The organism is Paenarthrobacter sp. NPDC091669 (genome assembly GCF_044756725.1).
Classification (GTDB): Bacteria; Actinomycetota; Actinomycetes; order Actinomycetales; family Micrococcaceae; genus Arthrobacter; species Arthrobacter bambusae_C.
The window spans coordinates 402,471-443,566 of sequence record NZ_JBIVTK010000004.1; the positions used below are offsets into that span (position 1 = coordinate 402,471).

Below are 41,096 nucleotides of genomic sequence, written 5' to 3' on the forward strand. Positions count from 1 at the left end.
GATTACGCGGGTTCGATTCCCGTCGTCCCCTCCAAGGGAAAACGCCCCGATCCTCGGATCGGGGCGTTTTTTGTTGCTGCTACACCTGGCAGCCCGGACACCAATACAGCTTGCGCGCACCAATTTCCGTCATACCCACCGGCGTCCCGCAGGCCCGGCAGGGCATGCCGTCCCGCTTGTAGACAAAGTGGGCGTCGGCGTCGGGCGCCATGGCTGCGCCACCCGACCACAGCGTGGAGGGTGTCGTCACAATCCGTCCGTCACGAACGCCGTCGGACATAGTGTCTACGGTGTCATCCCAGAGACGGCCGGCCGTTTCCTCGTCAAGGGTGCTGCCCGGCGTCCAGGGATCAACGGCTTGCCGGAACAGCACTTCCGCTCGATAAATATTGCCCACGCCGGCCAAAACGGACTGATCCATCAGCAAAAGGGCCACCGCCGTTTTCCGGCGGCGCAGGCGCCGGATGAACTCCTCGCGGTCGCCGGGGCGGTTGTGGAGCGGGTCCGGACCCAACCGTTCCATGACAACGGCAACTTCCGCCGACGTAATGGCGGCACACGTCGTGGCACCGCGGAGGTCGGCCCAGCCGTGGTCCGACACCAGGCGGACACGGACGGCGCCCACCGGCGCAGGCGGGCCGGCGTACTCCGGTTCACGGGAGGCCGTTTCGTCCGAGGCCGGCCCTGTTTCCTGTTCACCGATGCGTCGCGGCGCACCGATGCTGGAGGCACCGGTGAAGGAACTGTCCCCGCCGAAGTTCCACGCGCCGTACAGGCCCAGATGGACGTGGAGGAAGAGTTCGTGGTCGAACCTGAGGAACAACTGCTTCCCGTGGGCCATCGACTCAACCATGGTGTGTCCGCTCAGCAGCTGTGCACCGTGGGTGAACCGGCCCTGCGGGCTGGAAACGTCCAGCCGGTGGCCGCCAAAAACATCCTGGAATTGGCGGGCCAGCCGGTGGACCGAATGCCCCTCGGGCACTACTGGACGATTTCGCCGGTGGTTTCGTACACCGCGATTTTTCCGATCCGGCGAACATGGCGCTCGTCGTTGCTGAAAGGTTCTTCAAGGAAGGCTTCAATGAGCTCGGTAGCTTCTTCAACCGAGTGCTGACGGCCGCCAACAGCGACGACGTTGGCGTCGTTGTGCTCCCGGGCAAGCTTTGCGGTGGAAAGGTTCCAGGCAAGCGCAGCGCGGACACCCTTGACCTTGTTGGCGGCAATTTGCTCACCATTTCCCGAACCACCCAAGACGATGCCCAGGGCGTGGATGCCGGCTTCCTGGTCAGCCACGACAGCCACGCCGGCGTTGATGCAGAAAGAGGGGTAGTCGTCCAGGGCGTCGTACTCCTTGGGTCCGTGATCCACCACGTCATAGCCCTTGGCCGTGAGGTGGCTGACCAGGTGGGCACTCAGTTCCATGCCGGCGTGGTCAGTAGCGATGTGGACGCGGGGTGTAGTCACAGGAAGTCCGTTCTTTTTGGCGCGCGGGGACGGCGTCTGGCCGGGCGCGGCGGTGAGGGATGCGCTACCTAGGGTACCGCTACCGGGGTTGTTGGGACTGTCCATCATCCCGGGCACGGTGGGCTGCCCGGTTGAGTATCCCTGCCAGTTTGTCGGCTGAGGCCTGGGAACCGGCGCTGAGGGCCACCCTGCCCCCGTTAAGTTTCCTGACGACGACGGCAGGCCCGCTGCTGACCAGCATTGCCGTAGCGTCGTCGTGGTGCCGCCAGCCCCACCCGCCATAATCAGCCGCTTTGACGTCCGCAGGAGCCGCCCCGGCGATCTCGACGGCGGGGACGGTCAGGACGCGCACAATGCCACCGGCGAACACTTGCAGGCCTCCCCTGTCCGCCCGCACGCGGGCAAACAGGAAGCCAGCGCCCACCAGAGCAGCCACTGCCACCAACGCGCCGAGCCACGGGACGGCGACCGCAATCAAAGCCGCGGGGAAAACAGCGGAAACAATGATCATGATGAAGACCGAGCTCCGGGCATGCACCCACAGGCGAAGCGAGTCGCGGGCCAGGTCCGGGTCCTCGAGCAGGGTCAGTTCCTCCTGGAGGGCCACGTCATCCTCGCGGGTCCAGCGCGGGTCCGGCTTGAAGGCGAACATCATGACGACGCCCAGGGCCACGGCCGCGCCGCTGCCCATGGCCAACACGATCGGGTCTACATGGGACTCGCGCGCGTCCCCCAGCCCGGATTGTCCCACCAGCCCGGCTGCCACCACCGTGGTGATGAAAAGGCTCACTGTCAGCCCCAGGCCCATCATGACGCGCCTCATGACAACAGGCCTGGTGATGGACACCGCTTGGAGGAACACGGCCCATCCACACAAGGTAATGAGGGCTGCGCCGCCGGTCACGTAGGCGCCGAACGGCGCGAACGAACTGCCGCCGTCGCGGTTCCACATGACGGCAACGGGGTTGGGAAGATCGTTGCGCAGCATTTGTGCGCACACCACAAATCCGACGGCGAGGAGCAACGGAAAGGCGACCGCAAACCTCAGTGCGCGGAAATCGAGAGTGTCCCGGAACGATCCCATAATCCAACGCTACTCCGTGCGGCGACACTGTGGTGTTCCCTCCTTGCCTTCGGGCCGCGGAGTGAAAGAATGGCTTCACACCAGCGTCCGGCCGCGATTGGCCGGGCATCCCAAAATCTTCCGGAGGCACCACTTGCCAGGCCTGAACCTCACGCGCGACGAAGCCGCGATCCGCGCCCAACTGCTCAACGTCGAGTCGTACAACGTCACTTTGGACCTGACCAAAGGCCCTGACGTCTTCGGCTCCACCACCGTGGTGAAGTTCTCCGCAACTCCGGGATCCACCACCTTTATTGATGCCATCACCCAGGCCGTCCACAGCGTGACCTTGAACGGAACTGACCTGGACCCCGCGGAGGTCTCGGACGGCATCCGCATCCAGCTCCCGGACCTGGCCGCCGATAACGAGCTCGTGGTGGTCGCAGACGCCCCCTACATGAACACGGGCGAGGGACTGCACCGTTTTGTTGACCCTGTGGACGGCGAGGTGTACCTCTACACACAGTTCGAGGTTCCGGACTCCCGGCGGATGTTCGCCGTCTTTGAGCAGCCCGACCTGAAGGCAACCTTCACCTTTAGTGTCACAGCGCCGTCGCACTGGGACGTCATTTCCAACTCCCCCACGCCGGTGCCCGTTGAAGCTCCTGCCGGGGAAGACGGCAGCGCCCGGTCCGTGTGGGAGTTCGCGCCCACTCCCCGCCTGTCCTCGTACGTCACTGCATTGATCGCCGGACCGTATCAGGCGGTCCGTTCCGAGGCCACCAGCGCCGACGGACGGGTTGTGCCGCTGGGAGTCTTCGCCCGCAAGTCGTTGATGCAGTATCTCGATGCGGACAACATCTTCGAACTGACCCGTCAAGGATTTGAGTTCTTCGAAGCCCAGTTCGGCTGCCCGTACCCGTTTGAAAAGTACGATCAGTTGTTTGTCCCTGAGTTCAACGCCGGAGCCATGGAAAACGCCGGCGCCGTGACCATCCTGGAAGGCTACGTCTTCCGCGGAAAGGTCACCGGAGCCCAGGTCGAACGGCGCGCCATCACCGTTCTGCACGAACTGGCCCACATGTGGTTCGGGGACCTGGTGACCATGCGGTGGTGGAACGACCTCTGGCTCAACGAGTCCTTCGCCGAATACATGTCGCACCTGGCTGCCGTGGAAAACACGGCATTCGACCGCGCCTGGACCACTTTCGCATCAGTCGAAAAGTCATGGGCGTACAAGCAGGACCAGCTGCCCACCACCCACCCGATCTTCGCCGAGATCAACAACCTCGAAGACGTGGAGGTGAACTTCGATGGCATCACCTATGCCAAGGGAGCTTCGGTGCTCCGGCAGTTGGTGGCCTGGGTGGGTCCGGAGCAGTTCATGGCCGGCGTCCGCACCTACTTCGCCAAGCACGCCTGGAAGAACACCGAGCTCGCCGACCTCATGGTGGAACTTGAGGCGGCCAGCGGCCGCGACCTGGATGGTTGGGGCAAACTCTGGCTCGAAACTGCCGGCGTCAACACCCTTGCGCCCGAGGTGACCGTTGACGCTGACGGGACCATCACCGGATTTGCGATTGTGCAGACCGCGATCGAGGATCAGCCAACCCTCCGTCCGCACCGCCTCGCCGTTGGATTCTACTCGCTCTCCGGTGAGGGCAAGCTGGAACGCTCCCACCGGGAGGAGCTTGACGTCGACGGGCCCCGCACGGAGGTCCCTGCCTTGGTTGGCAAGGCACGCCCGGACCTGATCCTGCTCAACGACGACGACCTCGCCTACGCCAAGGTCCGCCTCGACCCGCACTCCCTTGCCACCGCCACGACCCACCTGAAGGACTTCGCGGCCAGCCTGCCGCGCACCCTGGTGTGGGGCTCGGCCTGGGATGCGGCGCGCGACGGCGAGACCCCGGCCCGCGGTTACGTGGACCTGGTCCTTGCCAACATTGCCCATGAAACGGATTCCTCGGTCATTCTGGTCCAGCTTCGCCAGCTGGCCACTACCTTGACCTACTATGTGGCCGCCGAGCACAAAGCCGAGGCCACCGTCGCCGCCGCCGACAAGCTGTGGGAACTTGCATCCTCGGTGGAAGCGGCCTCGGATGCCCAGCTGCAGTTCGCCAAGTCCTTTGCCCAACTCGCGCGCAGCGGGGGCCAGCTGGATCGCATCCAGGCGCTGCTGGACGGAACCGAAACGCTGGAAGGCCTCACAGTGGACCAGGACATGCGCTGGGAGCTCCTGACCGCACTGGTGGCCGGCGGGCGCCAAGGCCAGGAACGCATCGACGCTGAACTTGCCCGCGATAACACCTCAAATGGTCAAAATGCTGCCGCCCAGGCGAAGGCAGCCATCCCCACCGCTGAAGCCAAGGCCGCAGCGTGGGACGCGATCGTGGTCACCGGAGAACTCTCCAACGCGCTTCAGGCGTCCGCCGTGGCCGGCTTCATGCGGGTCCCCACCACTGAGTTGCTGGAACCCTACGCCGAAAAGTACTTTGATGCCGTGCCCGGAATCGTCAGGGAACGCACTCACGCCCTGGCGCAGCAGATTGTAGTGGGGCTTTACCCGGCGCAGCTCACGACGCAGGCAACGGTGGACCGTACAGACAAACTCCTGGCGGCGCTTCCGGAGGACAGCGCGGCCCTTCGCCGCATGATGCTGGAGAACCGCGACGGCGTAGCCCGCGCCCTCCGCGCACGGGCTGCCGACGTCTAGTCCCGGTACCTGACGAGGTCCCTGCGGACAGTTGATGCCTGCTGGCTAGACTGTCCGCATGGGCCTCAACGAACACCACTACGCGCTGACCGTCCGCTGGACCGGGAACCTGGGTGAGGGCACAGCGGGCTACCGGGCATATTCACGGGACCACGACGTCGAAATCCCGGGGCTGCCCACCTTGCAGGGATCCGCTGATCCCACCTTCCATGGAGACCGTTCACGCTACAACCCGGAGCAACTCCTGCTTGCTGCCCTCTCGCAGTGCCACATGCTCTCTTTTCTCCATGTGGCCGTCAAGCACGGGGTGGTAGTCACGGGCTACGAGGACCGTGCCGTGGGCTTGATGAAGCTCAACCGGGACGGCAGCGGACAATTCGAAAGCGTCACGCTCAAACCCCATGTCACCATTGCCGGTCCCGGCGACGCCGGGTTGATGTCCCAACTGCACCATGAAGCCCACCAGGTCTGCTTCATCGCCCGCAGCGTCAATTTCCCAGTACTCCACGAACCAAGCACGACGCCGGAAGCAGCCTAAGTCTGCCGGGCCCGCCATAGTGCCACGAGACGTTGTTCGGTTTCGCGGCCGAGCCCGGCTTTGCGTTCCCTGCCGAGTCCCCGGTTCCTTTCGTCCTCGAGGGTGGCCGCCAGGGTTTCCTGCCACGGCCGCAGGACCATTCCGCGCTCACGTGCAGCGCGGTTTGACCGGGCCTGGAAGCCGTCATGGTCCCCCGGCAACCACAAGGGAAGCGAGTCCGGTCCTGCCCAGTACTCGATGCCGTTCTCCACGAGCCACTCTTCATCAGCCCGGACAACGTCATGCGCGACTCCATCCCCGGCTCCGGTTCCAGCCGCCTGCTGGGACTCGACCAGGTAGTCCTCAAAACGCACGACGTCGCCCAACGCGTTGTACGTACCCGTCAGTCCCCCACCGGCGGATTGCAGGATCCACGCTGCGAGATCCCGGACGTCAATGATCTGTGTTGCGGCCTCCGGGATGTCAGGAACCAGCACCGGGCCAGGGCCAGCAGCGAATCGGGCGGGCCAATATCCGTATCTGTCAGTGCCGTCGCCCGGGCCGCTGATGAGCCCCGCCCGCACGATGTGTGCCTTCTCCCCCACCACAGCCAGAGTCATCTGCTCAATGGCGGACTTGGATTCGCCGTACATCTCCGGGGTACCGGACTGTCCGGCCGGCAACGGCTCCAGCAGCTCCGCGGCCTCATCCGCACCGGGTATCGAATGGTCTGCATAAACAGAGCAACTGGACACAAACGTCCAGTGCGCGGCAACGGCTCCCAGCACGTCCAACGCCTCGCCCGCCTGCACGGGATCCCGCGACACCTCCACCACGGCGTCCCATCCGCCGTCGAGTTCGGCATAGGCCGCCGCGCCCAGGGCGCGGTCGCCCCTGACCCAGGTGGCGCCGTCGGGCGGGGTTGTTGAGGTGCCACGGGCAAAGCAGGTGACGTCATGTCCGGCGGCAACAGCCTGCCGGGCGGTTTCTGCGGACAGGAAGGCGGTACCGCCAAGGACCAGGATGCGCATACCGTCACGCTACGGCGCTAGGGTTGTAGGTGGACAGAGTGTTCCGCGCCCGGCGAACACGGGCCGACGACAAGGAGAAATTCACCCTTGACCTCCATCCCCCTGGCAGAAATTGTCACCTTGGAACCAGAAAAGATCGACCTCGTTTCAATCCTCATCACTGTAGGCGTGGGCCTGGGTGTATGGATCGTTGCGCGGTTCATCATCTTGCGCATCACCCGGCGGGTTTCCGCCGGTAGTTCCTTCTTCAAGAAAGCGCACTTCAAGTGGGTGCAACCCGCCATCCGCGCGCTGGACCACGAGCGCCGTTCACAGCGCGCCGAGACAATCGGCACCCTGCTGACGAGCCTGGTGAGCGTTGTGGTGGTGGTGATCGTGATCATCTACGTCCTCAAATACATGAACGTGGACGTCGCGCCGCTGCTGACCAGCGTGGGCATCCTGGGTGTCGCCATCGGCTTCGGTGCCCAGCAACTGATCCGCGATTTCCTCGCCGGAATCTTCATCACCATCGAAGACCAATACGGAATCGGCGATGTCATCGTCACCAGCGAAGTGATTGGTACCGTTGAATCCGTGGGCCTGCGCATCACCCGGGTCCGCGCTGAAGACGGTGCCATCTGGTATCTGCGTAATGGCGAAATCCTCCGGGTGGGAAACCGCTCGCAGGGTGACTACGTCCCGCTGGAAACACCGGACACCACCATTGAGCCCGGCGCTGCAGCAACTGCGCCCGTCACAGCAGGCGCACCGCGCGTCACCAAAGCCGAGGAGAAGTCCAATGAGTAGCACAGCAGGCGGGCAACCCCCGGCACCCCAAACGGGCCCCCGACGCCAGCTGATGCAGAATGATCCGTTCAGCCAGCCCGCCTATACGGACAGTTTCTACGCTGCAGTGGGCGGACACGAGACATTCGTCAAGCTCATCGACGTTTTCTACGACGGCGTTGCCACGGATCCCTTGCTGAGGCCCATGTATCCGGAGGAGGACCTGGGGCCGGCAAAGCGGCGCTTCCTGATGTTCCTGGAACAATACTGGGGCGGTCCCACCACTTACGGCGAAGAACGCGGGCATCCCCGGCTGCGCATGCGCCACATGCCGTTCCGGGTAACCCCCGAAGCCAAGGATCGCTGGCTGTTCCACATGCGCACTGCGGTGGACTCCCTGCAGCTCTCCCCACTGCATGAGGGCACCTTGTGGGACTACATGGAACGGGCTGCGCTGACCATGGTCAACAGTCCTTCGTCCGGCGCCTGACCCTAGAAGCCGAGCCCCAAGCCTGCGCCTGTGCGCACCAGCACATGGCCGCGGGGGCCGCTCAGGCGGAACCAGCGGCCATTGCGGAAGACTTTCTGCTCGGCGTCGCCCAGGAAACCCAGAGCGAAAGCAGCGAAGGCTGCGCCGGCAGGAAGGCCGCCGGCGTCTGGAAGCCCACGGCCCCATATTGCTGCCCTGGCGCTATTGACGACGGCGGCACCTGCCAACGCCGGAATGACACCCGCCACCTCGGCGATGCCGGCCTCGGCCGCCTGCCTGAGGTCGGCGTCGAGTATTGATCCCTGCGCTTCCCACCCGGAGCGCGGCGCGCCAACGCCTGCCCAGGACTCGGAAACGGTCGACGGCGGTATGGGCAGCTCCACGTCGTCGGCACCCGAGCGGGCCAACCGGTCCATAACGGAGGCAAGCGTCACCGTCACATCGGCCTGGGCCGGCTCTGCCAACGCCATGGTCCGCAGGCCCAGGATGGTAGGAGTGGACTCCCCCAGGATGCGCGGCCGCAGGACGCAGACGTACGCGGCCAGGACACTGCCCGCGGCCTGGAGGCGGATGGCGCCGTCGTCGATGCTCTTTGCCCGCGTCACATAGGTTTTCAAGTCAGCGAGGTCACGGGGATCGGCGAAGCGGAAGGACTGGGTCAAGACGTCTGTCACATCATCGACTCTACCGGCATGTCCCCGGTTGAGAGGGGTCGGGGCGGCGTCTAAAGTCGAACCATGACTGAGACGAATGCTGGCCTTGAAGTGGAAGCACCCGCAGAAGACCCCATGGATGTGCTGATCGGCCTGCTGGACCTTGGTGACTTTGACGGAGCCCGGACCAACGAGGACATCTTCCTGGGCCCATCACAGAAGCAGCCCCGGCACAGGGTCTTTGGTGGCCAGGTTCTGGCGCAGTCGATGATGGCCGGCATGCGAACAGTGGAACCGGACAGGGTGGCACACTCCATGCACGGATACTTCCTGCGGCCGGGAGACGCCAACAAGCCCATCACTTTCGGTGTTGAAAGGCTGCGGGACGGACGTTCGTTCTCCGCCCGGCGCGTTCACGCCTACCAGGACGGCGTCCCGATTCTCTCGATGATCGCGTCATTCCAGGTGGAGGACACCGGCCTGGATCACCAAGCGACCATGCCCGAAGGCATCCCCGACCCCGAGTCCCTGCCCAGCACGGCGGAGCTGTTGTCGCAGTTCGACCACCCGATGGCGCGGCACATGTCATCCGAACGTCCCTTTGACGTCCGGCACATTGACCCGGCGCTCTACGTGTCCCCACCCACCCAGCACGTGGCAAGCAACGCCGTGTGGATGAAAACCATGGGACCGCTGCCCGATGATCCCAACCTGCACCGTGCCGCCCTGGCCTATGCCAGCGACTACACGCTGTTGGAGCCCATTCTCCGCGCACACGGCCTCGCCTGGATGACGCCGGGGATGAGCGTCGCCAGCCTCGACCACGCCATGTGGTGGCACCGTCCTGTGCGGGTGGACGAGTGGATGCTCTACGTCCAGGAGTCCCCCAGCGCCCAAGGCGCACGAGGACTCGCCACCGGCCGTATATTCAACCGCGACGGGCTGCATGTTGCCACCGTGGCCCAAGAGGGCATGGTGCGGATCCCTTAGGCTCTCGCGACGCTGTGTGACGGCGAGGAGTTAAAGCAGAAAGGCCGGTCCCCTGCGGGACCGGCCTTTCTCCGTGTGTGCCTGGAATTCCCTAGTCGCGGGTCAGGCGGCGGTGCGTCACGCGGTGCGGCTTGGCGGCATCGGGGCCAAGGCGCTCCACCTTGTTCTCTTCGTAGGAGTCGAAGTTGCCCTCGAACCAGTACCACTTGGACGGGTTCTCGTCGTCACCTTCGTAGGCGAGGATGTGGGTCGCTACCCGGTCGAGGAACCAACGATCGTGCGAAACCACCACTGCGCAGCCCGGGAATTCGAGAAGGGCGTTTTCAAGGCTGCCCAGGGTTTCGACGTCGAGGTCGTTGGTAGGTTCGTCAAGCAGCAACAAGTTGCCACCCTGCTTGAGGGTCAGCGCCAGGTTGAGGCGGTTGCGCTCACCACCGGAGAGGACACCGGCCTTCTTCTGCTGGTCCGGGCCCTTGAAGCCGAACGCCGACACGTAGGCACGCGAAGGCATTTCGACCTGACCGACCTGGAGGAAGTCATGTCCTTCCGAAACAACTTCCCAGAGGGACTTGTTGGGATCGATGCCGCCACGGGACTGGTCCACGTAGGAGATCTTCACGGACTCGCCGATCTTGAGCTCACCATCGTCCAACGGCTCCATGCCCACGATCGTCTTGAACAGCGTGGACTTACCCACACCGTTGGGTCCGATGACGCCAACGATGCCGTTGCGGGGCAGCGAGAAGGAGAGGCCATCGATCAGGACGCGGTCGTCGAAGCCCTTCTTCAGGTTCTTGGCCTCGATGACCAGGGAGCCCAGGCGCGGTCCCGGCGGGATCTGGATCTCTTCAAAGTCCAGCTTGCGGGTGCGATCCGCCTCTGCAGCCATTTCCTCATAGCGGGCAAGACGGGCCTTGGACTTGGTCTGGCGGCCCTTGGCGTTGGAGCGCACCCACTCAAGTTCCTCGGTAAGGCGCTTGGACAGCTTGGCGTCCTTTTTGCCTTGGACCTCCAGGCGGGCCTTCTTCTTCTCCAGGTAGGTGGAGTAGTTGCCTTCGTAGGGGTAGAGGTGGCCGCGGTCAACTTCTGCGATCCATTCAGCCACGTGGTCCAGGAAGTAACGGTCGTGGGTCACGGCGAGGACAGCACCGGGGTACTGGGAGAGGTGCTGTTCGAGCCACAGCACGCTCTCGGCGTCCAAGTGGTTGGTGGGCTCATCGAGGAGCAGCAGGTCAGGCTTCTGGAGAAGAAGCTTGCACAGGGCCACGCGGCGGCGCTCACCACCGGAGAGGACAGTGACGTCGGAATCAGCCGGCGGGCAACGCAAGGCGTCCATCGCCTGTTCCAGCTGGGAATCGATGTCCCAGGCGTCGGCAGCGTCAATGGCTTCCTGCAGCTTGCCCATTTCATCCAGGAGCGTCTCGTAATCCGCGTCCGGGTTGGCCATTTCTTCGGAGATCTCGTTGAAACGCTGGATCTTGCCGTAGATCTCGCCTACACCTTCCTGGACATTGCCCAGGACGGTCTTTTCCTCGTTCAGCGGCGGTTCCTGCAGGAGGATGCCCACGGTGTAGCCGGGGCTCAGGCGGGCCTCGCCGTTTGAAGGGGTGTCCAGTCCGGCCATGATCTTCAGGATGGTGGACTTACCAGCACCGTTCGGTCCCACGACGCCGATCTTCGCGCCAGGGTAGAACGACATGCTGACATCGTCCAGAATAAGTTTGTCGCCAACGGCCTTGCGAGCCTTGGTCATCGTGTAAATGAATTCCGCCATGCCCTTAAATCTAATGGCTCGGCCTGCTTAACTCACATTCGCGCCCCGAAGAGCAGCTAGCGGGCGTCTCCCACGAAGCATTTACCGGTAGCGAGCAGGGGCAGTACGGTCACCAGGACACCACCGTCACGGATTTGCCCCATGACGCAGCTCTCCCCGGTCAAAGCCGCTGCCTCCAGGGCATCGACGTCAAGGCCCGTGGGCGTGCGGCTGACAGAGACTTCCACGTTGGCCTTCGGAATCCCGGCCGAGACCAGGGCCGAGCGGAGCGCTTCCTGGTCCGGCTTGGGGTTGCCGGCCACGAGGTTTTTCAGCGTGGTTTCGACGGTTTCCGACGTGGCGGCGACGGCAGGATCCACCGGAGCTGTGGGCTGGGCAGCGGTGGAGGGAGCCGGGATTGTTCCTGGTTGCGCTGTGGACCCCGTGCTTGAAGTGCAGCCAGCCAGCGCCACGGTCACCGCTACCGCCAACGACAATGCTGCACCGCGGATATTCGCTGTCCCTGTTGTCTTGCCACCCGGCGTCGTTCCCCTGCTCATCACTTAGCCATTGTGCCATTCGCGTGGCGTCTTGACCGGCACACGTCTGGGTGATTTTGGTACTGCTGCTGGGAACCGGGAGGACCATCATGATCGGGGAACCCGTCATGCCGTTGCATGGAAATTCTTGAAGAGGCGATAAAGGGGCATCCCCCTTGGACGTTTGTCCAAGGGGGATGCGTTGGTGCCCCAGGAGGGAATCGAACCCCCGACCGGCGGATTAGAAGGCCGCTGCTCTATCCCCTGAGCTACTGGGGCGCACTGGCGCCATCACCACCATGGGCGGCTTGCGCCACAAAGAGTTTACAGTGCCATCGGCGTATGGCCTGCCATCTCCACACCGATGGTCTCCCTTCCTCCACAAAGGCCATTTCGCCAGGGTTATGCACATACGCCCCCGCGGCACTGCCTTCGACGCCTTCACTGGATGAAGCTGAAAGAGCCGGACAGGCACTCCCTACATCCAGAAGGACCACCAATGAATGACATGATCACCGTCCGGGGCTTCGTGGCCTCGGAGGTTAAGAGTTCCACCACCACACGGGGAACGGCCACGGCATCGTTCCGCCTGGGAACCACTGAGCGCCGTTACGACCGGACCAGCAACACGTGGGTTGACGGCAACACCAATTGGTACACGGTGCAATCATTCCGGTACCTTGCCGGTCACGTGGGGTGCAGCGTGAAAAAGGGACAGCGCGTACTGGTGGTGGGAAAGCTCCGCTTGCGGCAGTGGGAACATGAAGGCCGCGTCTACCATGTGGCGGAAATCGATGCCGAATCCGTGGGACACGACCTCATGTGGGGCTCCGCCAACTTCACCCGCATGAACGGCACCTCGGCACCGGCAGACTCCGGCGCGGCGAACCCTGCGTCATCGGAGGAAGCCCTCCCCAATCCGGCCCTCTCCAATCCGGCGCTGGACGGTCCCGGGAACGGCCGCGAGTGGGATGCCGAGGACGCTGATCAAGCTCCTCCGGAGGACGAGTCAGTAGCAGCCGGGATGGATGACCCCGATGGAAGCGGCCCTTTGATGGTGAACACCTCAACAGGTGAGCTGGTGGGTGCCGGCGTTTGAACATTGAACCTGGTTCCCGGAACCCGACATACCAGCCGTGACGGAGAGGCCTATTCTGGGTGAATGGCACAGCACGAGCAAACGCCCAGTCCAGAGACCGCTCCTGCGTCCTGGGCAGCTGTTGAGGAGCTGTTCGGGACCAAGGGCGAACCATCCCGGTGTTGGTGCCGGTGGTTCGCCCTTGCCGGCAAGGAATGGAACACCACCTCGCCGGATGATCGCAAGGAAATGCTGAAGACAGCGTTCAGCACCGGACCGGTTCCGGGAGTCATGGCCTTCAGAAACGGTGATCCAGTCGGTTGGTGCGCTGTTGAACCCCGGGAAAGCTACCGGCGGCTGAAACGGTCCCCGGTTCTGAAAGCAGAACCACCAAGCGCCACGGAAGACACCGGTCTTTGGGCCATCAGTTGTTTCGTGGTGGCACCAAAACATCGCCGTTCAGGGGTGTCGACCGCGCTCCTGGCCGCCGCTGTAGAGCACGCGTTCACCAACGGCGCGGAGGTTGTGGAGGCCTACCCGGTCGACACAGGGCTCAGGACCAAGGCGACTTCAGCGGAGCTCTACCACGGCACTCTGTCACTTTTTCGGGCGGCCGGTTTCAGCCCGGTCTCCGAATCAGTGCCTGGCCGGCCCGTGGTGAGGCTGGCCAGGGGCCACACGACGCCCGGAGGCCGGGCCTGATTCAGGCGTGGCCTGATTCAAGGCAGTGTCAGGATCATCGGGCCGTCCGCCGTGATGGCGACCGTGTGCTCGCTGTGGGCTGCTCTTCGTCCGTTCGCCGAGCGCAGGGTCCATTCGTCCTCATCGTGGTAGTAGTCGTCTTTCCCTCCCAGAATCAACATGGGCTCGATGGCGATGACCAGGCCTTCCTCGAGCTTCATGCCCCGCCCGGGACGACCGATGTTGGGGACAGGGGGTTCCGCGTGCATGGTCCGGCCGATGCCATGTCCGCCGTGATCGGCCAACAGGCCGTAGCCTGCGCGTTTGGCTTCACCTCCAATGGCGTAGGCAAGATCACCCATTTTGTTGCCCACACGTGCTGCTTCGATTCCCCGCGCCAGTGCGGCATCCGTTGCATCTATGAGTTCCTGGTCCAAGGGGTCGCCCTCCCCCACAATGAAGCTGATGGCAGCGTCTCCGCACCAGCCCTCCAGGAAGGCGCCACAGTCAACGCTGAGCAGATCGCCGTCTTCAAGCTGATATCCGTTGGGGATACCGTGCACTACGGCGTCATTGACACTGGCGCAGATCACACCGGGAAACGGCACTGACGCCCAGCGGGGGTGGTAGTCAAGGAACGCGGGTCGTGCGCCGGCGTCGGACATCACTGACGCCGCGACCTCGTCAAGTTCCTTGAGGGAAACGCCCACGGCAGCATGGTCCTTGACGGCCTTCAAAGCGTTGGCCACCACCCGTCCGGCCTCACGCATCAACGCTATCTGTTGGGGAGTTTTCAGCATTGACATCAAGGTCCTCCGTTGCTGGGCGTGCCTTCAGGGGCTGGTTGCGCGGCCAACTGCTGCCGCTCTGCCCACTCTACGATCTCCTGGCTACGCCTGGGAGGGTATCGGATGAGTGGCAGGAGAACCGTAGCCAGACATCGGTCCTACAGTTGACGCATGACCAAGGAACTAGTGGACTCGATCCGCTCCTCACTCCGCTCCTCCGGGGACGCTGAACGGGCGGTTGGTGCCCGGAAGTACATGAAGTCGGAGATGCCCTCCCTCGGGGTCAGGGTTCCGGAGGTCCGAAGCATCGTCAAAGCAGCGGCAAGAGAGTTTCCCGTCTCATCCCCTGACGAGCTGCGGGACGCTGTTCTGCAGTTGTGGCGCGATGCCGAGGCACGCGAAGAGCGGTACGCAGCCATTGACCTGACAGGCCTGCGGATGGTGAAGGAAGACCTGGACATGCTGCCCGTGTACGAGGAAATTATCCGGACGGGAGCCTGGTGGGACCTGGTGGATGGAGTTTCGCCCCGGATATGTGCACTGTTGCTTGCGCATAAGTCAACAACGACCCCTTTGCTGCTTCGCTGGGCTGAAGACAACGACATGTGGATCCGTCGGGCTGCCATTACTGCCCAGCTGGGGGCAAAGTCCATGACCGATCACGGCTTGCTGGCCGCAGTCATCGAACCCAACCTGGACAGCAGGGAGTTCTTCATTCGCAAGGCCATCGGTTGGGGGCTGCGTGAATACAGTAAGTCGGATCCTGATTGGGTCCGCGCCTTTGCCGCGCGCCATGCCTCATCGCTCAGTCCCTTGTCCCTACGCGAGGCGACACGGCTTTTGTCCTCCAGCTGATGCAGCTCAGATGATCGGGCGGAGGCCGGGGTCGTCGTGTTTGCGGAACAGGCTCTTGGTTTTCGGGTCAACAAAGATCAGGTACACGGCGAAGAGCAAGGCGATGATGGCCGCTGCGTTCCGGGCCAACGTCAGGGCGAGGCCAAGATCTTCACTCTGGAGGTAGGGGAAGACGTCCAGCTGGTCCGAGATGGCGTAGACCATGAAGAAGGACACCACGAAGTAGACGGCTTTGACCTGCCAGTCGTTGCGGATACCTGTCACGGCAAACAGCGGGATCAGCCAGACCACGTACCAGGACTGGATCATCGGCGCCAGAATGACAATGGCCGCAAATGCCAGGGTGAGCCGGCGCATCAGGCGGTCGTAGTCGCCGCGGAAGACCTGCCAGGCGATGGCACCCACCATGAGCACCTTGCCGGCGTCGTAAACCCACTTGGCCATGCCCCAGCCGTCCAGTCCAAAGACATTGAAAATGGACGCCACCACCAAGCCGATCAGGCCGATGGGCGCGTACCAGATCCAGACACTGCCTGGAGCTGACAGCCCATTGATCCAACCAAATCCGAAGCCATTAACCATGCTCATGGCATAGAGCAATCCGAAGCTCAGCCCGGCGGTCAGGAACCAGAAGACGAACTTCCGTGGCCAGGAAGCCCCCTTGCCGGCCCACAGGAGCCCAATAAAGGGAAGGAACACCACCGTAATGGGCTTGACGGAGATGGAGAGGGTGACCAGTACCAATCCCAGGATCACGCGGCGTGTTGCGCAGTAATAGAGTCCTGCGAGGGCCAGACCGATCATGAGGGCGTCGTTGTGGACGCTGGCAATGAAGTTGGTCAGGAAGAGCGGATTTGCGGCTGTCAGCCACAGCGCCCGGTGCGGATTCACTCCGTGAAGTTCCGCCAGCTTGGGTACGTAGATGATGCAGAGGACGATTCCGACAAGGGCAACCAGCCGGAACAGCATGATGCTGGCTTCAGGTTGGACATTGGTCACCCAGACGACGAACTGCTCGATCCACAGGAACAATTGGCCGTACGGCACTGGCGCCTCGGTCCACATCTTGTCCGCACCCAATTGGAAATAATTGGGAAGCGCGGAAATCCCATTCTCGTAGGGATTGATGCCCTCTACCATCAGACGTCCCTGGCCGATGTACGCGTAAACGTCCCTGCTGAAGAGGGGAACGGTGAACATCATGGGCAATCCCCACGCAGCCACGGCCTGAAGCGTTGCCTTCCGAGCCTCCAGCCCCCACACCCGTACCCGTTGACCGAGACGAAGCCAGGCCCGGACCAGCAGCATTCCGCCGACGGCCAGCAGGACAATCGACAGGGCGACTCCAACACCTTCGGTGCGCATCCAGATGAAGAGCGGCAACCTCCGGAGTTCGGAGACCGGAGCGAGCCAGCCCACCCCCAGGGACCCGAAGACCATGAACATGGAGCCGATGAAACCGGCGATCAGTGGCGAACGGGCATTATCAACCTCGCTGGCCGCAGCATCTGCCGTCGGCGCTGCTGTCCCTGCCTTCTGGGCGGCGGGTACTGGCACCGTCATGTGGTCGTCATCCAATCGTTCGCCCGGTAAGTTCGGGAGAAATTCAGCGTCTTCAGGGCTTTCCACGGCAGGAAGAAAAAGACACTGCCGCGCTCAAAAATCGTACCATCAGAGCACTTCGAAGCGGCTGAAGGATAGGCTGGGCGCGTGCCTATTACTAATGAACGCATCGTCTGGATCGACTGCGAAATGACCGGCCTGGACCTGAATAACGACGCCCTGATCGAGGTCGCGGCGCTGGTGACGGATTCCGAGCTCAACATCCTCGGCGACGGCGTCGACGTCGTCATCAAACCGGACGATGCCGCCCTGGAACAAATGAATGATTTTGTGCGGGACATGCATACCCGCTCCAAGCTCCTTGACGAACTCCCCCAAGGGAAGACCATGGCCGAGGCCGAAGCCCAGGTCCTTGAATACATCGAGAAGTGGGTTCCGGACCCCCGCAAAGCGCCCTTGGGCGGCAACTCCGTGGGAACAGACAGGATGTTCCTGGCCAGGGACATGCCAAACATCGTGGAGCACCTCCATTACCGCGTGATCGATGTCAGCACCATCAAGGAGCTCTCGCGGCGCTGGTTCCCGCGTGCCTACTTCCAGTCGCCCGCCAAGCACGGCGGGCACCGCGCCCTCGGCGACATTAAGGACTCCATCGACGAACTCCGCTACTACCGCCAGGCCGTCTTTGTCCCCGCCCCCGGACCGGACACTGCCACGGCGCAGCGCATCTCCAAGGACGTTATGGCCACTGCGGAGACCTTGGGATCCACCGAAACGGTGTGATCTGCACCATTTTTCAAGGTTTTTTCGCCAAAACCGGCAAAAGTGGACTTTGCACCCTAAAACAGCAGGTAAGCTATTTGTCGTTGCCTTGAAGGAAAGCCGGTCAAACGGTTCAGCCCCAAAAGGCACATGGTGGGCTTAGCTCAGTTGGCAGAGCGCCTGGTTGTGGTCCAGGAGGTCGCGGGTTCAACCCCCGTAGCTCACCCCACCGAGATTGGCTGCAGAGCCGGTTTCCACAAAGGCCGCACCGGTTATCCGGTGCGGCCTTTGCTTTTAACCCTGACGCGGACATGCGCCGCTCCGGACTTCAGCGATCGACAAAGGAAGAACTGACATGACCGTCCTGCCAGTCACCATTTGGGGCGAACCTGTTTTGCATCGCCGGGCCAGCGAAGTAGAGGTTTTCGACGACGAGCTCCGCGCGCTGATCGCGGATATGTTCGAGACCAACGACGCCGCCAACGGCGTAGGGCTCGCTGCCCCGCAGATCGGCGTGGGCAAACGCCTTTTCGTCTATAAGTACGCCAACGATGACGACGTTCCGGAACAGGGCGTGGTGGTCAACCCGGTGCTCACTCTCTCCAAAGTCTCGGGAGCTCTTCCGGATCCTGACGAGCATGTTGAGGGTTGTTTGTCCTTCCCCGGAGAGTACTACCCGTTGCAGCGTGCTGAATGGACACGCGTTCAGGGCTTCGACGGTGACGGCAACCCCGTGGACTTTGAAGCGACCGGTTGGTTTGCCCGGATTCTGCAGCACGAGTTCGACCACCTGGACGGCAAGCTGTACGTCAACAGGCTGGTGGACAGATACGCAAAGAAGGCCCTCAAGCAAGCGAAGAAGCACGGTTGGGGCGTACCAGGGCTGACGTGGATGCCCGGCGTCGATCCCGATCCTTTCGGACACTGAGCCATGACCCCGATCACGCACACTGGGCTATTCGAACTCTTGGACATTACGGGCGAGGACGCCAGCGAATGTGCCTCCCTGCTGGCGACTCCACCCGCTGAAGCGGTGCTGCGAGCCATGGCCACCATGGAAGAGCGGCTGGGTACCTTTCCACTGGACAGCATCCAGGAAGACAACGCTGACGAAACCGTCTGGATCGAAGCCTTGCTCCGTTTCTCACCCACAGTTCACGCTTATCACCTGCAGCTCGGCATCAGTCCGGAAGTCTCTGCGGCGTCGTTGGCTGACGTGGGACTGCAACTCAGGATCAACCGCCGGGTCCACGGCCGGTTCGGCCTCGATACGTGGGGCTGGCTGACCTTGCACATGGCAGGGAACCTGTTCAGGCTGGGCCGCCTGCAGTTCCACCTGGTCCGCAGCCCGGCGGAGACCGCTCAGGCCGGTACCCCCGCGGCTGACCGTCGCTGGGTTCTCGGCGTCCACATTCCAGAAGACGGCGGACTCTCCCCCGCTTCGGTGGATGCCAGCTTCGCCGAGGCCCGCCTGTTCTTCCCCGGATACTTCCCTGACAAGCCAGCAGCCGTTGCCACGTGTGATTCCTGGATGCTGGACCCGTACCTTGCGGAGCGCCTGCCGAACAGCAACATTGCCTCTTTTGCCCGGCGCTTCACGCTGGACCGTTGTTCGGATGCCCCCACCGATGCCGTGTATTTCACCTTCCGGCAGCGCGGGCTCCAGGACTTGGACAAGCTTCCACGGGAAACCTCACTTCAGCGGGTTGTCTTGGAGAGAATCGACGACGGCGGCACCTGGCAGCTGGGGCACGGTCACCTGGAGCTGTAAATGGTCTGTTGCTCCGGGCAGGAGGAGAGGACGCCCTTCATGGCGTCCTTTTCCGCCTGTGTCACCCAGAGCTTGTAGGCGGCCTTCACGGAAATTTGCCGGGCGACGTAGTGGCAGCGGAAGTTTTTGTTGGCCGGCAGCCACGTCGCAGCGTCACCCGCCCCCTTTTTGACGTTCGCCGGACCATCGGCCGCAATCAAGTTCAAAGGATCATTGGCGAAAGTCTGGCGCTGCTGAACAGTCAGCTGTTGTGCCCCTTTTTGCCATGCGTCCGCCAAGGCAACCACATGGTCGATTTGGACGGCCGCGCTGGTGTCCTGTCCCCGCCGGAAAGCCACCTGCGCTCCGGTGTAGGGTTCGTGGAAACTGCCACCGGCCACCTTGCAGGAAGATCCATCGGTGAACTCGACAGCCGAAAGGTCGCGCCGAAGGATGTCGTTCCTGGTATCGCACCCGTTACGGTCGGCATCGGCCCAGGCCTGTCCGAAGGCCGCCCGGTCATAGTCTGACTTCGGGGCCCTGCCCTTGACGGGCAGCCGTTCCAAGGCATCGGCGGCCTTCTCGGCAGTCACCGGGGCGGCGCCGCGCACGGGTTTCATCCAGAGGGGGTTGTACACGGGAGCTTCGCTGGGTCCCGCTGCCCATGGATCTGCCGCGGAGAATTGGCCCGTGGTGAAAAACCAGGACAGCCCGGCCACGATGGTTGCGGCAGCCAAGGCGAGAATCGTCCATGCTTGCCGGGATCTGCGGCGGGCGCGTTTATAGGCAGACCAGGTGATACTCAAGGGACTCCGTCCAGTGGGGGCAGGCATGTCCTACGAGCGTAGGACAAGGCCCCGACAGAAAGAGCCGGTATCCACAGTGTGTAGGAGAAGTCACACCGTGAGGGTGGATCTCCGGATTATTGCTCGCGGAGCACGCGCTGGAGGTCCTCGGTTGCCAGCGCGAGGAGTCCGCGCAGTTGCTCCACCCGTTGGTCCGGGACGTCGCCGGAGGCGTTGGCCGCGACAGCCTGATCCAGGAGTTTTTGTGCTTGTTTGTGATTGGCGCGCGCTACGTCCAGCGCGTGTTCCAGTGCTGTCTCGTGCTCCAAAGTTGATTCATTTTCCATGAACCCATTTTGGTCAGGTTTCCCGGCTGATACCAGTGATTCAGCCGGGAAACCCACGAATACTTCAGGGTACTTAGGCGCCGGCCGTTTCCAGAACGGCGATGGGAGCCACGACGTCGCGGGCAGGGAACGACGGCGGGTTGACGCCGGCCATTTCCTCCATGACACGGACAACCTGGCATGAGTAGCCGAACTCGTTGTCGTACCAAACGTAAAGTACGAGGTTCTTGTCATTGGAGATCGTTGCCAGGCCATCGACGATGCCTGCACGGCGCGAGCCAACGAAGTCCGTGGAGACAACATCGGGAGAATCGATGTAGTCGATCTGCTTCCGAAGATCCGAGTGCAAGGACATTTCGCGGAGGAAGTCATTGACTTCATCCCGGGTGGTGCCCTTTTCCAGGTTCAGGTTAAGAATGGCCATGGAAACATCCGGCGTGGGAACGCGGATGGCATTGCCGGTCAACTTGCCCTGAAGTTCCGGGAGAGCCTTGGCTACGGCCTTTGCAGCACCGGTTTCGGTGATGACCATGTTCAGCGCAGCGGAACGTCCGCGGCGATCGCCCTTGTGGAAGTTGTCGATCAGGTTCTGGTCGTTCGTGAACGAGTGCACTGTTTCCACATGGCCGTGGATGATGCCGAACTTGTCGTTGATGGCCTTGAGCACCGGTGTGATGGCGTTGGTGGTGCAGGAAGCAGCAGTGACGATCTTGTCCTCGTCCGAGATGTCCTTGTGGTTGATCCCGTGGACGATGTTCTTGAGGTCGCCCTTGCCCGGAGCGGTGAGCAGGACGCGGGCAGCACCCTTGCTCTGCAGGTGCTGGGAGAGGCCTTCGGCATCGCGCCAGCGTCCCGTGTTGTCCACCACCAGTGCGTCCTTGATTCCGTAGGCGGTGTAATCAACCGTGGCAGGGTTGTCTGAGTAGATGACCTGGACCTGCACGCCGTTGGCGGTGATGGTGTTGGCTTCCTCGTCAACGCGGATGGTGCCCTCGAAGGAACCGTGAACGGAGTCGCGGCGCAGCAGGCTGGCGCGCTTCACAAGATCGTTCTCGGCACCCTTGCGCACTACGATCGCACGGAGCCGCAGGCCGTGTCCGCCGCCCGCCTTTTCGATGAGGATGCGGGCCAGGAGACGGCCGATACGGCCAAAGCCGTAAAGCACGACGTCGGTGCTGGTGCGGTCGTCAGCGCCGCGCTTGCCCACGATCTCAGCAAGCTCTGCACGCAGGTACTCATCCAGGGAGGCGCCATTGCCTTCTGCCCGGTACTTCTCGGTCAAACGTGCAATGTCAATGGCTGCTGCGCCGAGTTCCAGCTCCGACAGGGCGTTCAGCAGGGGTGCGGTCTCTTCGAGCAGGAGCTCGTGGTTGCTCATCCGGCGGGCAAATCGGTGCGCCTTGAGGATGTTCATGGTGGACTTGTTGATCAGGCTGCGGCCATGGATGCTGGTGACCACGTTGTTTTCCCGGTACAGCCGGCCGATCACCGGAATCATGGCCTCGGCGAGAGCCTCCCGGCCCATCCACTTATCAAGACAAGAATCTGACGTCTGGCTCACAGAACTACCTTCCTTGGGTCAACCACATACGTCCTCGTATGCAGATGGCAGCGGCCGCCCGGAGTAGTCCTGCGGCACATGCGCCGGCGGGCTTCGGTCCACCCACAGCGCCTTGAACGAGAGCAAAGAAAATCCGCCGGCTGCGAACGCAGTCCCGGCGGCAGAACATCTACGTTCAGTAACCATTCTAGGGCGGAAGGAGGGGGCGTAGGCCGCCCAGCGGCGTGAAATCACTCACACGGCGGTTTTGCGGCAGTCATAAATGGATGGGTCGACCGATACGCCGGGTTCTGTCATCCCCTTCCGTTACCGGAAAGGGAGTGGCGGCCATCCATCTACGAACGCCGTTGCCGACGCCCTCCAGCAGCCTACCCGGACACTCGGGCGAGCAGCCCTCAAACGTGTCCTGTCTGGCCTTGCTCCGGGTGGGGTTTACCTAGCCTCCCCGGTCACCCAGGGAGCTGGTGGTCTCTTACACCACCGTTTCACCCTTACCTGCTGCTCCGCGATGAAAATCATCACGCAGCGCAGGCGGTCTGTTCTCTGTGGCACTGGCCTGCGGGTTACCCCGAGTGGGCGTTACCCACCACCCTGCTCTACGGAGCCCGGACGTTCCTCGAGCCACTTTCGTGACGCGCGACCGCCTGGTCGACCCATCCGCCGTCCAGTCTACCGGCGTTGGGACCCGCCAAAGTCCGGCGGTAATATCGGTGGGTGCTGATTCTGTTGCCCCCGTCCGAAGGCAAGACCCCCGCCCCCAAAGGTCCCGTCATCGAGTGGGAGTCATTGAGCTTTCCGGAGCTGAATCCTTACCGGGCAAAAGTGCTCGAGGCCCTGGGCACAGTGAGCGCACACGAGGACGCACTTTCCCTGCTGGGCGTCGGCGCCTCGTTGCGGGAAGACGTCGAACGCAATACCCGGCTCCATGCCGAACCGGCAGCGCCTGCGCACCAGGTGTACTCGGGGGTTCTTTACGACGCCCTGGGCTATAACAGCATGACGCCAACCCAGCGCCGCAAGGCCACTGATTCCATTCTGGTGATCTCCGCCCTCTGGGGCGCCATCGGCTTCGGCGACCACGTACCCGCCTACCGCCTGTCCATGGGAACGGCACTGCCCGACGTCGGACGCCTCGCCTCCTACTGGAAGCCGCAGCTTAACGCCGCCCTCGCCTCACGTGCCGAAAGCGAACTCCTGGTGGATTGCCGCTCCAGCACCTATGCCGCTGCCTGGGCTCCCCCGGCGGCGCAGACCGTCAACGTCAACGTCTTCAATGAAGCCAACGGCAAGCGCACAGTGGTGAGCCACTTCGCCAAGCACACCCGCGGCGAACTGGCTCGACACTTGCTGACCCGGCGTGGCAAGGCGCCGGCAACCCCGGATCAGCTCCTGAAGGCTGCCGGCGAAGCCTGGACGGCAGAACTCGTTGAGGGAACTGCCCGGAAGCCCCACGCGCTCAACATCATCCTGTCCAGCTGAGCCCGGGCCGGGAAGAGCGGGGCCCTGTCAGTTCCAGTCGGCCGAACGGACCAGGATGACCCCGGAATCCGGGCAGAAGACAATATCGTCCTCTGCCGCAGCCTTGACCTCGGCAAGGTCGCCTGGGCTGAGCATCATGCCCGAACCTTCGGATTTGCCGTGGAACAGCCGGGCAGCGCCGACCCCGCGCTTGGCGATGGTCTTTTCATAAATGGCCAGCAATCCGGCGTCCAAGGTGTCGGCGAACGCTGCCCTCTGTCCCCGAACCACTGTTTCTTCGGCGGCAATCACGGCAATGGCTTCATCCAGTTCAGCACGGATGCTGCCGAAGGAGCCTTGGATGTCGTTAACAATTGACTGCTGGGCGGCCTGACGCTCGCGCAAGGTATCCAAGCGCTCCAGAATTTCGAGCTCCACGTCTTCAAGGTCGGAGCGGCGTTTGTTCAATGACGCGATGTCGCTTTGGAGCGCCACCAGATCCTTGGACAGGCCGGTGCCGCTGTTGAGCCGGGTCTCGTCACGTTCAATGCGGGTGGCTACCTGCTCCACGTCGGCTTCCGCCCGGCGAAGTTCGGCCTCGGCGTCATGGACGGCAACCTTGGCAGCCCCGAGTTCGCCGTTGGCCACGCTCAGCGCATCCGTGAGGTCCGTGATCCGGGGGTCCGTCTCCAGGACTTTCCGACGGCCGGCCAGTGACTTCAGCTTGGCATCCAGCCCCTGCAGTTCAAGCAATTTCAATTGTTCTGCCGGTGCTGCTTTCGCCACGCTTACCTCCGCTTATCGCTGCCGGGCCTGGAGATCAGTTCCGGCCGGACCAGCCCCATTCTGTTGAGGCTGTCCGTTTCTTTCTAGACTCTAGTCCCCGCCGGGAGTGAGTATGAAGTCCCAAGGATCGCTGTTGGTGCTGCTGACACGGATCTCGACGTCGTAGCCTTGGTCCGCGAGCACGTTGCCAAGCGCCTCTGCGGCGGCAGGCAGCCACAGCCACTCGCTGGCAAAGTGTGAAACGTCGATCAGGTATGGCCGGCCATTGCTTGCTCCCTCACGGGCTTCCGAGGCCGGGTGGTGGCGCATGTCAGCGGTCACGTATACGTCGGCGTGGCTGGCGCGGACGGCGTCGAACAGGCTGTCGCCGGCGCCGCCGCAGACGGCAACCCGCCGCACCAGACCGTCCTTGTCACCGGCGACGCGGACGCCGCCGGCCACCGCAGGGAGCATTTCGAAGACCCTCGCCGCGAAATCACCGAGCGTGATGAGTTCCGGAAGGTCACCCACACGTCCGATGCCTTCTTCAGGCAAGCCGTTGGCAGCCGGAGTCAGCGGCTCCACGTTTTCCAGTCCAAAAGCATCGGCCAGGACGTCGGAAACTCCCCCGACTGCGGAGTCGCCGTTGGTATGGACGGTCAGAAGGCCCGTTCCGGCCTCGATCAACCGGTGGACCGCCAGGCCCTTGGCGGAGGTGGCGGCCACGGAGTTCACCCCTTTGAGGAGCAAAGGGTGGTGGGTGATCAGCAGTCCGGCGCCCCACTCAATGGCTTCGTCAATGACAGCCAACGTGGGGTCCACGGCAAAGAGGACCTTGGTCACGGGGACGTTGGGGCGTCCGACAACCAAGCCAACTTCGTCCCATTCCTCTGCCAGTGACTCGGGCCAGAGTTCTTCAACAGCCAGCAACACCTGGCCAAGCGTGGGATCTCCGCCGGCGTCAACTGTTTCGTCCTCTTCAACTGTTGGGTCATCATCGACCGAATCCGCATCAGAAATACCGGTGTTTACTGCTTCCATGCTCTTATTCTTCCCTACTTCTTCCCTTCAACGGCGGATGAGGCAGTTCCGCCACCCGCAGACCTGCCGGGTGCCGTAATTCTCCCGTAAGGTGAAGCGGGAATCATCAAGCCCTCCGATCCATTGAAGAGAACATGAAAACTTTCGTACTTGGCGGTGGCTGCTTTTGGTGCCTGGACGCCGTTTACCAGAAAACCCGCGGTGTCAGCTCAGTTGTATCGGGCTACACGGGCGGCCACGTCCGCAATCCCGACTACTACCAGGTCTGCTCAGGAACTACGGGCCATGCCGAAGTGGTGGCCGTCACCTTCGACGAAACCGTGGTCCCGGAAGAGGTCATTCTGGACATGTTCTTTGCCCTGCATGACCCCACCACGCTGAACCGGCAAGGCTATGACGTTGGTACCCAGTACAGGTCTTCGATGTTCTACACCACCACCGAAGAAAAAGTTTTGTTCGAGGAAGCCATCGAGCGTGCCCAGGCACTCTGGTCGGATCCGATCGTGACCGAGGTCAGCCGTCTGCCTGAGTTCCACGAGGCCGAGGAAGTCCACCAGAATTACTACGCCAAATTCCCCTATCAGGGATACTGCCAGGTGATTATTAACCCGAAGCTGGCCAAGGCCCGGAAATATTACTCTGCATGGCTTACTGCTTAGCGGTGTTTCGATCCGGCTGGTTAGGCTGACCTCAGCATTCCCTCTTCAGAGATAGGCGAAATTTTCATGGCTAGGATCTACGACGACGTCACGCAGCTGGTCGGCCGCACTCCGCTGGTCCGCTTGAACCGGCTTACCGAAGGCCTCGACGCCACGGTTGCCGTCAAGCTTGAGTTCTACAACCCGGCCAACAGCGTCAAGGACCGCATCGGTGTGGCCATCATTGACGCTGCCGAGAAGTCCGGCGCTTTGAAGCCCGGCGGAACCATCGTCGAAGGTACCTCCGGCAACACCGGCATCGCCCTGGCCCTGGTGGGCGCAGCCCGCGGCTACAAGGTCATCCTGACCATGCCGGAGACCATGTCCACCGAGCGCCGCGTCATGTTGCGCGCCTACGGTGCCGAAATCGTCCTCACGCCCGGATCCGAAGGCATGCGCGGCGCCGTGGAGAAGGCACAGGAGATCGTCGCCAACACGGAAAACTCCATTTGGGCGCAGCAGTTCGCCAATGAGGCCAACCCGGCGATCCACCGCACCACCACTGCCGAGGAAGTCTGGGAAGACACCGACGGTGAAGTGGACATCTTTGTTGCAGGCGTGGGCACCGGCGGCACCATCACCGGCGTCGGGCAGGTCCTCAAAGAACGCAAGCCGGGCGTGCAGATCGTCGCCATCGAGCCCAAGGACTCCGCAATCCTCAATGGTGGTGCTCCGGGTCCCCACAAGATCCAGGGAATCGGCGCCAACTTTGTTCCCGAAATCCTGGACACCAACGTTTACGACGAAGTCCTGGACGCCACTCTGGAAGATTCCGTCCGTGTTGCCCGTGAGCTCGGCGCCCGTGAAGGCATCCTCGGTGGCATCTCCTCCGGTGCCATCGTGTGGGGCGCCCTCGAGCTGGCCAAGCGCCCTGAGAACGCCGGCAAGTTGATCGTTGCCGTTGTCTGCGACTTTGGAGAGCGTTACATCTCCACTGTGCTGTTCGACGACATCCGCGGCTGAGACAAAGCCTGCAATCCTTCATTTCCTGTAGAAAGGTCTTTGTGAGCTTCTTCGCAAGGCTTAAGGAAGACCTCGACGCCGCCCGGTCACACGACCCGGCGGCTCGAGGCTCTTTCGAGAACTTTTTCGCATACTCCGGCTTGCACGCCATTTGGGCGCACCGCGTGACGCACCGGCTGTGGCAGAATCCGGCGCTCCGTTTTCCGGCGCGCCTGATCTCCCAGCTGGCCAGGTTCCTGACGGGCATCGAGATCCATCCGGGTGCCACCATTGGCCGCCGGTTCTTCATCGACCACGGCATGGGTGTGGTGATCGGGGAAACCGCCGAAATCGGCGAGGACGTGATGATCTATCACGGCGTAACACTCGGCGGCCGTTCGCTGGCCAAGGTCAAGCGGCACCCCACCATCGGCGACCGCGTCACCATCGGCGCGGGCGCAAAAGTCCTGGGTCCCATCAGCATCGGTGCCGGCAGCGCCATCGGTGCCAACGCCGTGGTGGTCAAGGACGCACCTCCGGAATCCATCATCACGGGCATTCCCGCCACCTGGCGGCACCGGGACGCCAGGTCTGAAACCAAGCCCGCCGTGGATCCCGCAGAGTACTACATCGAGTACCGGATCTAGCCCGCCAACCTGCTGTAGAAATTCCAAAAGACAGCATCGAACGCACGGTCCGGAAGAATCCTTCGCATCATCAGGACGCTCCAGGCGCCCCTGCCCACCGGGTAGCGGGTCCTGGGGCGTTTTGCCGTTGCGGCCCGAACAATGGTGTTTGCAACAATCCGAGCCGGAGTCGACAACACGTGGCCCTCTCCTGATGTGGACGCCAAAGCAGCAGCCACAACATGGGCCTGCTGCTGATAAGGCCCGTCGCCGGACGTAGCCAGCAGGCTTTCCCCCGCAATGGTTCCCCATTCACTGTTGGTCCCTGACGGTTCGATGATCACGACGTCGATGCCGTGCGGCTTCAGTTCCAGGCGCAGGGCGTCGCTCATGCCTTCGACGGCGAATTTGGTTCCGTGATACCAGGCGCCCAATGGCTCGTAGATTTTTCCGCCTATGGACGTGACATTGATGATCCTGCCGGAGCCGGCGGCACGCATCCCGGGGATCACCAGCTGGGTCATCCTGGCCAGGCCCATGACGTTGACTTCGAATTGACGCCTGCCCTCGGCCAACGGTACTTCTTCAAGGGATCCGTAGGAGCCATAGCCGGCATTGTTGACCAGCACATCGATGTGCCCGTGGGCCGCTTCCACCAGCGCCACTGCCGACCCCATGGATTCCTCAGAGGTGACATCCAAGGATATGACTGTAATGCCATGGCGTTTCAGCGGCTCCATCTTCTCCACGCGGCGCGCGCCGGCGTAGACCGTGAACCCGGCCGCGCTTAGCGCGATGGCCGTGTCAAAGCCGATTCCTGCGGAGGCCCCGGTGACCATCGCAATACGGGATGCCATGGCGGTTCTCCATCTGTTCAGGTACTTCCAAGGCTGTTCAGCTACGGCAAAGGCCGGCCCTCCCCCAGCGTAACGGGGATGGACCGGCCTGTGACGGGACGTTGATGCTAGTGGGTGTCGACCGCCGAGATCTCAGACTTGTCTTCGCCCCACAGTGTGTGGAACGTACCCTCGGTGTCCACGCGGCCGTAGGTGTGTGCCCCGAAGAGGTCGCGCTGGCCCTGGATCAGGGCAGCGGCAACGCGCTTGCGGCGCAAGCCATCGTAGTAGGCCAGCGAGGAGGAGAACACCGGTACCGGGATGCCCAACTGGACTGCGGTGGCTACCACGCGGCGCCACGCCGGAAGTGCCTCGGCGATGGCTTTGGTGAAGGCCGGTGCGAACAGCAGGTTGGCGGGCTTCTCGTCCGCGGCGTAGGCCTTGGTGATGTCCTTGAGCAGTTCTGCACGGATGATGCAGCCTGCACGCCAGAGCGAAGCGATTTCATCCAGCTTGAGGTCCCAGCCGTACTCCTTGGCCGCGGAAGTCAGCATATCCAGGCCTTGAGCGTACGAGACCAGCTTGGAGGCGTACAGTGCCTGGCGGACGTCCTCGACGAAGGTCTCGGGGATTTCCACGGAGGCTTCTTCGCCGGCGAGCAGTTCCTGGCCAAGCTTGCGCTGCTCGGTCTGGGAGGACAGTGCGCGGGCGAAGACGGACTCGGCGATGCCGGAGACCGGGGAGCCGAGTTCCAGGGCAGAGATGACTGTCCAGCGGCCCGTGCCCTTCTGGCCTGCAGCATCGACGACGACGTCCACGAACGGCTTGCCCGTCTTGGCGTCAACGTGGCCCAATACCTCTGCGGAAATTTCGATCAGGAAGGAGGAAAGATCGCCCTTGTTCCATTCTGCGAAGATCTTGGACTGCTCGGCGGGCTCGATGCCGGCACCGGAGCGGAGGAGGTCGAATGCTTCACCGATGACCTGCATGTCGGCGTATTCAATGCCGTTGTGGACCATCTTGACGAAGTGGCCGGCGCCGTCGGTGCCGATCCAGGCGCAGCAGGGTTCGCCGTCGACCTTGGCGGAAATCTTCTCCAGCAGCGGGCCGAGGGCATCGTAGGACTCGCGGGAGCCGCCGGGCATGATGGACGGGCCGTTCAGGGCGCCTTCTTCGCCACCGGATACACCGACGCCGACGAAGTGAAGGTCCTTCTTTGCCAGCGCGGCTTCGCGGCGGCGGGTGTCCTCGTAGTGCGAGTTGCCGGCGTCGATGATGATGTCACCGGCTTCGAGCAGCGGTTCGAGCTGCTCGATGACGTTGTCAACGGGAGCGCCTGCCTTGACCATGATGAGGACGCGACGGGGCTTTTCGAGGGAATCGACGAGTTCTTGCAGCGTTTCCGTGCGGATGAAGTCGCCGTCCGTGCCGTGCTTTTCGAGCAGGGCGTCAGTCTTTTCCACGGAGCGGTTGTGGAGAGCCACGGTGAAGCCGTTGCGGGCGAGGTTGCGGGCCAGGTTGGCGCCCATCACCGCAAGGCCGGTGACACCGATGTGTGCTGACATCAAAACTCCAATTCGTTCGTGTGCAAACAGTCCTGCCGCGCCCCCCTGGGGGCACACAGGAAGCGATTTCAAAACCAGGGGCTGTAATAAACCATACGTATTAAAACCTTGGGCGGGAAAGCGGTGCCCACGTTGTGGAACCTCCCCGCGTCATAAACAGTCTATGATGAGCGCCCGGATCCACCCGCGCATGCGACGCCGGGTCCTGCACGCAGGCGACCCGCGCGCCACTATGCTTACCTCTATGTCAACCAGCCTCCACCACCGCGCCGTTGAGCATTTGGGAACCCGGATTGTGGGTGGCGCCCTGCCAACCGGCCACGTTATGTTGGCGGAGCACTTGGAAGACGAACTCAAGGTGTCCCGCTCAGTGGTCCGGGAAGCTGTCCGCGTCCTGCAGTCGCTGGGCCTCGTGGAGACCATCAAGCGGGTGGGCATTCGGGTCCTTCCTGCACACCGTTGGAATCCTTTCGATCCCTTGGTGATTCGTTGGCGGCTGGCAGGCGAGGGGCGTGGCGCCCAGTTGCGGTCGCTCGCAGAGCTGCGTTCCGCCGTCGAGCCCGTTGCTGCAGAACTTGCCGCAGGCAATGCACCGGAAAGCCTCCGCCAAGAGCTGGTGGGTATTTCCTTGGCCATGAAGGAAGCCGGCGACGCCGGCGATATGGCCAGGTTCCTGGACCTCGACATCCGTTTCCACGCCCTGGTACTGTCCGGCTCGGGCAACGAAATGTTCGCCAACCTCATTGGCCAGGTCACCGAGACACTCACCGGACGTACGGTGCACGGACTCATGCCTGAACACCCCCAGAAGCAGGCGTTGCAGTGGCATATGGACGTCGCCCACGCGATCGACGCAGGAGACGGTTCCCTGGCGCGCGACGCGGCAGCAAAGATCATGCGGCAGACCATCGCGGAGCTGGCACCCAGCTGGGATGACCAACCCCGCGTCTTCGTCCCTGTGTCCAAAAACTAGCCGGCAGCTATCCGAACTTCAGCAGGACCTTTCCGGACTCGGCGGAGTTCTTGGCCACCTCAAAAGCTTCCAGTCCGTGGGCGAGGTCGAATTCGTGCGTCACCACGGGGGCCACAAACAGCGATCCATCGGCCAAAGCAGTAATAACGTCGTCGATTTCGTCATTGAAGCGGAACGAACCGAGCAGTTCCAACTCGCGGGTGATGGCCAGGGAGATGAACACCGGCTGCGGCCCTGACGGCAGCAGGCCAACCATCACTACCTTGCCGCCGCGTGTGGTTCCCTTGATGGCCGAGGCAAGTCCGTAGTGGCTTCCCGAGGATTCAATGACGACGTCGGCATCCACTGCCGCTATGGCCTCCGCTTCATCGCCCTTGAGGACCTCATCCGCGCCTACAGCCCGTGCGATTTCCAACGGTTTGTCATGCATGTCGACGGCGACGATCCTGGCCGCGCCGGCACGCTTGAGAACCGCAATGGCGAGGGCACCGATCGGGCCGCTGCCGATCACCAGGGCCGTCTTTCCCTTGACGTCGCCCGCGCGGGCCACTGCGTGCCAGGCAACACTGGCCGGTTCCGCGAGCGCAGCGGTGCGAAGGTCCAGGTTTTCCGGCAGCGGGCGGAGCATCCTGGCGGGCAGGTTGGCGTAGCGGCTGAACGCGCCGTCCGTGTGCGGATGCCGGGCAGCACTGCCCAAGTACGTGCAACCCGGGGAGAGGTTGGGCCGGTCTTCCGGATATCGGACATCTCCAGGTGCAGGCGTCGCAGGGTGGACGGCCACCGGCGTTCCCACGCCAGGGCCGGAACCATCGGCTGCCTGTTGGAGGACCACGCCCACAATCTCGTGTCCAAGGACCATGGGTTCTTTGAGGATCGACTCCCCCGCCGCACCATGCAACCAGTAATGAAGATCTGAACCGCAGATTCCGCCGTAGGCAATCTCCACGATCGCTTCCCCGGCAGCCGGCGCGGTCAGCGGGATGTCCTCGATCCGGAGATCGCCCTTTCCATGGGCCACCACGGCTGGGCCGAAAGCCGGAAGAGTGATGGCCATCAGACCACCACCGTCATTCCGCCGTCGACGAAGATCGTCTGGCCGTTGACAAAGTTGGACGCTTGGGAGGCAAGCCACACCACAGGCCCGGCAAGATCAGCCACCGTCCCCCACCGGTTGGCCGGAGTGCGGCCCAGTATCCAGGAGTTGAAATCGGAATCATCCACCAGGTTCTGCGTCATCTCCGTGTGGATGTACCCCGGCGCTATGCCGTTGATCTGCAAACCGGACGCGGCCCACTCAGCGGTCATGGCGCGGGTCAGGTTCCGGAGGCCGCCCTTGGCCGCCACATACGGTGCGATGGTGGGACGGGCCAGGTCCGTCTGGACCGAACAGATATTGATGATTTTCCCTTGGCCCCGGGGGATCATGTGCCGTGCAGCTTCCCTGCCCACCAGGAACGCACTGGTCAGGTCCGTGGTGATCACCCGGTCCCAGTCCTTGACGTCCAGGTCCAGCATCGGAACGCGGTGCTGGATCCCGGCGTTGTTCACCAGGATCTCCAGCGGACCGACGTTCTTCTCCACCCAGGCAACTCCCTCGGCAGCGGACGCAGCGTCCGTAACGTCGAAGGCCCGGCTGTGCACCCGGGCCGCCGGGTATTCAGCCGCCATGGCTTGATGGGCCGCTTCAAGCCGCTCCGGATTGATGCCATTGAGCACCACCGTAGCCCCGGCATCGGCCAACCCCCTGGCCAAGGCGTTACCGATCCCCCTGCTCGAACCAGTGACCAAGGCAACCCGTCCGGTCAGATCAAAAAGTCCACTCATGGTTTGTTCTTCGTTCCTTCTGTGGTTGCGCCGGTTCATTTGGTGGTCGCCGACGCAGCGTGCGGCCGGCTCAGGTTCGCGATGGTTTGGCGGACCACGGCGAGGTCCTGGTCACCGAGGCCCTGGCGTTTGAGCTCTGCGTAGAGTTCAATCGCGGCTGAAGCCATGGGAACGGCGGACCCAACGGCTTCAGCGCTGGTCAGCACGAAGCCAAGGTCCTTGTGCATGAACTTGGCCGGCCCCGTGGGTGCGTAGTCCTTGGAGGCCAGGCGTGGACCTACGTTGTCCAAAACCCGGCTTCCCGCCAGCCCGCCGGACAGGACGTCAAAGAGGGCGCCCACTTCCATGCCGGAGCGCTCGGCGAGTTCGGCGGCTTCGGCGAGTGCCGCCGTCGTGGTTCCGACAATCAGTTGATTGCACGCCTTGGCGAGGGACCCCGACCCCAATGGCCCCATCCGTCGAACCGTGGTCCCCATGGCGCCCAGCAGTGGTTGCAGTGTTTCGAACACAGGTTCGGTGGTTCCGACCATGATGGCCAGTGTCCCGCTTTGCGCACCGGCTGTGCCGCCACTGACCGGCGCGTCCACCACCATTGCGTTGCCGCTGCTGGCTTCTTGAACTGTCGCACCGAACTGCTGTACCGCTGTGGGCGAGACACTGCTCATGATGACGACGGCGGTGCCCGGCTTTGGCGGTTGGTTCCGCCATGACGCAAGCAGGTCCGCGGCGGCGTCTTCGATGAACGGCAGGTCCGGGAGCATGAAGACGATGGCGTCCTCGTCACGGAGTCCCGCAACGTTTTCTGCCCGTTGGACCGTGGGAAGGTCTTCGAAGACGGCATCGGAGCGGTTCCAGGCGGTGACGGTCCACCCGGCCCTGACGAGGTTGGCGGCCATGGGTGCTCCCATGAGTCCGAGGCCTACAAAACCCACACGCTGATTGGTCACCGTAATTGACACCTCACTTCTTTGTGGTCATCTTAGTAAATTCTGTTCAATATCCTAGCCGCCATTCAGTATGATGAACACCATGACGACTGCAGAACTGACCATCGCCATCGCTGTACCGCTCGAAGCAGAGTACGTAGAGCTGATCCGCGCTGTAGATCCCTCCGTAACAGTTCTCTACGATCCCGAACTGTTGCCCCCGGAGCGGTTCCCCGCCGACCACGCCGGCGATCCCAACTTCAAGCGGACGCCCGAGCAGGAGGAACGCTACTGGGCCATGCTGAACCGGGCACAGGTTCTCTACGGCTTCCCCAACGAAAGCCCCGCCGGTCTGGCACGCATCGCTGCCGGGAACCCGCATCTGCAGTGGATCCATGCCATGGCCGCCGGCGCCGGCGGTGCCGTCAAGGCCTCAGGCTTGGACACCGAAACACTGCAGAAGTTCCGCGTCACCACCTCAGCAGGCGTCCACGCACTACCCTTGGCCGAGTTCTCCGCGTTCGGCATCCTTAACGGATTCAAGCGCAGCGCAGAGATGGCACAGGACCAGGCCGCCAGGTTCTGGCCCGAGCTGCGCACCCCTACCAAGTTGGCCAATGGCTCCAAGCTGGTCATTGCGGGCCTTGGCGAAATCGGAATGGAAACAGCACGGATTGCGCGGGCTTTGGGCATGAAGGTCAGCGGCACCAAACGCAACGTCGAAGCCATCGACGGCATTGAGGAAGTTACCGACAACAGCGGCCTCACCGGACTTCTGGCGGATGCCGATGCGGTGGTCAACACCCTTCCCGGCACGCCTTACACCGAGAAACTTTTCAACAAGAACATTTTTGATGCCATGAAACCGGGCACTGTCTTCGTCAATGTTGGGCGCGGAACGGTTGTGGACGAGGTAGCCCTGCTTGAAGCCCTCGACAACGGTCAGGTTTCCTACGCATGCCTTGACGTCTTCGCCGTGGAACCCCTCCCCCAGGACAGCCCCCTGTGGAGCCACCCCCGGGTGCTGGTGTCCCCGCATACTTCCGCCCTGAGTGCGGCTGAGAACCGCCTCATCGCAGAACGGTTCTGCAGCAACCTGCGTACCTTTATGGCCGGCGGCGAGCTACCCCATCTGGTGGATCCCATCCACTTCTACTAACCCTCGTCCCGCCCCTCGTGGCTTAGCGGAAATTCAGTGCAAAGGCGCGGCCAAGGCAACTTGGCCGTGCCTTTGTTGTGTCGGTCGGCGTAGCATCGCCACATGAACGCCTCGGAGGTCCCTCAACGCACGGTGGTGCGCCTCTTTCCGGACTACGGGGATACAGTCCTCTGGCTGGATGTTCCGATCGAGTACTCTCTCACCGGGTTGACCGAGGGCCTGGTGCATGAACTCCGGGACTGGGAGCAGTTCTACTATGATTCCCTGGCTCGGGACTTCACCTGGACGTCGGAGGGCCGCGCCGCCAAGTACACCGCAGAAGGTCTGCGCTTGGCCCAACGTGTTGCTGATGAACTAGGCGACGGTTATGAAGTGGAGTTCAAACCCTACGGGGATAACGTGCAGGCACGCCGGTTCCATGGGACGAAGGCGCCCAACGCCATCGCAGTTGCTGCCTTCGACGCCCTTGCAGCTGCGGCACACGCAGAGAAGGAGAGAATCTCCCGCGCCCTTGCCGCCCACCCACCCGGTGAAGGTACGGGATGGTTCGCCACCGCTCCTCGTTCGGGCAGCGTTTTCCGGCCGACGCGGGCCGAAGAGGAATAGCGCGGCCAGCGCCGGTTCCCTACACAAAAGATGCGTGGCACCCTCCGTCCGGAGGGTGCCACGCATCTTTTGTTGGGCCGGGACGCTACTTGGCGTCTTCCGTACTGACCAGGTCGCGCCCCGCCGTCTCCGGGGTGAAGAAGGTGGTGACGAAGGAGATGAGCGCCAAGACCAGGGAGTAGATGGCCAGCACAAGCCATGAGTGGTTGGTGGCCGCCAGCATGAGCGCACCCAGGAGGGGCGCGAGTCCCCCGGCCAGGACGGCTGAGATTTCCCGGCTCATGGCCACACCCGTAAAGCGGTACTGGGAGCCGAACAGCTCCGGCAGCAGCGGGCACTGGGGGCCAAGCATCGACTGGACGCCGATGGCAATGCCCACGGACATGACAACCCACACCAGAGTGACATTGCCCAAGGTGACCAGGTAGAAGGCAGGAACCGCAATGATGGCCTGGAACAAGGCGCCGTAGCGGTACACCGGAACGCGGCCGAACCTATCGGACAGCGCGCCGAACGTCACCACCAGGGCGGCAGCGAAACCTGCCGCGATCAGCAAGCCCACAGGGCCGATCGAGTTGTTTCCGGCAAAGACGCCTGCCGGCATGCTCATGAACGACACCAACAAGGCCGAGTAAATGGACGAGTTGCCGTTTTCGCCCATCCGGAGCCCGATACCCAGGAGCACATTCTTCTTGGAGTGCTTCCACAGCGCACCGATCGGGTTCTTGACCACATTCTTGTGCTTCTCCAACTCCTGGAACGCAGGCGTTTCCTTGAGCTTGAGGCGGATGAAGATGGCCACTGCGATCAGGATGAAACTGGCCAGGAAAGGAACGCGCCACAGCCAGCCCTGCAGGACGTCCTTGTCAGCCATGGCAATCAAAGCAAAGGTTCCCGCGCCGAGGAGGGTACCCAGTTGGATGCCCACGAAAGGCAAGGATGCGAAGAAACCACGACGACGGCGCGGAGCTACTTCGGAGATCAGCGTGGTTGCGCCGGCCTGCTCCGCGCCCGCGCCGAGGCCCTGGATGATCCGTAAGGTCACCAGCAGGACCGCCCCGAGCATGCCGGCCTGCTCGAAGGTCGGAAGCAAACCAATGGCGAAGCTTGCCGTACCCATCAAGGCAATGGTCAGGATCAGGACCATCTTGCGGCCAAACCTGTCGCCGATGTAGCCAAAGATCAACCCGCCGAAGGGTCGCGCCGCGAATCCAACGCCATAGGTGGCGAAGGAAGCGATCAGGGCGCCCTCCGGGCCAAGGGGGGCGAAGAACAATGGACCAAAGATCAGCGCGGAAGCCAATCCGTAGATGTAGAAATCGTAGTACTCCAAGGCTGAGCCGACGGAGCTGGCCAAGGTAGCCCTGCGCAGCTGTTCCGGCTCAACAACAGCATCGTCAACATCAGCTGCGAGCCGTGCATTAGTACGAGTTATCACAAGCACTCCCTCAAAATCACCCCAGGCCCCCGTTGGCCCGGCGAGATAGTGATGGCATCACCGCCAAGATCACTATGGTGAACAGCGTACAGCTTGTTGAACTCACTGCCAAGGTTGTAATCAGATTTATTTGATCTTTCGCTAAATGAAAAGGATCAGCCCATGGGGTTCCCCAGGGATCGTGCCAACTCCTTAAGCTCCTTGACCATCAAGGCGCCCTGCTCCTCGGAGTAGGTGGCTTTGAGCGCAGTGACCGAAAGCCCCAAACTGGGTCCGTGGGCGCCATGAGTGGGCACGGGCACGGCGAGGCAGACCACACCCACCGTTGACTCCTCATCTTCGAAGGCAAACCCCTGTTTCCGAATGGCAGCTATCTGGGACTTGAGTTCCTCGGTGGTGCGAAGTGAATTGGCAGTCATGACCGGAAGTGCCATGCCATCAGGGAACATCGACTCAATGTCGTGGTCATGCAGTTGCGCCAGCAGGGCTTTGCCAACGCTGCAAAGGGAGACGGGCATCTTGTCGCCAATATTGGATGTCAGCCTCACCGCAGGATGCCCCTCATAGCGGGCCAAATAGATGACGTGATCCCCGTCGAGCATGGCGATGCGCACCGTCTCACCTGAGAGGGTAGGTGCCTGCTCGCAATACTTGTAGAACTCCTGAACCTCGTCGAGGCGGCTCAGGTACGCGGCACCGAGCTCCACCAGCTTCCGCCCCAAGGCAAAATCCGCACCTTGCCTGGTAATAAGGCGAGCCTCCTCAAGCGCCAGCAGGAGATTGGACGTGGACGATTTGGGGATGCCAAGTTCGCGGGAAAGATCACTCAGCGTCAGCCGCCCTGACGGCGATCCTGCCAGTGCCTCAAGAACGGCGGCTGCGCGGGTCACGGCGGGCGCAGGCGACGAAGCGCCCAGCCCCTCGGAGCGGGTGGTGCGGGAATCGGCCATGATTCTCCTTCGTCATAACTCTTTTCGCGTTCATTCAGCTGAACACTACCCATCATAGTGACACGCCGCCGCCGTCGTGAGGGCGTGAGCCCACCGGGTCCTCGACACGTGCGGGCGGTTTGGCGTGCCCGGCTTTTCAAACCCAAAAGTTCTCTGTATATTCATCTTCGAGCTCTCCACCGCGGCATCCCCCAATAGTCGCGGTGGAGAGCTCATCCATTTCCCGGAAAACCTAGGCCGCGGCCACTTCTTCGCCCCTTAGGTACCAGCCCCCGCCTGCACCGTCCCGTACCAGTTCCCACGTAGCGATGCCGGACCGGACATTGTTTCCCAAACGAACCTGGACCTGCCAGACCTCAACATCCACGCGGCCTTGTCCCCGGGGCATTCGTCTCGATTGCTCCCACCAGGAAACGCGCTCAAACCAGCGCACGGGCTCCACCACGATCCGCCATTCACGGTTGCCCCTCAGGACGACCAACGGGGTACCTTGCGCGCTGCTACGGATATCTACGTGCTCCATGGGAAGAAACCCTAGAAGTGGGCCCTGACATTAAAGGGACGTGGGGAACACGTGCTTTGCACGAAAAAACCCCGCCACTACCAGCCAAAAGGCTTGAAGTGACGGGGTTTCGATCGGTGGGTCCTACCGGGATCGAACCGATGACATCCACGGTGTAAACGTGGCGCTCTACCAGCTGAGCTAAAGACCCATGGTGCGGTTTCAGTGCCTCAGCGCTTCAACCAACGAACAATGACTCTACATGATCAATCGGGAGAAACACCAATCGGCGGATGCGCGCTCGGAATATCCGGCAGGTTCCGTGCCAAATAGTCCAAGGCGCCGCTGACTCCGAGCTCGAGTTTCAGGGTCGCATAGCTGTCGCCCCGGGTAGTTCCCCGGTTGATAATGACTACCGGCTTTTCGGCCTTGGCGGCGTGGCGCACAAAGCGCAGGCCGCTCTGCACCGTCAGGGACGAGCCTGCTACAAGGAGTACCTCCGCTTGATCAACCATGGCGTAGGCGCGCTCGACGCGGTCCTTGGGAACGTTCTCGCCGAAATAGACAAAGTCGGGCTTAAGCGTCCCTCCGCATCTGGGACAAACCGCCATGACGAACGAGGTGATGAGCTCCGGATCCTCAACCGTTGCATCAGCATCAGGCGCCATTTCCACCAGCCCGGACTCCAAGGCGGCATCAAGGAATCCCGGATTGATCTCCTCGAGAATCGCTGCAATGAGCCGTCTGCTGAAAATATGGCAGTTCTCCAGGCAGACCACCTGGTCAAAACGCCCGTGCAAATCCACCACGTTGACGCTGCCTGCGTCCTCGTGAAGCCTGTCGACATTCTGGGTGATGAGACCGGACAGGAGGCCCCTGCGCTCCATCAGCGCGACGGCGGCGTGTCCGGCATTGGGGTCGGCATGCCTCAAGTGGGACCACCCAAGATGGTTGCGGGCCCAATAGCGCCTGCGGTTCGCCTCGCTGCCGATGAACTCCTGGAAGGTCATGGGATTCCGGGGTGCAGAACCCGGCCCGCGATAATCGGGAATACCGGAATCGGTACTGAGTCCGGCACCCGTCAACACAGCCAGACGCTTCTTCGCCATGACGTCTACAGCCTGCCGGAGCGCGGGAATCTCTCCGGGACCAAGCTGCGCCGCCGGCGCAGGAGCCATGCTGGCAAAACCAGTCATCCCCACGCCGGGCCGCCCGGCACTCATGCTTGCTGCTGACCCAACGCCGTGAGCGCGAGGCGGTATTCAGCCAAGTCCCTCGCTTGTCCACGTGGATTGACCACCACATACCGGATGATCCCGGCGGCGTCGATGATGAACGTTCCCCGCAGGGCCATACCGCTGACGTCGTCGAAAACTCCGTACGTCCTGGCCACCGCACCATGGGGCCAAAAATCCGCCAGCAGGTCAAAGCCATAGCTTTCCTGTTGGGCGTAGGCGCGCAGCGTGAATTTACTATCCACGGAGACGGCAAGCACCACGGCGTTCGAATCCTCGAACGCCGCAATGTTGTCGCGGATCTCACATAGTTCACCGGTACAGATCCCGGAGAACGCGAAGGGGTAAAACACCACAACTACATTGCGGCCCCTGTAATCCGACAGACGGACGGGCTCGCCAAATTGGTTGACGAGCTCAAAGTCCGGCGCAGCCTGGCCCGGCTGCGGAACGACCGCAGGAGCCGGCGCCAGTCGGACATCGGTCACTTGTTCTTCTTTGGCACCAGTCGGGTGGCGCTCCAGTCTTTCGACACCCCGGCAGAGGTGGTCAGGTGCAGTCCGGACGTGGGGGCAGCGTCCTGAATGTCAGCCGGGGAGACATAGTTGTCGCGGCCGGACTTAGGGGTCAGCACCCAGACAATTCCGCCTTCCTTCAGCGTGGTGAGCGAATCCATGAGGGCATCAACAAGATCGCCGTCGCCATCCCGCCACCAATAGACAACGGCATCTACTACGTCGTGGTCGTCTTCATCCAACAGCTCAGAGCCCGTGACATCTTCGATGTCGTCACGCAAGTCGAAGTCGACGTCGTCGTCGTAGCCGCGCTCCTGAATCAGATCCCCATCTTTGAAACCCATTCGTTCCGCCACATTTACCGATGTGGCGGCGTCGGCCTCGCTCACGTTTCCTCCTTTTGAAGTGACTTCCATTACTAACAGCCAACACCCTTTGGGCGTGTGCTTCAAGCCATTGTCCCTGCCACGGGCCACATTCCGCATTCCCCGGCGCGTTTCGGGGCTATGACAGTCACGTGCTTTCCGTCACGCTGGCCGGCAGGGTGTGACATACAACGCCCTTCAGGGGCCGCGGCTACGCATCCCAGCGCAGTGAAAGCTAGAGTGGCCATGAGCGCTCTGGCTGCAGGGCGATCGCCCCGCAGAATTCTACTGGGCAGCCAAGCGCTCACAAGACCTGCCCGGCGCATCCGACCGGGCTGTTGAAACCGAAATGTCGCACACGACGCGTTCACGACGGGCAGTTACCCTGCCAGACCTGAGGCGCCGATGCATGCGCCTAAAGGAAGGTTGGACGTGGCTGCAGGAGAAGAGACCTCACACATCCTCAGCGGGTTGACTGCCCAGCTGCCTGATCGTGATCCGGAAGAGACCGCTGAGTG

General features: G+C 62.5%; 43 protein-coding genes, 4 tRNA genes and 1 other RNA gene (1 of these 48 only partly in view). 20 read left to right on the top strand and 28 right to left on the bottom strand.

Features of this window, described 5'->3' with window-relative positions; translation table 11 throughout:
* A tRNA-Gly gene (locus ACIQLI_RS09495) sits at window positions 1-34 on the top strand (it extends 40 nt beyond the left edge of the window).
* Between the two features lie 45 nt (window positions 35-79).
* Here ACIQLI_RS09495 and ACIQLI_RS09500 read toward each other — a convergent pair.
* From ACIQLI_RS09500 to ACIQLI_RS09510, 3 genes are all read right to left on the bottom strand, one after another.
* On the bottom strand, window positions 80-982 hold the full coding sequence (locus ACIQLI_RS09500; protein ID WP_400387494.1) for an Fpg/Nei family DNA glycosylase: 903 nt from the start codon (window positions 980-982) through the stop codon (window positions 80-82).
* Window positions 982-1,464 (bottom strand): ribose-5-phosphate isomerase, encoded by a 483-nt coding sequence (locus tag ACIQLI_RS09505; protein ID WP_400387496.1) that lies wholly within the window; start codon window positions 1,462-1,464, stop codon window positions 982-984. The genes ACIQLI_RS09500 and ACIQLI_RS09505 overlap by 1 nt, the downstream gene beginning before the upstream one ends.
* A gap of 79 nt (window positions 1,465-1,543) precedes the next feature.
* Window positions 1,544-2,548, bottom strand: a complete 1,005-nt coding sequence (locus ACIQLI_RS09510; RefSeq protein WP_354227127.1) for a hypothetical protein — start codon at window positions 2,546-2,548, stop codon at window positions 1,544-1,546.
* 133 nt (window positions 2,549-2,681) lie between these two features.
* Between ACIQLI_RS09510 and pepN the strand changes: the two genes are divergently transcribed.
* Together pepN and ACIQLI_RS09520 are read left to right on the top strand one after the other, a co-directional pair.
* Complete coding sequence (gene pepN / locus ACIQLI_RS09515; RefSeq protein ID WP_400387499.1) at window positions 2,682-5,243, top strand: aminopeptidase N; 2,562 nt, start codon at window positions 2,682-2,684, stop codon at window positions 5,241-5,243.
* Window positions 5,244-5,301: 58 nt separating this feature from the next.
* Window positions 5,302-5,781 carry an OsmC family protein gene (locus tag ACIQLI_RS09520; protein WP_400387502.1) on the top strand — a complete coding sequence of 160 codons (480 nt, stop codon included), beginning with the start codon at window positions 5,302-5,304 and terminating at the stop codon, window positions 5,779-5,781.
* Here the strand turns inward: ACIQLI_RS09520 and ACIQLI_RS09525 are convergent.
* Entirely contained in the window at window positions 5,778-6,791 is a 1,014-nt protein-coding gene (locus tag ACIQLI_RS09525) for an NAD-dependent epimerase/dehydratase family protein (RefSeq protein WP_400387504.1), read from the bottom strand. The two genes, ACIQLI_RS09520 and ACIQLI_RS09525, sit on opposite strands and share 4 nt — an antisense overlap.
* 87 nt (window positions 6,792-6,878) lie before the next feature.
* On the opposite strand from ACIQLI_RS09525, the gene ACIQLI_RS09530 reads away from it, so the two are divergent.
* Window positions 6,879-7,580: a mechanosensitive ion channel family protein gene (locus tag ACIQLI_RS09530; RefSeq protein WP_207593751.1), complete on the top strand. Its 702-nt coding sequence runs from the start codon at window positions 6,879-6,881 to the stop codon at window positions 7,578-7,580.
* Window positions 7,573-8,049, top strand: a complete 477-nt coding sequence (locus ACIQLI_RS09535; protein ID WP_400387508.1) for a globin — start codon at window positions 7,573-7,575, stop codon at window positions 8,047-8,049. The genes ACIQLI_RS09530 and ACIQLI_RS09535 overlap by 8 nt, the downstream gene beginning before the upstream one ends.
* Before the next feature lie 2 nt (window positions 8,050-8,051).
* On the opposite strand, the gene ACIQLI_RS09540 is transcribed toward ACIQLI_RS09535, so the two are convergent.
* Window positions 8,052-8,723 carry a hypothetical protein gene (locus ACIQLI_RS09540; protein ID WP_354227136.1) on the bottom strand — a complete coding sequence of 224 codons (672 nt, stop codon included), beginning with the start codon at window positions 8,721-8,723 and terminating at the stop codon, window positions 8,052-8,054.
* 63 nt (window positions 8,724-8,786) lie between these two features.
* Here ACIQLI_RS09540 and ACIQLI_RS09545 point away from each other — a divergent pair, with 63 nt between their 5' ends.
* Window positions 8,787-9,692 (top strand): acyl-CoA thioesterase II, encoded by a 906-nt coding sequence (locus ACIQLI_RS09545; RefSeq protein WP_311213035.1) that lies wholly within the window; start codon window positions 8,787-8,789, stop codon window positions 9,690-9,692.
* 91 nt (window positions 9,693-9,783) lie between these two features.
* Here the strand turns inward: ACIQLI_RS09545 and ettA are convergent, their stop codons facing one another.
* From ettA to ACIQLI_RS09560, 3 genes are all read right to left on the bottom strand, one after another.
* The gene (gene ettA / locus ACIQLI_RS09550) at window positions 9,784-11,466 is read right to left on the bottom strand and encodes an energy-dependent translational throttle protein EttA (protein WP_089595321.1); all 1,683 of its coding nucleotides are present in this window, start codon (window positions 11,464-11,466) and stop codon (window positions 9,784-9,786) included.
* Between the two features lie 56 nt (window positions 11,467-11,522).
* Window positions 11,523-12,005 (bottom strand): DUF6993 domain-containing protein, encoded by a 483-nt coding sequence (locus tag ACIQLI_RS09555; RefSeq protein WP_400387512.1) that lies wholly within the window; start codon window positions 12,003-12,005, stop codon window positions 11,523-11,525.
* 182 nt (window positions 12,006-12,187) lie between these two features.
* A tRNA-Arg gene (locus ACIQLI_RS09560) sits at window positions 12,188-12,263 on the bottom strand.
* Window positions 12,264-12,483: 220 nt separating this feature from the next.
* Here ACIQLI_RS09560 and ACIQLI_RS09565 point away from each other — a divergent pair.
* Both ACIQLI_RS09565 and ACIQLI_RS09570 read left to right on the top strand, forming a co-directional pair.
* Window positions 12,484-13,083, top strand: a complete 600-nt coding sequence (locus tag ACIQLI_RS09565; protein WP_400387514.1) for a single-stranded DNA-binding protein — start codon at window positions 12,484-12,486, stop codon at window positions 13,081-13,083.
* A 63-nt stretch (window positions 13,084-13,146) separates the two neighbouring features.
* On the top strand, window positions 13,147-13,764 hold the full coding sequence (locus ACIQLI_RS09570; protein ID WP_400387517.1) for a GNAT family N-acetyltransferase: 618 nt from the start codon (window positions 13,147-13,149) through the stop codon (window positions 13,762-13,764).
* A 17-nt stretch (window positions 13,765-13,781) separates the two neighbouring features.
* Here ACIQLI_RS09570 and map read toward each other — a convergent pair whose 3' ends face one another.
* Window positions 13,782-14,549, bottom strand: a complete 768-nt coding sequence (map, locus tag ACIQLI_RS09575) for a type I methionyl aminopeptidase (RefSeq protein ID WP_400387520.1) — start codon at window positions 14,547-14,549, stop codon at window positions 13,782-13,784.
* 153 nt (window positions 14,550-14,702) lie between these two features.
* Here map and ACIQLI_RS09580 point away from each other — a divergent pair, with 153 nt between their 5' ends.
* Window positions 14,703-15,386, top strand: a complete 684-nt coding sequence (locus ACIQLI_RS09580) for a DNA alkylation repair protein (RefSeq protein WP_400387523.1) — start codon at window positions 14,703-14,705, stop codon at window positions 15,384-15,386.
* A 6-nt stretch (window positions 15,387-15,392) separates the two neighbouring features.
* Here ACIQLI_RS09580 and mptB read toward each other — a convergent pair whose 3' ends face one another.
* Window positions 15,393-16,949, bottom strand: coding sequence for a polyprenol phosphomannose-dependent alpha 1,6 mannosyltransferase MptB (mptB, locus tag ACIQLI_RS09585; RefSeq protein ID WP_400387526.1), 1,557 nt, complete (start codon window positions 16,947-16,949; stop codon window positions 15,393-15,395).
* Window positions 16,950-17,096: 147 nt separating this feature from the next.
* On the opposite strand from mptB, the gene orn reads away from it, so the two are divergent.
* The 4 genes from orn to ACIQLI_RS09605 all read left to right on the top strand — a co-directional run bounded on the left by orn (window position 17,097) and on the right by ACIQLI_RS09605 (window position 19,482).
* Window positions 17,097-17,732 (top strand): oligoribonuclease, encoded by a 636-nt coding sequence (gene orn, locus ACIQLI_RS09590; RefSeq protein WP_400387528.1) that lies wholly within the window; start codon window positions 17,097-17,099, stop codon window positions 17,730-17,732.
* 132 nt (window positions 17,733-17,864) lie between these two features.
* A tRNA-His gene (locus ACIQLI_RS09595) sits at window positions 17,865-17,940 on the top strand.
* A 126-nt stretch (window positions 17,941-18,066) separates the two neighbouring features.
* The gene (gene def, locus ACIQLI_RS09600) at window positions 18,067-18,639 is read left to right on the top strand and encodes a peptide deformylase (protein WP_354227161.1); all 573 of its coding nucleotides are present in this window, start codon (window positions 18,067-18,069) and stop codon (window positions 18,637-18,639) included.
* 3 nt (window positions 18,640-18,642) lie between these two features.
* Complete coding sequence (locus ACIQLI_RS09605; protein WP_400387532.1) at window positions 18,643-19,482, top strand: acyltransferase domain-containing protein; 840 nt, start codon at window positions 18,643-18,645, stop codon at window positions 19,480-19,482.
* Here ACIQLI_RS09605 and ACIQLI_RS09610 read toward each other — a convergent pair.
* The 4 genes from ACIQLI_RS09610 to rnpB all read right to left on the bottom strand — a co-directional run bounded on the left by ACIQLI_RS09610 (window position 19,467) and on the right by rnpB (window position 22,810).
* Window positions 19,467-20,267: an HNH endonuclease family protein gene (locus tag ACIQLI_RS09610; RefSeq protein ID WP_400387535.1), complete on the bottom strand. Its 801-nt coding sequence runs from the start codon at window positions 20,265-20,267 to the stop codon at window positions 19,467-19,469. The genes ACIQLI_RS09605 and ACIQLI_RS09610 overlap by 16 nt on opposite strands.
* 116 nt (window positions 20,268-20,383) lie before the next feature.
* On the bottom strand, window positions 20,384-20,593 hold the full coding sequence (locus ACIQLI_RS09615) for a hypothetical protein (RefSeq protein WP_354227167.1): 210 nt from the start codon (window positions 20,591-20,593) through the stop codon (window positions 20,384-20,386).
* A gap of 73 nt (window positions 20,594-20,666) precedes the next feature.
* Window positions 20,667-22,154, bottom strand: coding sequence for a glyceraldehyde-3-phosphate dehydrogenase (locus ACIQLI_RS09620; RefSeq protein ID WP_400387539.1), 1,488 nt, complete (start codon window positions 22,152-22,154; stop codon window positions 20,667-20,669).
* A 263-nt stretch (window positions 22,155-22,417) separates the two neighbouring features.
* An RNA gene (rnpB, locus tag ACIQLI_RS09625) (RNase P RNA component class A) lies at window positions 22,418-22,810 on the bottom strand.
* A 58-nt stretch (window positions 22,811-22,868) separates the two neighbouring features.
* Here rnpB and ACIQLI_RS09630 point away from each other — a divergent pair.
* Window positions 22,869-23,633: a YaaA family protein gene (locus ACIQLI_RS09630; RefSeq protein ID WP_400387542.1), complete on the top strand. Its 765-nt coding sequence runs from the start codon at window positions 22,869-22,871 to the stop codon at window positions 23,631-23,633.
* Between the two features lie 27 nt (window positions 23,634-23,660).
* On the opposite strand, the gene ACIQLI_RS09635 is transcribed toward ACIQLI_RS09630, so the two are convergent.
* Together ACIQLI_RS09635 and ACIQLI_RS09640 are read right to left on the bottom strand one after the other, a co-directional pair.
* On the bottom strand, window positions 23,661-24,398 hold the full coding sequence (locus ACIQLI_RS09635) for a C4-type zinc ribbon domain-containing protein (protein ID WP_354227173.1): 738 nt from the start codon (window positions 24,396-24,398) through the stop codon (window positions 23,661-23,663).
* 90 nt (window positions 24,399-24,488) lie between these two features.
* Window positions 24,489-25,418 (bottom strand): Nif3-like dinuclear metal center hexameric protein, encoded by a 930-nt coding sequence (locus ACIQLI_RS09640; protein ID WP_354227175.1) that lies wholly within the window; start codon window positions 25,416-25,418, stop codon window positions 24,489-24,491.
* A gap of 134 nt (window positions 25,419-25,552) precedes the next feature.
* Here ACIQLI_RS09640 and msrA point away from each other — a divergent pair, with 134 nt between their 5' ends.
* The 3 genes from msrA to epsC all read left to right on the top strand — a co-directional run bounded on the left by msrA (window position 25,553) and on the right by epsC (window position 27,705).
* Window positions 25,553-26,077 carry a peptide-methionine (S)-S-oxide reductase MsrA gene (gene msrA, locus ACIQLI_RS09645; protein ID WP_089595334.1) on the top strand — a complete coding sequence of 175 codons (525 nt, stop codon included), beginning with the start codon at window positions 25,553-25,555 and terminating at the stop codon, window positions 26,075-26,077.
* Between the two features lie 66 nt (window positions 26,078-26,143).
* On the top strand, window positions 26,144-27,079 hold the full coding sequence (gene cysK / locus ACIQLI_RS09650) for a cysteine synthase A (protein WP_017200618.1): 936 nt from the start codon (window positions 26,144-26,146) through the stop codon (window positions 27,077-27,079).
* Window positions 27,080-27,120: 41 nt separating this feature from the next.
* Complete coding sequence (gene epsC, locus ACIQLI_RS09655) at window positions 27,121-27,705, top strand: serine O-acetyltransferase EpsC (RefSeq protein ID WP_354227178.1); 585 nt, start codon at window positions 27,121-27,123, stop codon at window positions 27,703-27,705.
* Here the strand turns inward: epsC and ACIQLI_RS09660 are convergent.
* Window positions 27,702-28,541 (bottom strand): oxidoreductase, encoded by an 840-nt coding sequence (locus ACIQLI_RS09660; protein ID WP_400387547.1) that lies wholly within the window; start codon window positions 28,539-28,541, stop codon window positions 27,702-27,704. The two genes, epsC and ACIQLI_RS09660, sit on opposite strands and share 4 nt — an antisense overlap.
* A 107-nt stretch (window positions 28,542-28,648) precedes the next feature.
* The gene (gene gndA, locus ACIQLI_RS09665; RefSeq protein ID WP_354227182.1) at window positions 28,649-30,085 is read right to left on the bottom strand and encodes an NADP-dependent phosphogluconate dehydrogenase; all 1,437 of its coding nucleotides are present in this window, start codon (window positions 30,083-30,085) and stop codon (window positions 28,649-28,651) included.
* 244 nt (window positions 30,086-30,329) lie between these two features.
* Here gndA and ACIQLI_RS09670 point away from each other — a divergent pair, with 244 nt between their 5' ends.
* Window positions 30,330-31,058, top strand: coding sequence for a FadR/GntR family transcriptional regulator (locus tag ACIQLI_RS09670; RefSeq protein ID WP_089595337.1), 729 nt, complete (start codon window positions 30,330-30,332; stop codon window positions 31,056-31,058).
* A 7-nt stretch (window positions 31,059-31,065) separates the two neighbouring features.
* On the opposite strand, the gene ACIQLI_RS09675 is transcribed toward ACIQLI_RS09670, so the two are convergent.
* From ACIQLI_RS09675 to ACIQLI_RS09685, 3 genes are read right to left on the bottom strand one after another with little or no spacing between them, the layout of a single operon-like run.
* Complete coding sequence (locus ACIQLI_RS09675) at window positions 31,066-32,112, bottom strand: L-idonate 5-dehydrogenase (protein WP_400387550.1); 1,047 nt, start codon at window positions 32,110-32,112, stop codon at window positions 31,066-31,068.
* Window positions 32,112-32,882 carry an SDR family oxidoreductase gene (locus ACIQLI_RS09680; RefSeq protein WP_400387553.1) on the bottom strand — a complete coding sequence of 257 codons (771 nt, stop codon included), beginning with the start codon at window positions 32,880-32,882 and terminating at the stop codon, window positions 32,112-32,114. The genes ACIQLI_RS09675 and ACIQLI_RS09680 overlap by 1 nt, the downstream gene beginning before the upstream one ends.
* Before the next feature lie 35 nt (window positions 32,883-32,917).
* A complete protein-coding gene (locus ACIQLI_RS09685) occupies window positions 32,918-33,829 on the bottom strand; it encodes an NAD(P)-dependent oxidoreductase (RefSeq protein ID WP_400387555.1) in 912 nt (303 codons plus the stop codon).
* 70 nt (window positions 33,830-33,899) lie between these two features.
* Between ACIQLI_RS09685 and ACIQLI_RS09690 the strand changes: the two genes are divergently transcribed.
* Together ACIQLI_RS09690 and ACIQLI_RS09695 are read left to right on the top strand one after the other, a co-directional pair.
* Window positions 33,900-34,967 (top strand): D-2-hydroxyacid dehydrogenase, encoded by a 1,068-nt coding sequence (locus ACIQLI_RS09690; protein WP_400387558.1) that lies wholly within the window; start codon window positions 33,900-33,902, stop codon window positions 34,965-34,967.
* A gap of 102 nt (window positions 34,968-35,069) precedes the next feature.
* Window positions 35,070-35,573: a hypothetical protein gene (locus tag ACIQLI_RS09695; RefSeq protein WP_354227194.1), complete on the top strand. Its 504-nt coding sequence runs from the start codon at window positions 35,070-35,072 to the stop codon at window positions 35,571-35,573.
* 85 nt (window positions 35,574-35,658) lie between these two features.
* Here the strand turns inward: ACIQLI_RS09695 and ACIQLI_RS09700 are convergent, their stop codons facing one another.
* From ACIQLI_RS09700 to ACIQLI_RS09730, 7 genes are all read right to left on the bottom strand, one after another.
* A complete protein-coding gene (locus ACIQLI_RS09700; protein ID WP_400387561.1) occupies window positions 35,659-37,017 on the bottom strand; it encodes an MFS transporter in 1,359 nt (452 codons plus the stop codon).
* 149 nt (window positions 37,018-37,166) lie between these two features.
* Window positions 37,167-37,961 carry an IclR family transcriptional regulator gene (locus ACIQLI_RS09705; RefSeq protein ID WP_354227198.1) on the bottom strand — a complete coding sequence of 265 codons (795 nt, stop codon included), beginning with the start codon at window positions 37,959-37,961 and terminating at the stop codon, window positions 37,167-37,169.
* Window positions 37,962-38,193: 232 nt separating this feature from the next.
* Window positions 38,194-38,484, bottom strand: coding sequence for a hypothetical protein (locus ACIQLI_RS09710; RefSeq protein ID WP_354227200.1), 291 nt, complete (start codon window positions 38,482-38,484; stop codon window positions 38,194-38,196).
* Window positions 38,485-38,601: 117 nt separating this feature from the next.
* Window positions 38,602-38,674, bottom strand: a tRNA-Val gene (locus tag ACIQLI_RS09715).
* 55 nt (window positions 38,675-38,729) lie between these two features.
* Window positions 38,730-39,686, bottom strand: coding sequence for an NAD-dependent protein deacetylase (locus ACIQLI_RS09720; protein ID WP_400387565.1), 957 nt, complete (start codon window positions 39,684-39,686; stop codon window positions 38,730-38,732).
* Window positions 39,683-40,186, bottom strand: a complete 504-nt coding sequence (locus ACIQLI_RS09725) for a peroxiredoxin (protein ID WP_400387568.1) — start codon at window positions 40,184-40,186, stop codon at window positions 39,683-39,685. Before ACIQLI_RS09725 ends, ACIQLI_RS09720 begins: the two co-directional genes overlap by 4 nt.
* The gene (locus ACIQLI_RS09730) at window positions 40,183-40,602 is read right to left on the bottom strand and encodes a DUF3052 domain-containing protein (RefSeq protein WP_354227206.1); all 420 of its coding nucleotides are present in this window, start codon (window positions 40,600-40,602) and stop codon (window positions 40,183-40,185) included. The genes ACIQLI_RS09725 and ACIQLI_RS09730 overlap by 4 nt, the downstream gene beginning before the upstream one ends.
* Window positions 40,603-41,096 lie beyond the last annotated feature (494 nt).

Bases quoted from the DNA above. Each gene is read 5' to 3' on its own strand.
- ACIQLI_RS09510 (WP_354227127.1), bottom strand. From the start codon at position 2,548: ATGGGATCGTTCCGGGACACTCTCGATTTCCGCGCACTGAGGTTTGCG.
- ACIQLI_RS09520 (WP_400387502.1), top strand. From the start codon at position 5,302: ATGGGCCTCAACGAACACCACTACGCGCTGACCGTCCGCTGGACCGGG.
- ACIQLI_RS09525 (WP_400387504.1), bottom strand. From the start codon at position 6,791: ATGCGCATCCTGGTCCTTGGCGGTACCGCCTTCCTGTCCGCAGAAACC.
- ACIQLI_RS09535 (WP_400387508.1), top strand. From the start codon at position 7,573: ATGAGTAGCACAGCAGGCGGGCAACCCCCGGCACCCCAAACGGGCCCC.
- ACIQLI_RS09545 (WP_311213035.1), top strand. From the start codon at position 8,787: ATGACTGAGACGAATGCTGGCCTTGAAGTGGAAGCACCCGCAGAAGAC.
- ettA (WP_089595321.1), bottom strand. From the start codon at position 11,466: ATGGCGGAATTCATTTACACGATGACCAAGGCTCGCAAGGCCGTTGGC.
- ACIQLI_RS09555 (WP_400387512.1), bottom strand. From the start codon at position 12,005: ATGAGCAGGGGAACGACGCCGGGTGGCAAGACAACAGGGACAGCGAAT.
- ACIQLI_RS09565 (WP_400387514.1), top strand. From the start codon at position 12,484: ATGAATGACATGATCACCGTCCGGGGCTTCGTGGCCTCGGAGGTTAAG.
- ACIQLI_RS09570 (WP_400387517.1), top strand. From the start codon at position 13,147: ATGGCACAGCACGAGCAAACGCCCAGTCCAGAGACCGCTCCTGCGTCC.
- map (WP_400387520.1), bottom strand. From the start codon at position 14,549: ATGTCAATGCTGAAAACTCCCCAACAGATAGCGTTGATGCGTGAGGCC.
- ACIQLI_RS09580 (WP_400387523.1), top strand. From the start codon at position 14,703: ATGACCAAGGAACTAGTGGACTCGATCCGCTCCTCACTCCGCTCCTCC.
- mptB (WP_400387526.1), bottom strand. From the start codon at position 16,949: ATGACGGTGCCAGTACCCGCCGCCCAGAAGGCAGGGACAGCAGCGCCG.
- def (WP_354227161.1), top strand. From the start codon at position 18,067: ATGACCGTCCTGCCAGTCACCATTTGGGGCGAACCTGTTTTGCATCGC.
- ACIQLI_RS09605 (WP_400387532.1), top strand. From the start codon at position 18,643: ATGACCCCGATCACGCACACTGGGCTATTCGAACTCTTGGACATTACG.
- ACIQLI_RS09615 (WP_354227167.1), bottom strand. From the start codon at position 20,593: ATGGAAAATGAATCAACTTTGGAGCACGAGACAGCACTGGAACACGCG.
- ACIQLI_RS09640 (WP_354227175.1), bottom strand. From the start codon at position 25,418: ATGGAAGCAGTAAACACCGGTATTTCTGATGCGGATTCGGTCGATGAT.
- msrA (WP_089595334.1), top strand. From the start codon at position 25,553: ATGAAAACTTTCGTACTTGGCGGTGGCTGCTTTTGGTGCCTGGACGCC.
- cysK (WP_017200618.1), top strand. From the start codon at position 26,144: ATGGCTAGGATCTACGACGACGTCACGCAGCTGGTCGGCCGCACTCCG.
- ACIQLI_RS09660 (WP_400387547.1), bottom strand. From the start codon at position 28,541: ATGGCATCCCGTATTGCGATGGTCACCGGGGCCTCCGCAGGAATCGGC.
- gndA (WP_354227182.1), bottom strand. From the start codon at position 30,085: ATGTCAGCACACATCGGTGTCACCGGCCTTGCGGTGATGGGCGCCAAC.
- ACIQLI_RS09670 (WP_089595337.1), top strand. From the start codon at position 30,330: ATGTCAACCAGCCTCCACCACCGCGCCGTTGAGCATTTGGGAACCCGG.
- ACIQLI_RS09675 (WP_400387550.1), bottom strand. From the start codon at position 32,112: ATGGCCATCACTCTTCCGGCTTTCGGCCCAGCCGTGGTGGCCCATGGA.
- ACIQLI_RS09680 (WP_400387553.1), bottom strand. From the start codon at position 32,882: ATGAGTGGACTTTTTGATCTGACCGGACGGGTTGCCTTGGTCACTGGT.
- ACIQLI_RS09690 (WP_400387558.1), top strand. From the start codon at position 33,900: ATGATGAACACCATGACGACTGCAGAACTGACCATCGCCATCGCTGTA.
- ACIQLI_RS09695 (WP_354227194.1), top strand. From the start codon at position 35,070: ATGAACGCCTCGGAGGTCCCTCAACGCACGGTGGTGCGCCTCTTTCCG.
- ACIQLI_RS09705 (WP_354227198.1), bottom strand. From the start codon at position 37,961: ATGGCCGATTCCCGCACCACCCGCTCCGAGGGGCTGGGCGCTTCGTCG.
- ACIQLI_RS09710 (WP_354227200.1), bottom strand. From the start codon at position 38,484: ATGGAGCACGTAGATATCCGTAGCAGCGCGCAAGGTACCCCGTTGGTC.
- ACIQLI_RS09720 (WP_400387565.1), bottom strand. From the start codon at position 39,686: ATGAGTGCCGGGCGGCCCGGCGTGGGGATGACTGGTTTTGCCAGCATG.